The 57,671-nt window shown below is 39.1% G+C and carries 53 protein-coding genes and 1 riboswitch (2 of these 54 cut by a window edge); of the genes, 19 read left to right on the top strand and 34 right to left on the bottom strand.

The window, feature by feature from the left end; genetic code table 11:
• Positions 1-611, top strand: partial view of a 5-(carboxyamino)imidazole ribonucleotide synthase gene (locus R2Q78_RS00855; protein ID WP_316787993.1) — the 3' portion only. It extends 529 nt beyond the left edge of the window; the window shows 611 of its 1,140 coding nt (coding positions 530-1,140); the start codon falls outside the window, past its left edge; its stop codon occupies positions 609-611.
• 1 nt (position 612) lies between these two features.
• The gene (purE, locus tag R2Q78_RS00850) at positions 613-1,101 is read left to right on the top strand and encodes a 5-(carboxyamino)imidazole ribonucleotide mutase (protein WP_316787992.1); all 489 of its coding nucleotides are present in this window, start codon (positions 613-615) and stop codon (positions 1,099-1,101) included.
• On the opposite strand, the gene R2Q78_RS00845 is transcribed toward purE, so the two are convergent.
• Entirely contained in the window at positions 1,098-1,661 is a 564-nt protein-coding gene (locus R2Q78_RS00845; RefSeq protein ID WP_316787990.1) for a YqgE/AlgH family protein, read from the bottom strand. The genes purE and R2Q78_RS00845 overlap by 4 nt on opposite strands.
• A 45-nt stretch (positions 1,662-1,706) precedes the next feature.
• On the opposite strand from R2Q78_RS00845, the gene pdxH reads away from it, so the two are divergent.
• From pdxH to R2Q78_RS00825, 4 genes are all read left to right on the top strand, one after another.
• Positions 1,707-2,357, top strand: a complete 651-nt coding sequence (gene pdxH / locus R2Q78_RS00840) for a pyridoxamine 5'-phosphate oxidase (RefSeq protein WP_316787988.1) — start codon at positions 1,707-1,709, stop codon at positions 2,355-2,357.
• Between the two features lie 26 nt (positions 2,358-2,383).
• The gene (locus R2Q78_RS00835) at positions 2,384-3,274 is read left to right on the top strand and encodes a 3-hydroxybutyryl-CoA dehydrogenase (RefSeq protein WP_316787985.1); all 891 of its coding nucleotides are present in this window, start codon (positions 2,384-2,386) and stop codon (positions 3,272-3,274) included.
• A gap of 36 nt (positions 3,275-3,310) precedes the next feature.
• Entirely contained in the window at positions 3,311-4,333 is a 1,023-nt protein-coding gene (gene ruvB, locus R2Q78_RS00830) for a Holliday junction branch migration DNA helicase RuvB (protein ID WP_136834677.1), read from the top strand.
• Positions 4,334-4,448: 115 nt separating this feature from the next.
• The gene (locus R2Q78_RS00825) at positions 4,449-5,957 is read left to right on the top strand and encodes a bifunctional GNAT family N-acetyltransferase/carbon-nitrogen hydrolase family protein (RefSeq protein ID WP_316787982.1); all 1,509 of its coding nucleotides are present in this window, start codon (positions 4,449-4,451) and stop codon (positions 5,955-5,957) included.
• A gap of 35 nt (positions 5,958-5,992) precedes the next feature.
• On the opposite strand, the gene R2Q78_RS00820 is transcribed toward R2Q78_RS00825, so the two are convergent.
• Entirely contained in the window at positions 5,993-6,244 is a 252-nt protein-coding gene (locus R2Q78_RS00820; RefSeq protein WP_316787981.1) for a hypothetical protein, read from the bottom strand.
• A gap of 80 nt (positions 6,245-6,324) precedes the next feature.
• Here R2Q78_RS00820 and queG point away from each other — a divergent pair, with 80 nt between their 5' ends.
• A complete protein-coding gene (queG, locus tag R2Q78_RS00815) occupies positions 6,325-7,263 on the top strand; it encodes a tRNA epoxyqueuosine(34) reductase QueG (RefSeq protein WP_316787980.1) in 939 nt (312 codons plus the stop codon).
• Here the strand turns inward: queG and R2Q78_RS00810 are convergent, their stop codons facing one another.
• Positions 7,264-8,247, bottom strand: coding sequence for an exonuclease domain-containing protein (locus tag R2Q78_RS00810; RefSeq protein ID WP_316787978.1), 984 nt, complete (start codon positions 8,245-8,247; stop codon positions 7,264-7,266).
• 152 nt (positions 8,248-8,399) lie between these two features.
• Here R2Q78_RS00810 and R2Q78_RS00805 point away from each other — a divergent pair, with 152 nt between their 5' ends.
• Positions 8,400-10,376, top strand: coding sequence for a DUF3857 domain-containing protein (locus R2Q78_RS00805; RefSeq protein ID WP_316787977.1), 1,977 nt, complete (start codon positions 8,400-8,402; stop codon positions 10,374-10,376).
• 1 nt (position 10,377) lies between these two features.
• Positions 10,378-12,294 carry a DUF3857 domain-containing protein gene (locus tag R2Q78_RS00800; protein ID WP_316787974.1) on the top strand — a complete coding sequence of 639 codons (1,917 nt, stop codon included), beginning with the start codon at positions 10,378-10,380 and terminating at the stop codon, positions 12,292-12,294.
• Here the strand turns inward: R2Q78_RS00800 and R2Q78_RS00795 are convergent.
• The 16 genes from R2Q78_RS00795 to R2Q78_RS00720 form a co-directional block, all read right to left on the bottom strand.
• Complete coding sequence (locus tag R2Q78_RS00795; protein WP_316787972.1) at positions 12,291-12,413, bottom strand: hypothetical protein; 123 nt, start codon at positions 12,411-12,413, stop codon at positions 12,291-12,293. The genes R2Q78_RS00800 and R2Q78_RS00795 overlap by 4 nt on opposite strands.
• Positions 12,414-12,416: 3 nt before the next feature.
• The gene (locus R2Q78_RS00790) at positions 12,417-12,932 is read right to left on the bottom strand and encodes a C40 family peptidase (RefSeq protein ID WP_316787970.1); all 516 of its coding nucleotides are present in this window, start codon (positions 12,930-12,932) and stop codon (positions 12,417-12,419) included.
• Between the two features lie 3 nt (positions 12,933-12,935).
• Positions 12,936-15,545, bottom strand: coding sequence for a DNA mismatch repair protein MutS (gene mutS / locus R2Q78_RS00785; RefSeq protein ID WP_316787968.1), 2,610 nt, complete (start codon positions 15,543-15,545; stop codon positions 12,936-12,938).
• A gap of 86 nt (positions 15,546-15,631) precedes the next feature.
• Complete coding sequence (locus tag R2Q78_RS00780; RefSeq protein ID WP_316787965.1) at positions 15,632-16,357, bottom strand: menaquinone biosynthesis protein; 726 nt, start codon at positions 16,355-16,357, stop codon at positions 15,632-15,634.
• A 7-nt stretch (positions 16,358-16,364) separates the two neighbouring features.
• Positions 16,365-16,976 (bottom strand): histidine phosphatase family protein, encoded by a 612-nt coding sequence (locus R2Q78_RS00775; RefSeq protein ID WP_316787963.1) that lies wholly within the window; start codon positions 16,974-16,976, stop codon positions 16,365-16,367.
• The gene (gene mqnE / locus R2Q78_RS00770) at positions 16,976-18,169 is read right to left on the bottom strand and encodes an aminofutalosine synthase MqnE (protein ID WP_316789982.1); all 1,194 of its coding nucleotides are present in this window, start codon (positions 18,167-18,169) and stop codon (positions 16,976-16,978) included. Before mqnE ends, R2Q78_RS00775 begins: the two co-directional genes overlap by 1 nt.
• A 104-nt stretch (positions 18,170-18,273) precedes the next feature.
• A complete protein-coding gene (locus R2Q78_RS00765; protein ID WP_316787961.1) occupies positions 18,274-18,789 on the bottom strand; it encodes a DUF2911 domain-containing protein in 516 nt (171 codons plus the stop codon).
• Between the two features lie 133 nt (positions 18,790-18,922).
• Positions 18,923-19,564 carry a DUF6266 family protein gene (locus R2Q78_RS00760; RefSeq protein ID WP_316787959.1) on the bottom strand — a complete coding sequence of 214 codons (642 nt, stop codon included), beginning with the start codon at positions 19,562-19,564 and terminating at the stop codon, positions 18,923-18,925.
• A gap of 142 nt (positions 19,565-19,706) precedes the next feature.
• Positions 19,707-19,907, bottom strand: coding sequence for a hypothetical protein (locus tag R2Q78_RS00755; RefSeq protein ID WP_316787958.1), 201 nt, complete (start codon positions 19,905-19,907; stop codon positions 19,707-19,709).
• Positions 19,908-20,018: 111 nt separating this feature from the next.
• Positions 20,019-20,996, bottom strand: a complete 978-nt coding sequence (locus R2Q78_RS00750) for an Rpn family recombination-promoting nuclease/putative transposase (protein ID WP_316787956.1) — start codon at positions 20,994-20,996, stop codon at positions 20,019-20,021.
• A 187-nt stretch (positions 20,997-21,183) separates the two neighbouring features.
• Complete coding sequence (locus tag R2Q78_RS00745; protein ID WP_316787954.1) at positions 21,184-21,798, bottom strand: hypothetical protein; 615 nt, start codon at positions 21,796-21,798, stop codon at positions 21,184-21,186.
• Positions 21,799-22,176: 378 nt separating this feature from the next.
• Positions 22,177-22,674: a hypothetical protein gene (locus tag R2Q78_RS00740; protein ID WP_316787952.1), complete on the bottom strand. Its 498-nt coding sequence runs from the start codon at positions 22,672-22,674 to the stop codon at positions 22,177-22,179.
• 45 nt (positions 22,675-22,719) lie between these two features.
• On the bottom strand, positions 22,720-24,081 hold the full coding sequence (locus R2Q78_RS00735; protein WP_316787950.1) for a RagB/SusD family nutrient uptake outer membrane protein: 1,362 nt from the start codon (positions 24,079-24,081) through the stop codon (positions 22,720-22,722).
• A gap of 17 nt (positions 24,082-24,098) precedes the next feature.
• Positions 24,099-27,638 carry a SusC/RagA family TonB-linked outer membrane protein gene (locus R2Q78_RS00730; RefSeq protein ID WP_316787948.1) on the bottom strand — a complete coding sequence of 1,180 codons (3,540 nt, stop codon included), beginning with the start codon at positions 27,636-27,638 and terminating at the stop codon, positions 24,099-24,101.
• Positions 27,639-27,931: 293 nt separating this feature from the next.
• The gene (locus R2Q78_RS00725; RefSeq protein ID WP_316787946.1) at positions 27,932-29,086 is read right to left on the bottom strand and encodes a FecR family protein; all 1,155 of its coding nucleotides are present in this window, start codon (positions 29,084-29,086) and stop codon (positions 27,932-27,934) included.
• A 132-nt stretch (positions 29,087-29,218) separates the two neighbouring features.
• Positions 29,219-29,827, bottom strand: coding sequence for an RNA polymerase sigma-70 factor (locus R2Q78_RS00720; RefSeq protein ID WP_316787945.1), 609 nt, complete (start codon positions 29,825-29,827; stop codon positions 29,219-29,221).
• A 280-nt stretch (positions 29,828-30,107) separates the two neighbouring features.
• On the opposite strand from R2Q78_RS00720, the gene R2Q78_RS00715 reads away from it, so the two are divergent.
• The gene (locus tag R2Q78_RS00715; RefSeq protein ID WP_316787943.1) at positions 30,108-30,752 is read left to right on the top strand and encodes a DUF6266 family protein; all 645 of its coding nucleotides are present in this window, start codon (positions 30,108-30,110) and stop codon (positions 30,750-30,752) included.
• Between the two features lie 47 nt (positions 30,753-30,799).
• Here the strand turns inward: R2Q78_RS00715 and R2Q78_RS00710 are convergent, their stop codons facing one another.
• Both R2Q78_RS00710 and R2Q78_RS00705 read right to left on the bottom strand, forming a co-directional pair.
• A complete protein-coding gene (locus R2Q78_RS00710; RefSeq protein ID WP_316787941.1) occupies positions 30,800-31,453 on the bottom strand; it encodes a hypothetical protein in 654 nt (217 codons plus the stop codon).
• Positions 31,454-31,630: 177 nt separating this feature from the next.
• Entirely contained in the window at positions 31,631-32,119 is a 489-nt protein-coding gene (locus R2Q78_RS00705) for a lipocalin family protein (protein ID WP_316787939.1), read from the bottom strand.
• 120 nt (positions 32,120-32,239) lie between these two features.
• On the opposite strand from R2Q78_RS00705, the gene R2Q78_RS00700 reads away from it, so the two are divergent.
• The 4 genes from R2Q78_RS00700 (at position 32,240) to R2Q78_RS00685 (ending at position 37,516) form a co-directional block, all read left to right on the top strand.
• Complete coding sequence (locus R2Q78_RS00700; protein WP_316787937.1) at positions 32,240-33,355, top strand: trans-sulfuration enzyme family protein; 1,116 nt, start codon at positions 32,240-32,242, stop codon at positions 33,353-33,355.
• Positions 33,356-33,523: 168 nt separating this feature from the next.
• Positions 33,524-33,636, top strand: a riboswitch (SAM riboswitch).
• Between the two features lie 237 nt (positions 33,637-33,873).
• A complete protein-coding gene (locus tag R2Q78_RS00695) occupies positions 33,874-35,178 on the top strand; it encodes an O-acetylhomoserine aminocarboxypropyltransferase/cysteine synthase (protein WP_316787935.1) in 1,305 nt (434 codons plus the stop codon).
• A gap of 30 nt (positions 35,179-35,208) precedes the next feature.
• Positions 35,209-36,267 (top strand): alpha/beta fold hydrolase, encoded by a 1,059-nt coding sequence (metX, locus tag R2Q78_RS00690; protein ID WP_316787933.1) that lies wholly within the window; start codon positions 35,209-35,211, stop codon positions 36,265-36,267.
• Positions 36,268-36,274: 7 nt separating this feature from the next.
• On the top strand, positions 36,275-37,516 hold the full coding sequence (locus R2Q78_RS00685) for a homoserine dehydrogenase (protein WP_316787931.1): 1,242 nt from the start codon (positions 36,275-36,277) through the stop codon (positions 37,514-37,516).
• Between the two features lie 60 nt (positions 37,517-37,576).
• Here R2Q78_RS00685 and R2Q78_RS00680 read toward each other — a convergent pair whose 3' ends face one another.
• The 3 genes from R2Q78_RS00680 to R2Q78_RS00670 are packed head-to-tail and all read right to left on the bottom strand — an operon-like array spanning position 37,577 to position 42,909.
• Entirely contained in the window at positions 37,577-38,917 is a 1,341-nt protein-coding gene (locus R2Q78_RS00680; RefSeq protein WP_316787929.1) for a dihydrolipoamide acetyltransferase family protein, read from the bottom strand.
• Positions 38,918-38,967: 50 nt separating this feature from the next.
• Positions 38,968-40,215 carry a competence/damage-inducible protein A gene (locus R2Q78_RS00675; protein ID WP_316787927.1) on the bottom strand — a complete coding sequence of 416 codons (1,248 nt, stop codon included), beginning with the start codon at positions 40,213-40,215 and terminating at the stop codon, positions 38,968-38,970.
• Positions 40,216-40,233: 18 nt separating this feature from the next.
• On the bottom strand, positions 40,234-42,909 hold the full coding sequence (locus R2Q78_RS00670) for a putative LPS assembly protein LptD (RefSeq protein ID WP_316787925.1): 2,676 nt from the start codon (positions 42,907-42,909) through the stop codon (positions 40,234-40,236).
• 56 nt (positions 42,910-42,965) lie between these two features.
• Between R2Q78_RS00670 and R2Q78_RS00665 the strand changes: the two genes are divergently transcribed.
• The 3 genes from R2Q78_RS00665 to R2Q78_RS00655 all read left to right on the top strand — a co-directional run bounded on the left by R2Q78_RS00665 (position 42,966) and on the right by R2Q78_RS00655 (position 45,879).
• Complete coding sequence (locus tag R2Q78_RS00665; protein WP_410478460.1) at positions 42,966-43,841, top strand: N-acetylmuramoyl-L-alanine amidase family protein; 876 nt, start codon at positions 42,966-42,968, stop codon at positions 43,839-43,841.
• 35 nt (positions 43,842-43,876) lie between these two features.
• Complete coding sequence (locus R2Q78_RS00660) at positions 43,877-44,719, top strand: N-acetylmuramoyl-L-alanine amidase (protein ID WP_316787921.1); 843 nt, start codon at positions 43,877-43,879, stop codon at positions 44,717-44,719.
• 206 nt (positions 44,720-44,925) lie between these two features.
• On the top strand, positions 44,926-45,879 hold the full coding sequence (locus R2Q78_RS00655; protein ID WP_316787919.1) for an MlaD family protein: 954 nt from the start codon (positions 44,926-44,928) through the stop codon (positions 45,877-45,879).
• A gap of 69 nt (positions 45,880-45,948) precedes the next feature.
• Here R2Q78_RS00655 and R2Q78_RS00650 read toward each other — a convergent pair whose 3' ends face one another.
• The 4 genes from R2Q78_RS00650 to R2Q78_RS00635 all read right to left on the bottom strand — a co-directional run bounded on the left by R2Q78_RS00650 (position 45,949) and on the right by R2Q78_RS00635 (position 49,287).
• Positions 45,949-46,860: a ribonuclease Z gene (locus R2Q78_RS00650; protein ID WP_316787917.1), complete on the bottom strand. Its 912-nt coding sequence runs from the start codon at positions 46,858-46,860 to the stop codon at positions 45,949-45,951.
• Positions 46,860-47,246, bottom strand: coding sequence for an STAS domain-containing protein (locus R2Q78_RS00645; RefSeq protein ID WP_316787915.1), 387 nt, complete (start codon positions 47,244-47,246; stop codon positions 46,860-46,862). Before R2Q78_RS00645 ends, R2Q78_RS00650 begins: the two co-directional genes overlap by 1 nt.
• A 66-nt stretch (positions 47,247-47,312) precedes the next feature.
• Positions 47,313-48,263, bottom strand: coding sequence for a phosphoribosylaminoimidazolesuccinocarboxamide synthase (locus R2Q78_RS00640; RefSeq protein ID WP_316787913.1), 951 nt, complete (start codon positions 48,261-48,263; stop codon positions 47,313-47,315).
• Positions 48,264-48,321: 58 nt separating this feature from the next.
• Positions 48,322-49,287 carry a PhoH family protein gene (locus tag R2Q78_RS00635; RefSeq protein ID WP_316787911.1) on the bottom strand — a complete coding sequence of 322 codons (966 nt, stop codon included), beginning with the start codon at positions 49,285-49,287 and terminating at the stop codon, positions 48,322-48,324.
• 102 nt (positions 49,288-49,389) lie between these two features.
• On the opposite strand from R2Q78_RS00635, the gene R2Q78_RS00630 reads away from it, so the two are divergent.
• Positions 49,390-50,169: an SAM-dependent chlorinase/fluorinase gene (locus tag R2Q78_RS00630; RefSeq protein WP_316787909.1), complete on the top strand. Its 780-nt coding sequence runs from the start codon at positions 49,390-49,392 to the stop codon at positions 50,167-50,169.
• 58 nt (positions 50,170-50,227) lie between these two features.
• Positions 50,228-50,737 carry a hypothetical protein gene (locus tag R2Q78_RS00625; protein WP_316787906.1) on the top strand — a complete coding sequence of 170 codons (510 nt, stop codon included), beginning with the start codon at positions 50,228-50,230 and terminating at the stop codon, positions 50,735-50,737.
• Between the two features lie 140 nt (positions 50,738-50,877).
• Here R2Q78_RS00625 and R2Q78_RS00620 read toward each other — a convergent pair whose 3' ends face one another.
• From R2Q78_RS00620 to pnp, 6 genes are all read right to left on the bottom strand, one after another.
• Positions 50,878-52,122 (bottom strand): DUF1015 domain-containing protein, encoded by a 1,245-nt coding sequence (locus R2Q78_RS00620; RefSeq protein ID WP_316787904.1) that lies wholly within the window; start codon positions 52,120-52,122, stop codon positions 50,878-50,880.
• 104 nt (positions 52,123-52,226) lie between these two features.
• The gene (locus R2Q78_RS00615) at positions 52,227-53,177 is read right to left on the bottom strand and encodes a D-2-hydroxyacid dehydrogenase (RefSeq protein WP_316787901.1); all 951 of its coding nucleotides are present in this window, start codon (positions 53,175-53,177) and stop codon (positions 52,227-52,229) included.
• A gap of 10 nt (positions 53,178-53,187) precedes the next feature.
• Positions 53,188-54,252: a 3-phosphoserine/phosphohydroxythreonine transaminase gene (serC, locus tag R2Q78_RS00610; protein WP_316787899.1), complete on the bottom strand. Its 1,065-nt coding sequence runs from the start codon at positions 54,250-54,252 to the stop codon at positions 53,188-53,190.
• Between the two features lie 50 nt (positions 54,253-54,302).
• Positions 54,303-56,702, bottom strand: a complete 2,400-nt coding sequence (locus tag R2Q78_RS00605) for a TonB-dependent receptor (protein ID WP_316787897.1) — start codon at positions 56,700-56,702, stop codon at positions 54,303-54,305.
• An 8-nt stretch (positions 56,703-56,710) separates the two neighbouring features.
• Positions 56,711-57,382, bottom strand: coding sequence for a ribulose-phosphate 3-epimerase (gene rpe / locus R2Q78_RS00600; protein ID WP_316787895.1), 672 nt, complete (start codon positions 57,380-57,382; stop codon positions 56,711-56,713).
• 160 nt (positions 57,383-57,542) lie between these two features.
• A protein-coding gene (gene pnp, locus R2Q78_RS00595; protein ID WP_316787894.1) for a polyribonucleotide nucleotidyltransferase crosses the window boundary here: on the bottom strand, positions 57,543-57,671 show its final stretch. 2,022 nt of this gene lie beyond the right edge of the window; only the last 129 of its 2,151 coding nucleotides appear in the window; the start codon falls outside the window, past its right edge — the gene reads right to left on this strand; its stop codon occupies positions 57,543-57,545.

Raw genomic sequence — 57,671 nt, 5'->3', positions numbered from 1 at the left:
AGTTGGTAGATTTCGAAAAAGAGATTGCTGTGATTGTAGCAAGAAATCCTAATGGAGATGTTAAAACTTTCCCAATGGTTGAAATGGAATTCAATGCAGAAGCAAATCTAGTAGAATTCCTAATCTCCCCTTCTACCTATCCTGAGTCCGTACAGCACAGGGCGGAAACTATCGCAAAAAAAATTGCAGCAGCATTAAATATCACAGGTTTACTCGCAGTAGAAATGTTCATCACGAAAGATGGCGAGATCTTAGTCAATGAATTGGCTCCCCGCCCGCACAATAGCGGACATCATACCATAGAAGGCAATTATGTATCTCAATTTGAGCAACATTTACGTGCCATATTTAATCTTCCTTTAGGAGATACCCGTTCCATCAACAATGCAGTAATGATCAATCTCCTTGGTGAAAAAAATCACAATGGTGTGGCTAAGTATTCAGGGTTGGAAAAAATCATGGCAATTGATGGGGTATATGTACACTTATATGGGAAAAAATATACCAAGCCGTTCCGTAAAATGGGGCACATCACCGTGGTAGATCAAAATCGCGATGCGGCAATAGAAAAAGCAAACTATATAAAAAACACATTAAAAGTTATTTCATAACATGAGCGTACAGGTAGGTATTATAATGGGCAGCAAATCGGATCTTCATATCATGCAGGATGCCGCAGATATTTTTAAGGAATTTGGTATTGAATTTGAAATGACAGTTGTGTCTGCTCACAGAACTCCAGACAGGATGTTTGATTATGCAAAACAGGCTGCAGGACGTGGATTAAAAGTGATTATCGCCGGTGCAGGTGGTGCTGCGCATTTACCAGGTATGGTTGCTTCAATTACCGTATTGCCTGTAATCGGTGTTCCGGTAAAATCTTCCAATTCCATAGATGGGTGGGACTCTATCTTGTCTATATTGCAAATGCCGAATGGTATTCCGGTAGCTACAGTAGCACTCAACGCAGCAAAAAATGCTGGTTTATTAGCCGTTCAAATTCTATCTACCGCCGATTCTGCTCTTGCTGAAAAAATGCAAAACTATAAAGATGAGTTGCGCAAGAAAGTTGAAGAAACCGCCACAGAAATGGAAGGCTAATTTAAGTTAGGGTTTTGGGGAAACTTACTCACATGGGCGTATTTTGGTCCTAAGTTGATGATTACTTCTCTCCACACCTCTTCTTCATTATCAGAAAATACAACATCAGCATGGTACTTGTCTGAGACGATCCAGGTATTCTCTTCAATCTCATCTTTCAATTGCTGCTCTGCCCACCCGGAATAGCCTATAAAAAACTTAATTTCATCCGGACTGATACTGTTGTTATTGATCAGGATTTTTAAAGCTTCAAAATTTCCTCCCCAATAAATACCCTTGGCTATTTCTTCACCATCACCTATCTTATCATAACAGCGGTGAATGAAGTGAATCGTATCCGTTCCCACTGGTCCTCCGATATATACAGGAAAATCTGCTTCGCCCAATTCTGGAATCAAATCCTTAAGTAATAATGCACTGGGGTGGTTTAGAATAAAACCAACTGTACCCTCCTCCTGGTGTTCCGTAATTAACACCACAGAACGTTTGAAATTTGGATCCATTAAAAATGGTTCTGAAATTAATAATTTACCAAGAGATGGCTCTAATCGACTTAACATTTCGGAAATTTAGAAAAAATAAACAAACTAACCCTATTTTTGTACATGGAGCTTACTAAAGAAAACATACAAAACTTACGCCAAGATTATCGTGCTGCACAGCTTTCCGAAAATGATGTAGAAAGCAACCCCATACTGCAGTTTAAAAAATGGTTTGCAGATGCGATCAACGCACAAATGTATGAACCAAATGTAATGACCCTGGCTACAGCAGACAGCGATGGAAAACCGTCAGCCCGTATTGTCTTGTTAAAAGATTTTGATGAAAATGGATTTGTATTTTATACAAATTATGAAAGTAAAAAAGGACAGGATTTAATCGAAAATCCGCAGGCAGCTCTTGTATTTTTCTGGGCAGAACTAGAGAGGCAGGTAAGAATAGAGGGATTGGTAACTAAAGTTGATGCACAAACTTCCTCCGATTATTTTCATTCGCGCCCCATTGGCAGCCAAATCGGGGCCATGGCTTCTCCACAAAGCAGTATCATTAGTGACAGGTTTTTATTGGAAGAGAAAGTAAAAGAACTTACTGCTGAATATGCAAATAAGGAGATTCCCCGCCCTTTGCACTGGGGGGGATACCTGATAGAACCTACCTTTATTGAATTCTGGCAAGGTAGATCAAGCAGGCTTCATGATAGAATTGTATACGATCTTGTGGATGGTTCATGGATTATCAATAGATTAGCGCCATAAACTAAACTAGCATCATAAAAAACAAAATGAAAAACATCGCAGTTATAGGCTCGGGAACTATGGGCAATGGAATCGCTCATACTTTTGCTCAATTCGGATATCAGGTGAATCTTGTTGATATCAGTGACGACGCACTATCTAAAGCTTTAAGTACAATTAGTAAAAACATTGACAGACAAGTAAGTAAAGGCACCTTATCTGAAGATGAGAAATTAGATACATTGTCTAGAATTACACTATATACCGACCTAAGAGATGGTGTATCAGATGTTGGTCTTGTTGTTGAAGCTGCGACAGAAAACCTGGAACTTAAGTTAAAGATTTTTAAAGAAATAGATTCCTTTGCTAAGCCTGAAACCATTCTGGCCAGCAATACCTCTTCAATATCCATTACGAAAATTGCTTCAGTAACGGGTCGTGGCGACAAGGTAATTGGGATGCACTTTATGAATCCTGTACCGGTGATGAAGCTCGTAGAGGTGATCAGAGGATATGCAACAAGTGATGAAACTACTGAAGCTGTGATGGCGCTTTCCAGAAAACTGGATAAAGTGCCTGTAGAGGTGAATGACTATCCAGGCTTTGTAGCCAATAGAATACTAATGCCAATGATCAATGAGGCAATCTATACTTTATATGAAGGTGTGGCGGGGGTAGCAGAAATTGATACAGTAATGAAATTAGGAATGGCCCATCCTATGGGACCGCTCCAACTTGCTGATTTTATAGGTCTGGATGTCTGTCTGGCTATCTTAAATGTACTACACGATGGCTTTGGCAATCCTAAATACGCTCCATGTCCGTTATTGGTCAATATGGTCACCGCTGAGAATAAAGGTGTAAAATCCGGAGAAGGTTTTTACAATTATTCCAATGGAATAAAAGAGGCTACTATTGCTAGTAAATTTAGCAAATAGTACTTAACTTAATCGCTTTTATAGTAACTTTACGGTATGAATGAAAATCTGGATCCTTCTTCAGAAAGCCTTACCCCCACTGAACGTGATATAGAAAAAGTACTGCGCCCTCAGGCCTTTGAAGACTTTACCGGACAAGAAAAGGTGATGGAAAACCTGAAGATCTTTGTGAAAGCGGCTAAACTTCGTGGTGAACCCCTGGATCATGTTTTACTTCATGGCCCTCCGGGATTGGGAAAAACCACTTTATCTCTGATCATTGCAAATGAGATGGGTGTTGGTATAAAAGTTACCTCCGGCCCGGTACTGGATAAGCCTGGGGATCTTGCTGGGCTGCTGACCGGCCTGGATGAAGGTGACATTCTTTTTATAGACGAAATACACCGTTTAAGTCCCCTTGTAGAGGAATACCTGTATTCTGCTATGGAGGACTTTAAAATAGACATTATGCTGGAGAGCGGACCTAATGCCCGTTCTGTACAGATTTCCTTAAATCCTTTTACACTTGTTGGTGCCACTACTCGTTCAGGTTTATTAACCGCACCTTTGCGTGCTCGTTTTGGAATAAATTCCAGACTGGCTTATTACGACGCCAAGTTGCTAACCACCATCGTACTGAGGTCTTCTGAAATATTGAAAACACCCATTACAGATGAGGGTGCGTATGAAATTGCAAGAAGAAGTCGCGGTACACCTCGTATTGCGAATGCTTTGTTGAGACGAACCAGAGATTTTGCCCAGATCAAAGGCAATGGACAGATCGATACTGAAATTGCGCGTTATGCCCTAAATGCCCTGAATGTAGATGAACATGGACTTGATGAAATGGACAATAAAATATTGACTACCATTATAGATAAGTTTAAAGGCGGTCCTGTGGGGCTTAAAACCATTGCTACTGCTGTAGGCGATGATGAGGGAACTATTGAAGAGGTATATGAGCCATTCCTGATCCAGGAAGGTTTTCTCATGCGAACTTCCCGCGGACGTGAAGCAACGGAAGCTGCATATAAGCACTTAAAAAGAAATTTCCCCGGACAAACAGGGAAATTATTTTAGATCCCTAATTACCATCACGGCAGCGTTTTTGTAAGGTTAAATTCTATAAATTATTACCCCGCCGCTCAGATCTTCAAATATGAGGATATGATTTAAAGGCATTTAAGAACTATTTATGAATATAGAAACAAGAAAACTCACTTTAGAAGACTACGACGATCTTAAAGAATCTATGCTCCAGGCTTATGACACGCTTGGCGGACAAATCTGGAGCAAGTCGACCATAGCAAAACTTTTAAAGCTGTTTCCTGAAGGACAATTATGCATCGCAGTAGACGACAAAGTAGTGGCTTGCTCCCTCTCCATTATTGTTGATTACGATGAATATGGAGATAAACACACTTATCAGAACATTACAGGGAATTACGGTTTCAGCACCCATGATGCTAATGGAGATGTCCTGTATGGAATTGAAATATTTGTACATCCTGAGTACAGAGGGTTGCGATTGGGAAGAAGATTGTATGAAGCCAGAAAGGAACTTTGCGAAACACTGAACCTCAAAAGTATAATTGCAGGAGGAAGAATCCCCGGATATCATGAATACGCAGACAAACTGAGTCCGAGGCAATACATAGACAAGGTAAAAGCAAAAGAAATCTACGACCCTACGCTTACTTTTCAGATTTCAAATGATTTCCACGTAAGAAAAGTTTTAAAAAACTACCTACCAGGAGACCATGAGTCGAAAGAATTTGCCACACTTATTGAATGGAATAACATTTATTACCAGGGAATAGATGCTTCCGCACGCTCAGCAAAAACTATTCGTCTGGGTTTGGTACAATGGCAGATGCGGTTGTTTCCAGACATCGATGCATTTTATGAGCAGGTGGAATTCTTTGTGGATGCAGTAAGCGGCTACAAGTCTGATTTCATCATGTTCCCTGAATTCTTCAATACCCCCCTTCTTCAGCCATATAATCATCTTCCAGAAATGGAGGCTATGCGTAAGCTGGCTGAACAAACTGAGGAAATCGTACATAAAATACAATCATTTGCTGTTTCTTACAATGTGAACATCATTTCGGGCAGCATGCCGATATTGGAAAACAATAAGCTATACAATGCTACCTATTTATGTCATCGGACTGGAAAAACTGAAGAGTTTAGGAAAATCCACATCACTCCCAATGAACAAAAATACTATGGAATGGTGGGTGGCGATAAAATTCAGGTATTTGACACAGATTGTGGAAAAATTGGAATACTCATCTGCTATGATGTAGAATTTCCTGAATTGAGTAGAATTTATGCAGATCAGGGAATGCAGATACTGTTTGTACCTTTCCTTACGGATACTCAAAACGGGTATACGAGAGTAAGACACTGCGCCCAAGCCAGAGCTATTGAAAATGAGTGTTATGTTGCGATAGCCGGATGTGTAGGTAATCTACCTAAGGTTAATAATATGGATATTCAATTTGCACAATCCGCAGTATTTACCCCATCGGATTTTGCATTTCCAACTAACGCAGTAAAGGCGGAAACAACACCAAATACGGAAATGATGCTTGTAGTAGATGTGGATCTTCACCTTTTAGATGAGCTCCACCATTTTGGAACGGTCAAGATATTAAAAGATCGCCGTAAGGATCTCTATGAAGTAAGATTGTTAAAATAGCTATATCAAAAAAAGGGGTGTTATACACCCCTTTTTTATTTTCTAAATATAAACCAGCAGATCAGCAATATTACAATTAATACCGGAATCAGCCATTTCATTACCGGACCGGCGCCTTTGTCATTGTATTCTTCTACAGCCTGAGGAGATGGTCCAGGATCAGCTTCATGTTTAGCATAATCATGTTCTATTGGCTTATGAGGTTTATTAGGATCCTCAGCATGCCTTGCCTCTATATTTTCAATACTATCATTATGATCTTCAGGATTATTATTTTGATTTTCCATGATTTCTAAAATTTGGTTTGCTTATATAACAGTAGCTTAAATAAAAATGTTTTATTCTTAAAGTTTATCTTTGTAGACTGATGATCAACAATTCGGCTAAATACAGAAAGCTCATTAAAGATGAAGCCTTTCGACTGGGCTTTATGCAATGTGGTATTGCAAAGGCTGAATTTCTTGAAGAGGAGGCTCCAAGATTAGAAAAATGGTTAAACAACAACCATCACGGCCAAATGGGGTACATGGAAAACCATTTCGACAAGCGACTAGATCCGAGGCTATTAGTAGAGGGAGCTAAATCTGTAATTTCTCTTAGTCTGAACTACTATCCTGATCAGCAACAATCTGATCCCAACGCACCAAAGATTTCAAAATATGCGTATGGCTTTGATTATCATACGGTAATCAAGGATAAACTCTTTCAATTATTAAATTTCATTTCCGAAAATATTGGCGAAGTAGGTGGACGTGCCTTTGTTGATTCAGCTCCTGTACTCGATCGTGCCTGGGCAAAGAAGGCAGGTATCGGATGGATCGGCAAAAACAGTAACCTGATTAGTAAAAAAAGTGGTTCATTCTTCTTTCTCGCTGAATTGATCATCGATCTGGAGTTAGAATACGATAATGCTTTTGAGACCGATCATTGTGGAACCTGCACCAAATGTATAGATGCCTGCCCTACCGAAGCGATCCTTTCTCCTTTTGTCATTGATGCAAAAAAATGTATCTCCTATTTAACCATTGAATTAAGAGAAGAAATCCCTACCAACTTCAATGACAAAATGGACAACTGGATGTTTGGATGTGATGTTTGTCAGGATGTCTGCCCCTGGAACCGCTTTTCTGTACCGCATTCAGAACCCATGTTTCAGCCCAATGAAAACCTATTGAGCATGAAACGCGAAGATTGGATGGACATTACTGAGGATGTTTTTAAAGACATTTTTAAAAACTCCGCCGTCAAAAGAACCAAATTTAAAGGCTTAACCAGAAATATTGACTTTCTGAAAAAGACCTCTTAATTATTTTCCAAATTTCATTTTGAGCTGTTCCAGCATGTCATTGGTGACATCTACTGCTGGTTTGTCTTTTTTAGGTTGAGGTTTGAATCCGGGATTGTTAACTTTAGGTAAGGGTCTTTGGCCAGATGCATTAGAAGGATTTGGTGCAGACTGTTGTTTTTCTAATTTTAACTGGTCTTTTTTCTTATTCCAACGCTCCCATATCTCAGTTAGTTTTTTCTTTGTATACAAAGGAAAATCACCCTGTTTCATCCAGGCATAGTAACTTGGTTCCATATCAAACACTTGTTCGACCGTCTTGCCTTTATGTTTTCCGAAGTTGAAACACTCCTCACCCTCTTCATTAAAAACCATTCTACCGGCAAAATCCACTGGTTTATTCATATTGGTAAATGCATGAAGGGCATCTACATCATTCTGAACTGGCTTTGATAAATTGCCTTGTTTATCTTCAAAATCAGCATCCTTATAACGCTCAATCTGTGCCAGCAACACATGATACGTTGCTGTAATATCTGCTTCTGCAGAGTGTGCATTGATAATGTCTTTATCACAATAGAATTTGTAAGCTGCACGAAGTGTACGCTGCTCCATTTGATGAAATATATTCTGAACATCTACAAACCGGCGGTCAGTCATATCAAAATCCACACCTGCTCTTAAAAACTCTTCCAATAAAACAGGAATATCAAATCTGTTAGAATTATATCCGGCAAGATCTGCATCACCGATAAAGTCGGAAAGTTCCTGAGCTACGGCTTTAAAAGTAGGTTGATCTGCAATATCCTTATCGTAAATCCCATGAATTAAAGAAGACGAAAGAGGGATTGGCATCTCCGGATTGATGCGAAGTGTCTTTATAACTTCTGTGCCGTCTGGCATGGCTTTTAATATGGCAATCTCCACAATGCGATCAGAACCTACATTTACGCCGGTGGTTTCTAAATCAAAAAAAGCAAGCGGACGGTTTAAATTTAATTTCATCTTTAACTATTTGTAATGCTTTCAAAAGTCGTAAAAATCATTCGGTATTCCTTAACTTATTTGATAAAGGACAATTCAGTATAAATGATTTCGTATTTGTTTTAATAATTGCTTTAGTCCTTTTATCTTGCGTCATGTTTAACCCGCTCAATATGAAATGCCTTTCCGCCTTACTCTTCTTTTTTATTTCTTGTATTCTCAACGTAAATGCACAGAATTTTGAATACGGAAAACTCACCGGTGATGATCTTGATCTAAAAAATGTTGTACTGGACAGTAATGCAAATGCAATGGTAATCCGCGAATTTGGAACTTCCTCAATGCGTCTTGACGAGCGTGCGGGAAGAATGGTCATCGATTTTGAATACCATGTCAAGATTAAGATTTTCAATAAAAATGGTTTTGAAAGCGGTAATATCGTCATTCCAAGAAGGGTTTATAGCGACAACGAGGATCAGATTGAAGACCTGAGGGCCGTGACTACAGCCTTTATAAACGGTAATGTAGTTGCCACAGTGCTCGATAAAAAGAACATATTTACGGAGCGAAAAAATAAATATATTGTGCTGACAAAATTCACGATGCCTAATCTTACAGAAGGTTGCGTCATCGAATATAGCTACCGTATGATTCTACCCAGCATCTTTAATTTTAAAAGCTGGGATTTTCAATCAAATATACCAAAACTTCATAGCGAATATGTAGCTGTAATCCCTGCATTATATAACTACAATGCTTCTTTAAGAGGAGGAAGAAAATTGACATCTAACAATGCTGAACTACAAAAAAATTGTTTTAGGGCCGGTGGATATGATGCCGACTGTTCAAAGTTAACATACATTATGAAGAATGTTCCGGCATTTATAGAAGAGGATTACATGACATCGCCGGATAATTTCAAATCAGCAATCTATTATGAACTGTCGGACTATCATACCTGGAATGGCGGCAAGAAAAACGTAACTAAGACGTGGAAAGATGTCGATTACGAACTGACGAGTGATAAGTCGTTTGGAACCCAGATGAAAAGGAAAGACATTTTCAAAAATATACTTCCGGATATACTTAGAAACACCACCGATGAATTGAGTAAAGCTCAGGCGATCTATGCGTATATCAAAGCAAATATCAGAAGAAACGGATTTATAGGCATTTATAGTGAGACAAACATCAAGAATGCGCTGGATACACATACAGGAAACACTGGAGACATCAATCTGGCTCTGATAGCGGCATTAAGTGCAGCAGATCTGGATGTAGATGCGGTCATACTATCAACAAGATCCAATGGGACAGTAAATACGCTTTATCCTGTTATCAGTGATTTTAATTATGTTGTGGCAAAAGTCAATATCGGCACCGAAATTTATCTTTTAGACGCGACTGAACCGTTGATGCCTTTCGGCTTGCTTCCTCTTCATTGTATCAATGGGCAGGGACGTGTAGTTAATCTAAAAAAACCTTCTTACTGGTATGATATCAAAGCAAGCCAGAAAGATGTAACCAGGTATACTTTAAATGCGGAGCTAACCAATGATGGAATACTAAAAGGTCAGCTTATCACATATTCGTCTGGCTATTCCGGATTAAAAAAGAGAATGAGAATTAAAGCTGCTAATTCCGTAGAAGAATTTGTCGAAAAATTAGATGAACAAATGCCAAGGATCAGCATAAATAAACATGATATTCAAAATCTTGATAGTCTGGAAAATCCATTGGTAGAGGAATACGATATAGAAATGAAAGTCTATGATGACATCAATAAAGACCAGCTCTTTTTCAATCCATTTTTCATAAACAGAATTGAAAAAAATCCTTTTAACCTAAATGAGCGCACATATCCTGTTGATTTCGGGGCTACAAGAGAAGAAAGGGTAAGTATCTTTATAAAATTACCGAATAGCTACACCATTGCTGACAAGCCTAAAGACATGGCAATGAGTATTGAAGATAATGGAGGCAAATATATGAATACAAGTACGCTTGAAGGTGATACTTTCATATCACAACAAGTACTCCAATTGAGTAAACCTGTTTATGAACCGGAAGAATACCTCTCATTAAAAGAATTCTATAGTCGCTTAATTCAATTACAAAAAACAGATGTTGTCTTTAAAAAAAATAAATAGGATGATATTCAGGATACTGACAGTCTTTTTTTTCATCGGCTTTACTTACAGTGGTTTCGCACAAAATACAACCAACTATAATGCAGACCTGATTCCCTCAAACTTAAAATCGAGAGCTGGAGCAATAATAAGAAATATGGAAACTACCGTCGACATGAGAACACAGGACAATGTGATGCTCTATGTTAAAAAAGCAGTTACCATACTTAATAAAAATGCTGATGAGAGAGGGGCACTTTCAATTTATTACAATAAGAGCACTGCAATTAAAAGTATAAAAGGCATTTTGCTAGATGCCGCCGGCAATACAATAGGAAAATTTAATCAAGGCAATTTCAGTGATGAAAGCGCCTCAAATGATTACTCGCTTTTTGAAGATGTAAGAATCAAGACTTTTGCGCCTGCTACCCTTTCCTACCCTTATACCGTCATCTATGAATATGAAATCAGATACAAACAAAATCTAATTATCCCTGACTGGTATGCAAATCCTTATCCTGACGTCGCTGTAGAAAAAAACAGCTACACTTTCATTTGCAAACCAGAAGATAAAATTCGTATCAAAGCTTATAATTACAAAGGTGATCCGGAAGAAACCACAACCGAAAAGACAAAGAGCCTAACCTGGAGAGTAACTGGCATGAATGCATTTAAGCGCGAACCGTATTCACCAGATGCAGATAGCTATTTAACATATATAAAGATAGCACCGGAACAATTTATTTATTACGGCTTTAAGGGAAATTACACCAATTGGAATGAACTTGGAAAATGGGTTTACAATGACTTGATCAAGACCAGGCAAACGCTTAAACCTGCTACTATTTCTGACATAAATAAACTTGTAGAAGGAATAACTGATGATAAAGAAAAAGCAAAAAGAGTTTATGAATTCATGCAAAAGAAAACCAGATACATTAGCGTACAGGTCGGTATAGGTGGATTCCAGCCTTTTCCAGCATCAGAAGTAGACCGACTGTCTTATGGAGACTGCAAAGCACTGGTAAACTACACGCAAAGTCTCTTAAAAGCGGTTGGTATAAATAGCATTTATTGTGTCGTTAATGCCGGCAATACTAAAAAAAATATGGATGCTGATTTTGCGAGTATGGATCAGGGAAATCACATCATTTTATGTATTCCATTTAAAAGCGATACCACCTGGCTGGAATGTACAAGTCAGAACTCACCTTTCGGATACCTCGGAACATTCACAGATGACCGTACAGTATTTGCATGTACAGAGGAAGGCGGGAAAATCTTAAAAACCCCGACGTTGAATACAACGACAAACCTGCAGAGAAGAAAAGCTCAATTGACAATAACCAACGATGGGGATGTGACTGGGAATATGCAAACAAATGTATATGGATCACAGTATGACAATTATGAAAGCATGATTAATGAGCCGTATACAGAGCAGTTAAAGCATTTAAAAGACAAGTATGATATAGACAACATCAACTTTAGTGATGTCAAATTTATCCAAAAAAAAGAAGACATTAATCCTGCAACGACTGAGTCTCTTAAATTAAGTATCTTAAAATACGCCCCTAAAACCAACAATCGGATTTACCTCATTCCAAATATTTTTAATAGAGTAACTTCTATTCCCGAATCAAAAAACAGAAGTTTACCGGTATATATAAACCGGGGGTATTCAGATGAAGACGAAATCGTCTACGAATTACCAGATGGCTATACATTGGAGCAAAAACCAGAAGATGTGACTATAAAAACACCATTTGGAACGTATGAAATGGCAATTAAATTAGATGGTAAAAAATTGATCTATAAAAGAAAGCTCAACACAACCAGCGGAATCTTTAGTGCGGATAAATATGCAGATATGGTTACTTTCTTCAGTGATATCAATGGATTTGACAATAGTAAAATCACACTGAAGTCGAACAACTAGCTCAAGATGATAATTCCCAAGCCTATTCCAATAATCATGATCAGATACATTAAAATTTCTGTAGTAGCGAATTTCTTGTATTTTATCCAGAATGAGTTTTGGTCACGATGATTTTCCATACCCTAATTTTTATAAGACCCGGCCTTAACCATTGCTTTTTGATAGACAGGCAGATTTAAATCATCCACCACTACCCCTCTGGTTGTAGAAGCGTGCACGAAATAATTGCCATTTAGATAAACACCTACGTGATCCACGCTTCCGCCACCAAATGAAAAGAAAATCAAATCTCCTTCCTTCAGTTGACCTAAACTTTTTTCATCTACAGTTTCAGCCTGATCTCTTGATATTCTTGGTAAGCTATTTCCATAAATATTCTTTTGGAGTAAATAAGCAAATCCAGAGCAATCAATCCCACTTTTATCAAGACCACCTAAGCGGTACTTTACCCCACTCCAGTCTGTTATAAAGCGATAAAGAGGTTTACTTTTTAAATGAGACATCGCATCAGCCATTTTAGAAGCTGAAGTATTTGATTTTACCGTGGCTTTTCTTGAACCACATGCAGAAAAGAACATTATGCCCAACAAAAATACTAGTAACTTAAATCCTTGTCGGTATCTCATTAAAACAACCATACCTTATTGTTTAACTATTCTTTGAATTTCGTCTAATTTCAGAAGCGCCTCTACCGGTGTTAATATATTCACATCCAGATTGTTCAGTGTGTCTCTTATCTTAACAAGAATTGGGTCATCCACAGCAAACATATGCAGCTGATAAGCCTGGTTTTGAACCTTCTTAATACTGTCTTTGATACTTTGTCCCTCGGTCCGGTCAATTTCAAGTTTTTTAAGTATTTCATTGGCCCTGTTGATCAGTTTAGAAGGCATACCAGCCATTTTAGCAACATGAATACCAAAACTATGTTCACTGCCGCCCGGCACAAGCTTGCGGAGAAATATTACTTTGTTGCCTACTTCTTTAATAGAGACATTAAAATTCTTAATCCTGCCCATCGTATTGGCAAGCTCATTCAATTCATGATAATGAGTTGCAAATAGTGTTTTAGGTCTAGCATTCGGATGCGTATGTAAAAACTCGGCTATAGCCCATGCAATTGAAATCCCGTCATAGGTACTGGTACCTCTCCCGATCTCATCTAACAGGATCAGACTATTGTCTGAGATGTTATTCAAAATACTTGCAGTCTCATTCATTTCCACCATGAATGTACTTTCTCCTGAAGACAAATTATCAGAAGCACCGACTCTTGTAAATATTTTATCTACCAGACCAATACTCGCAGATTTGGCTGGCACAAAACATCCCATTTGAGCCATCAGTACAATAAGACCTGTTTGTCTTAAAATGGCCGATTTACCTGACATATTCGGACCGGTAATGATAATGATCTGTTGATTATCGTTGTCCAGAAACACGTCATTTGTGATATACTCCTGTCCAATCGGCAGTCTTTTTTCTATAACAGGATGTCTTCCACCTTTGATATCCAAATCTTTACCCTTAGTTACCTGAGGCTTTACATAATGATTTTGAACGGCAAGTTGTGCAAAGCATAATAGAACGTCAAGCTGGGCTATCAAGAAAGCATTCAACTGAATCTGTTTGATATAAGCAGCTACCTGATACATCAATTCATTATATAAACGAATCTCAATCACCTGAATTTTTTCCTCTGCACCTAGTATCTGTTCTTCGTACTCCTTCAATTCCGGAGTAATGTAACGCTCGGCACTTACCAAAGTCTGCTTTCTGATCCAGTCTGCCGGAACTTTGTCTTTATGAGTATGTGTTACCTCCAGATAATAACCGAACACATTGTTAAAAGCTACCTTTAATGAAGGTATCCCTGTAATTGCTGCTTCTCTTTTCTGAATTTCAACAAGGTAATCTTTGCCACCGAAAGCGATTTTACGCAAACGGTCCAGATCTTCATCTATCCCATCCGCAATTACATTTCCCTTGATCAATAATGCTGGAGGATCTTGCTGCAATTCTCTTTCGAGCTTCTCCCTTATCGTCAGGCAAGGATTTAGCTGATCAGCCAATACAGAGAGAAAAGGATTTTTTGCTTCCTCAGCTATCTTCTTTACAGCTTCTATATGATAAAGTGCTTTTTTTAATTGACAAAGCTCGCGCGGTCCCACTTTCTGCAAGCCTACCTTCGAAATAAGCCTCTCCAAATCACCAATCTGCTTGATGTGCCCCAGGAACTCTTGCAAAAGGCCATCATCCTTAACTAAGAACTCAACCATACCAAGACGTTCCTGAATAGGTTTCAGCTCCTTCAAAGGCATGATGATCCACTTATGAAGCAACCGGGCTCCCATCGGAGTGGAAGTCTGGTCTAAAACCTCAAACAAAGTAACAGCATTATCATTTGTTGAGGTAACCAGCTCTAAGTTCCTGATTGTAAATCGATCCAGCCAGACAAATTTATCCTCTTCCAATCTGGAGATAGAAGAAATATGTTTAAGGTTCCGGTGTTCAGTTTCATTTAAATAATGAAGCACCACCCCCGCCGCGATAATACCAGTCTGCAATTTATCTACGCCAAAACCTTTTAAAGAGTTTACTTCAAAATGCTTGGTCAAAATCTCATTGGCATAATCAGCAGTAAAAGCCCAGTCATCCAGATGAAAAGTATAGAATTTATCACCAAACAGTTCAATGAATTCCTTCCTCTTACTCTTCTGAAAAACTACTTCTGTAGGTTTAAAACCCTGCAAAAGCTTATCTATGTATTCAACGTCACCTTGTGCGACTAAAAATTCACCAGTTGAAATATCAGCAAAGGATACGCCCAATGTGTTTTTATCGAAGTAAACCGCAGCTAAATAGTTGTTTGACTTCTGACTCAGGATATTGTCATTGTAGGCAACTCCAGGGGTCACCAATTCCGTCACCCCTCTTTTAACAATCGTTTTGGTTGTCTTAGGATCCTCTAACTGGTCACAGATAGCTACCCTTTGCCCCGCCCTTACCAATTTGGAAAGATAATTATCCAATGAATGATGCGGGAAACCAGCTAACTCCAAGGCACCATTTGGACCAGTGCCTCGTCTGGTAAGTACAATGCCCAGTATCTGCGCAGTTTTTACAGCATCTTCACCAAATGTCTCATAAAAATCGCCAACCCTAAACAGTAATAATGCACCCGGATACTTTGCTTTAATCGCATTGTATTGCTGCATCAATGGAGTTTCCTTCGTATTATCTTTAGCCAAAATGATTCTGTTTACAAAATCGTAAAGATACTACCTTGACATGTAGGCTTTATGATTTGTTGAAAATTAAAAAAATGTGAATAGGTTTACAGCTTTTCAATATAAGAAAGGAACAAATTGAGCGCTTCACGTTTTCGTGTAGTCAACTCAAAATCAAGCTTATTCAGAAGATAGTCCTCCAGATCGAAATTCTCATGTTGTGGTAATTCCTTTACTAATTTTGATCTATAAGCCAGCCCCTTAGCCAGCGCAGCATTAAACTCATCTATAAATTCCTGCGAAATAGCAGTATTGGCCACCCATGCCGCGTATACAAAAGGCAACCCGGTAAATTTCATCCACTCTTCTCCCATGTCATAAGCAAACGCATAGTTACTTCTTTTACCAAAAGTACGGTCGCCAATCAACACTATTGCATCAGTTTTCACATCAGGGTCAGTGGTAAATTCAACATCCGTTTTCCAGTAAAATTTCAGCAGCACCTTTGCCAGGTTATTCGAAGTCCTGGACTGGCTATCCAGTCTCACTTTTTTGATCTCGCTTACCGGCACATTACTAAAAATGAAAACAGAATTCACAGCGCCATTTGAGCCTATGCAATAATCAGCTACGATATTTGCCCCGGGTACAAAAGGAATGGCAGCGACAGGAATCAAACCTATATCCACCTGTCTGTTAATTAATTTAGTAGCGCAATCTGAAGGAATATCTAAACTTAAATCTATCTTATTTATCAGTTCTGAATGTTCAATACCATAAATAAAGGGTTTGGTATTCGTGTAAGAAACCGCAGAAATTTTAATCTTGTTCAAAAGGGTATTATTTTAAATGATCGGTATTGTTAAAGTCGATGATCGTGAATTGTTCACCGGTCAACTGCACCCTGTAAAGTGTTGTATTCAGATGCGGGAATTCCCCCATTTCCGACAGTGGTTTATTCATCAGCAGACACAAAAATAAGCGCATTGCCCGTCCGTGCATACACACCAAAACCAACTTCTCATCCTTATGGCTCAGAATCTCATCCAGCGCCTCTTTAAGCCGCAGCAAAACCTGATTAGGACTCTCGCCCCCTGCAAAGTGAGCATCAAAGTCTCCGGCATCCCATTGCTCTGCCAATCCTTTAAAAGCCGCTATTGCATTTTCATCATTGGGCTTACCTTCCCACTCGCCCCAGGCAAGCTCATCAAGTCCTGAGAGTTGCTCCCAGGGCGTACCTGCATCAACAAAACCTTTCACAGTCTGATGCGTACGAACCAACTTAGAAGTATATATTTTTTCAAAAGGTATATCCTTATACCTTGCATAAAAAGCCGCAGCCTGTGCCCTACCGGTATCGTTAAGGTCACTGTTTACTCCGCGTCCCTGTACAATGCCGAGTTTATTTAATTCCGTTTCACCATGTCTGATGATGTATATTTCTCTATCCATTAATTGACTACAGGGAGTTTATAATATTGTGGTTTTACTTCATCTTCAAACACAACGTCTGTATAATCTTTGATCACATTATACAACGTGTCCCGTTCAATCGGGCGTCGTTTCACCTGTTTAATCAGATTTGCGACTTCTTGTGTACTCATAGCAGGAGTTTGTTCTTCCGCACCGGCCATAGAATAGATCTTTGTGGTATCATCCAGCGTGCCATCAATATCATCTACCCCAAAATTGAGGGACAATTGAGCAGTTTGCCTGCTGATCATCGCCCAATAAGCTTTAATATGATCAAAGTTATCCATGTAAATACGTGCTATCGCATAATTTCTTAAATCTTCTATCACAGAAACTTCCGGCACGTGGTCCATCTGATTATGCTGGTTCCTGAATTTAAGCGGTATAAAAGTCTGAAACCCCCCAGTCTTATCCTGCAACTGGCGTAGACGTTCCATATGATCTACCCGGTGTTCAAATCGCTCTATATGTCCATATAACATCGTTGCATTAGAACGCATCCCCAACTTATGCCATTCCTCATGAATGGCCAGCCACTGATCTGCAGTACATTTATCTTTAGCGATCTGCTCCCTTATTTCAGGATGAAAGATCTCTGCACCACCTCCGGGCATCGACTCAAGACCTGCGTCTTTCATCAATTTCATACCAGCAGCATAGTCTATTTTTGCTTTTTTAAAGATATAATGATACTCCACCGGAGTCAAGGCTTTCACATGAAGTTCAGGGCGATGCTTCTTTATTGCTGTAAATAAGGCCGAATAAAACGCCACATCATATTGAGGCAAAACCCCTCCTACGATGTGCACCTCTGTTACAGGTTCATTATCATATTTTTTAACGATATCCAGCATCTCCTCCATGGTAAGTTCCCATCCTTCAGCCTTTTGTTTAATCAAACGGGAATAAGAACAGAACTTACAATCGTAGACACATAAATTAGTAGGCTCCAGGTGAAAGTTGCGGTTAAAATAAGTACGATCACCATGCTTCGCCTCTCTGATGCAATTTGCCAGAACACCAAGATAAGCCAGTTCGCCGTGTTCATAAAGGTAAACGCCCTCCTCAAAGCCGATCCGCTCCTGATTCTGTACCTTTTGCGCTATGCTCCGGTGCATCTGTGGTAAATCCAGATCATTTATAATTAACGCTAGTTTCGAAGTAGTATCCATGTACATAATATGATGAAGCAAAAGTACAACAAAATAGCTATAAAGCGGGCTCAAACGAAAAAAGCCTGTCATTTTCATGACAGGCTTTTTCTAAACTTAAGCTTTTATTTTACTGTAAAAGGAACTGCTACATCTCCCCATACCAAAGTAACCTTACCTGATTTATCAATATTAAAGGTCATCTTCTCAGTAAACGAAGCAGATTTTCCAGGCTTAGTAGTTACGCGCAATGCATCATCTGCTTCTGTGTAACTTGTTCCCGGCTGCTTCCACGTTTTATTAAAAATGATTGTCCATTCTTTTTCACCAGGAATGGAATACAAACTATACTTTCCGGCAGGCAGCGTTTTACCCTGCACCTTTACACCTTTATCCACTTCAAATACAGTCGCTTCATTTGCTCCTGTACGCCAAACTTTACCAAAAGGTGCGATCTCTCCACCTATTTTGCGGCCCTTAACGGATGGCTGACTATAATCGATAGTAATTGTTGTACCTGACGCTGTGGTTTCCTTAACTATAGCCGGAGGACTTGCTCTCTTACTTTTGTCTTGTTGAGCAGAGGCAGTAAATGCTGTAATCACACTTACAAACAATGATAGGACGAATATTTTTTTCATAATTTTAGTTTTATCAGATTAAGGTATTAAAGATAGCGATTCGTTGGGAGAAATAGCAATTTCTAAATAAAAAAGGGCTTTCTGAAAGTTGTCATTCCGATTTCTTCCAGTAGCCCCCTTTCACTGCCTCATTTTACACTACCGTTAGCGCCCCGGCAAATACACTGTCGCTAGACACCTTGCCATCTGTAGACAGCAAACTCATGTAGCACTGTACCAGATCACCAGTAAATGACACTGGCAACTGCATTGTAAATGTCCCTGTCACACGGGTTACAGCACCAGCCAGCACCACAAACAGATCTTTGTCCGGATTGTACACCACAAAGGTGGCCTTGTCGGTGTCTGCCCCAAAACCTACGTTAAACAACGTATCCCATTCAAATTCCAGATTTGCTCCTGCCGCAGTAGCTACCGTTACATCCAGCGGCGGACTAAGCTCTCCTTTGCAAAACAACACCATGGGATAATTCATGGTAAAGTTTGGCGCTACGCCAGTTACGGCATATTCCAGATTGTATTGCACTGCAGCATTCCATGGCGATGCTTTTTCCTTGTGCACGTTGAATCCTATACGAATAACGCCCTTGACTACTCTGAGCCAGCTCGTTACCAGGCCAAATCTTGCGCGCTGATTGAGCTGTGCGGTGGAGGGTGGTGTTTGAGAAGGGTGAGGCAGCGGGCCTACAATGTTTTGTCCATTCAGCCACCGGCCTACGTTTGCACCATTTTTGCCCTGAAAGCCGCCTGAGGTTCCCCAAATTGCTCTTCCCATAGTTTAAAAATTAAGTAAAACATTCAGTTAATTAAACCAAACATAAGTAGTTCATTAACAATAAAATAAAGAAGTATAACTTACTGGCAGAATAAGGTGAAATCTGAGTCAAACCGGAACTATTCGTAACTTAAGATCACGACTACCTCCTGTCTCCATTCAATAGCTTCAATATCAGATCTACATCCAAGCGATAAAACTTACAATATTCAAAAACATTTACCTGCTGATATTTGGGAATGTTGTATGCCTTGCGGACATCGGCCAGGCGGCCTTGCGCTGCAGTTTCACCCAATCTGGTGATTTGCCGCACGTGTTTAATTGAGAGAAATAAGCCCTCCATAGAAATAGGTTTAGGTTAATAAGTTAGTTTATGAACTAAATTAATAGCCACATCCCCTTCAATCAATTGCAAAAAGACAAAAAATTAACCAGACAGTTTATTTTCTTTAGGCTATAAAGCAATTATCTCGTCAACGGACAACCCCATTGCAACAGCAATAATTTTAATATCTACACCCTGAATCTTCAGGTTTTTGGCGTTCGCCATTTTTTCTGCATAACGACCTTCTTCACGACCCTTTTCAAAACCTATTTCAATCCCCTCCTCTCTCGCATAATCAATAACGTTCTGCTCATCCCATTTCCTTTGTTGTGCTGTTCTGTACATATCTCGTTCTTTAGGTGTTAATTTGGCGTAGTTAGCCAGTTCAAAAAATGTTGTTAGTTCTGGTGCATTTAAAAATATCGGCTCCTGTCTCATCGCAGACGCATATTTTAAGGCATATAGCCATTGGTCAAGTGCAGATTTAAGCTCTGCTTCTTTTTTGGTGAATTTTATCATTTCAATATAAATGAAATGCAGTTTATCATAAAAAGGCTCCCTTGTTTTGCTATTACATAAGCAAACAGTATGCATATAGTCGTCTGCATCAGTACCTTGCAAACAGAAATTCTCTAACAATGAAATTGAGTAGACTTCTTTTAAATTGTATAACCATTTCTTTTTACCCTTTGGTGCCTGGTCGCTGATCAACCTGCCTGCATAAAACAGAGAACGTTCTTTAAAATGCTGCTGCTTTTGTCTTTGTACTTCTACCAGAAAAGAGGTACCATCAAAATCGGTACAGGTAAAATCAAACACACTACCGCCCTCTTCTTCAATCTCGCCGGGATACTCATTCTTAGTATAAGTAATGGTTTGTATTTGTCTTTTGCCTTTTAAAACCTCGTTAAGGAAAGCCAATATAACTTCCTTGTGTGCTTCAGAAGCAAAAATTCGCTTAAAAGCCCAATCATTAAAAGGATCAACATAGCGCTGACCTCCATTATATTCCGCTCCGGACTCTGCAAGAACGCCATCTGACAATACCTCGTCCCCTTTTCCAAAAGTCCTGACTAAATCTTGCGCTATTGTTGCTTCACCCTTCATATTATCTGATTTAATAACAAGTTAAGTAAAAATACAAAAAAAACTTAAACAACCAAATATTTCTAAATAGTACAATTTTGTATATATTTAAAATAAATTGAAAACTTTATAAATATATTTCAACTAATTATAATATTGTGTACCTGATTACAATATTTTTCAAAAACAAATCGAACACAATAGAAAACTACACCCTATTTTTTATCCGGCACAAGTGAGACTTTGTAATTCCGGTATAATTTGAAAGCTCATGCTGCGAAAAATGCTGCCAGATCAGCTTACCAAAAATCCTATTCATTTCCTGTAGCAGCATCAGGCCGGGCAGCTTCAGCATACAGCTTTTTATTAAACTGAGCGTAGCATTTTCCGCAAGTATGCATGCTGCCAGTGCACTGGCCTCCGTGGCGCTAAGCTTTAACTCGCCAAAATTCTGCTGAGTAAAAGGCACCACTATAGATCCCGGCGTGATCCAAAACTCACAAGCGGTTTCTTCATTATTAAAAAACCCGTCAGGATGCAGCATGATCTTTCCCGGCCCCAGTATATCCACCAGATGCTGTACCGGTATCCCCTCCTTATTTTGTAGCTTGATGGTGATGTAAGCATACCCCGTATGTACCCAGTAAGCTGTCCGCATCACTTTTTCTAGCTTTTTACAATGATAGGTCTTCTCCGGAGTAAACGCAGTCAGCATGGGTACTATGGTTTCATCAAATGTAGCAGTCAGCTCCATTTTGCTATGTAAATAAGCCAGGAGCACGTCTATCGGCTCTCCTGGTATAGACAAATAAACTTTTTTCATAAGAGATGTTAATTCAAAATTTGATTTTATAAATTAGATAGTGTTTTAATTGGAGTTCGTTTTTTAAAAGACTGGGCAGTCCTTTACTTACTGGACGCGTTGATCCCAGGTGATTGGTGAGTTTACGTTTAGGCATAATTTAGGGGTGATTGATTTTTAAGCGTTGTTAATTAATTGAGGTATTTGTCAATATTTTGATTTTTTATGATATAAATTTGCACAGAATGAAGGCTGACTATGCAAAATACAGGCTTCTGGGCTGTTGAATCTCGGAATATTAAATAATAGATACGATTTTCAAAAGGGTTTATAAATGACCGCGTTATCCAACAGCGGCCATTTCTGACAAACCTAAATTCTATTTTTAAATTCTAAATACTAGTTTTTAAGAGGCTCTACATATTTGCTATTAATAAAGATATAAAGCGTATCCCATTTGGCAGCTGGATCCCAATCTTTATTTTCGGCATAAGGTGCAATAACAATAGACTGGTTGAATTTTTTACCAGTTGCGCCGGTATGAATAAAACTTGCAATTCTATATATCTTAAGTTTATCCAGTTTTTTATAAAGAGTCACGGGATCTCTTGCATCCGTACCAGACAGAGAAAGCACACTCATTTCTGTAGGGTAAGGAAGTATATTATACGCTGTGAACGCCTTTATTTTTTGAAATTCTTTTGGGCTGATAGCTGTCATCAATGCGGTTGTATCCACAGAGTTCCAATATTCAATTCCTGTTGGAAAAGCATAGGTTTTCTGACTCCAATCTGTAATTCTCACTTTTTCTAGTATTTGCTTTTTTTCTGAAGAATTTTGGGCATAGCCATAGTTTACAGCTGTCGCGAACAACAGCATACATACAATTTTTCTCATGTGTTATTTAATTTTTGTTTTTAAATGAATGGATATTATTTAGTGTTAACGTGGATTTTGTTGAAGATTAGTGAGCGATAGTAGCTCAACAGGCAATAACGCAGAATACCTCAGATCATTAGGAGGCAATAAATAAACCTCTCCATTTAGTTCCCGTTTCAAGGTTACTGCAAAACGGCTGTCTTTGTTCAACCGTTTTAAATCCGACCACCGTGTTCCGCGATAGAGGAGTTCTTTTCTTCTTTCCTGAAGAATAATCGGTAAAACCTGCTCGGCTGAAAGATTAGCATATGGGTTAAATTTTCCGCTAACCCACCTCTTCCCCAACAAAGTATTCAAATCCCCCATCGCCGCATTCGCATTATTCAATCTCGCATTGCACTCTGCACGGATAAGGTAAATTTCATCTACAGCTATACCGTTAAAAAGAGTCCTATCGCCTGTATAACTCCCTTTAAAAGTGAAGGTCTTATTCCCATTGTCCCTAAAAAATGCTTTTTTTCTTAAGTCATCATCTGCAAATGTTCTATATAATACCGAATCTACTCTTGCGCGCGTTTCATCACCGTTAAGCGGTACCTGCAAACTGGCTTTTGAATAGTACAGCAGCTCAATATTATTGTTAAAATTGCCCAATGGATAAGCAGCTGTTGTTGTCAAACTATTGAAATCAATCAGGTTGCTGGTAATTTTCAAGCTGGCATCTGCATATCCCCTTGATTTTTCAAAATCCCCCATTTGCAGGTAAACTTTTGCCAGCAAGGCCAGACAGGCAGCTTTTCCAGGCCGGGTTTTATAAAGCTGCACATCGGGTAGCAAGTTTAATGCTGATTCCAGATCGTTGATCATCTGCTCATAACTCTGCCTGGCAGTAGACCGCACCGTTTCTTTATTAAAATCAGGATCCAATCTTAATACAATTCCCAGGTCCGTTGATGCGGTTGCCGGATCATACTGAGGGGCGGTGCTTTGTGCCATCAGATAAAAAAAATAAGCCCTCACAAATAGTGCATGTCCCTTTATATTTCTTGCAAGTTCAGCAGTTCCCGTACCGGAAACCTGATCCAGGTAAAAAAGAACAGTATTTGCAAATAGGATATTCTTATAGGCCGAATTCCAGTCAGACAGGTTGATCACTTCCGCATCCCATACATATTCTCTTTTATTAATTACATCCGTTAAACTGAGCCAATTGGTATACGTCACATAATATTCGTCTGAACTACTATTTACAGCATTCAATCCCGATTGCATGATCGGATTATCCAGTAGAAGCTGTAAGTCATTTAAACTCTCCGGTACACTCTGAGTCTGAATGGCCTTAGTTTCAAGAAACTTTTTACAAGAAACTGTGCTCAGTAAAAACACTGTCAATCCCAACAGGTGTATTATATATTTCGTTTTCATTTGCTTTGAATTAAATTTTAAAAATCTACTTTTAAACCCATTATTATCTGTTTAGGAGGCAGGTATAATAAATTGTTGGCATCATAATCCGGATCTAGCCCCTCTTTGTTTGCCCTCCATAAAATTCCCAGATTATTGATGTTAAAATAAAACTGAACATGCTGAACAGGCAATTTTTTGATACTCGCTTTATTCATATCGTACGCTATCCTGATGTAATTCAATTTAATGTTATCCGCTTTTAACACATTAATGGAAGAAAATGCATAAAATTGATCTCTACTCGGGCCGCCAGTAGGATAAATCATCGACGGAATGGTAGTTATCTTTTCATCACCTGGTTGCTTCCATCGTTTGGAATAATCGGAATTTGCTAAACCAGCTCCGTATAGTGCATTGTAGGAAATTGTATTTTTTCTGAAATAATAATTAAAGCGATAACTGACATTTACATCCAGCGAAATCCCTTTGTAACTAAAGCTGTTATTTAGGTTACCAAATATGGTTGGAACCGCAGAACCATGATATATGACTTTTGCAGTGTCAATACCCTGATTGGCTATTTTGATATAATCTTTACTCACCTTTTGCCCCAGGTAACCTTGTGGATCTCCAGTAAGCGGATCCAAACCGGCAAAAGGATAACTAAATATGGCATATGGAGGGAGATTCATTCTTGGTGTGATAAAAAGTCCTTTCTCTGACACCACACCCACAAGGTTTGGCAAAACATTTGCCGCAACAAAATCTGTTACTTTATTACTCACGTGGCTCAACCCCAAATCCGTCCGCCATTGAATTTTCTTATTGACATTAAAGCTATTGATATTGACGTCAATCCCACTAGTACGCATACTTGCACTATTTTTACTCGCACTGCCTATTCCTGAAGTAGGTGCAATCGGGATACTTAAAATCAAATCAGTAGCATTTTTCTGATAGACATCAACACTGCCTGACAATCTATTACCTGCTATCCGAAAGTCAACCGCTGCATTAATCTGTTTAACGCTCTCCCAGCTTAATCCCGGATTGGCAGGTGTAGAAATTCCGGCGTAAGGCATGTTATTGGAGGCAGTACTCGCCGCAGAGTAAGAAATAATGGTATACGGTGAAAGTCTGTTGTTCACATTTCCCTGATAGCCGTAAGTAGCCCTCACGCGCACATAAGATATTATTTTACTCTTATAAAAAGCTTCGTTAGATATGTTCCAGGATGCTCCCGCAGACCAGAAAGGCTTCCACTGGTCATTGATATTTACACCAAATTGATTTGCGGCATCTCTTCTACCACTTGCGGAAAGCGTATACCTATCCTTATAAGTATAGGCAATATTTCCAAACAAGGAAATAAAATGATTGGTTGATCTGATATAACCATTGGAACCTGACGGGATCCTTGCATCACCTTTATCGCCATAGACTGGATAAGGATCAATAAAATCAACGGAAACCGTAGTTAATCTGTTTTTATCGTACCCATAGCTTCGCTTTGAGCTCCCTTCACTAATATTCTCTCTAATCTCAGTTCCAAACAGCCCATTTAACTGATGTTTTTCATCCCACAAATGATCAAAATTTAATTGCGCCCGTCCCATCTGAGCTGTTCTTCCTCCGTAATTTGCATCTATGATTCCCCCGTTTGGCACAGGGTAACGTTTATTTGGTATGGTAGATTTTAAATTTGTATATGAGTTAACCAAATCACGTACGTAATAGGTATTCTTGTTATAATACCTACCCAAAATTATACTGGCAAATTGATACTGGTAATCCATACGAATGCTTAAAAAGCTTGCCATTTTATAACTCAAACCCGTATTGATGACAAACTCACGTTCCTTAATCTTATAATCGGTATTACTGAGTTCTTCCAAAGGTCGATACTTCCAATCCAGTAATTTCCCACCCCCAACTGTATCTGTATAACCTTCCCTATACTGGTAAGCTGTGGTTAAGAAATTTCCATTATCGTCTGCTAGCTTTGTATATAATGGGAAAGCATTACCTCCTACGGTATAAGCATTGGAGAAAATATCACCCAAGCTATTGTTCTCTGTTTTTGCGTCCGTAAACCTAATCCCTGCTTGTATCACCAGATCTTTCAAGGGAGAAAAACTGTTGTCAGAATTTAGCGTAATTCTTCTGTAGTTATCTCTTTTTAGTATACTCGGCATCTGATCCAATCCACCAGATAAGGAATAGGTGATCTTGTCACTTCCTCCGCTTAAGTTTAAGGCATATTGTTGACTAAGTGCGGTCTGGTATACATACTTTTCAAAATCATGACGTACATCATGCGCCTTTAGGTTGTCGATTAACAATGCTGAATCTGCAGCTGATATCAGTCCCGATTTTCTCTTCAACAGAATTTCAGGAACCTCTTTTAATGCCGGATATTCAAAAGTATCCCCAATCAGGCTGTTGTAATATCCCTTTCCGAATAAAAATGTTTCTACATCAACAACTTCAGCAGATGTCACTCTAGGGAAATGAAATAAGTCCGGCTTTTCCGTCATTGTATAATTGCTATTAAACGAGAGTCTAAACGGCTGATTTACTTGTCCCTTCTTCGTCTTGATCACAATAACTCCATTTCCTGCTCTTGCTCCCCAAATCGACGCAGCTGCCGCATCTTTTAGGATGGTAATGCTTTCTACATCATTGGGATTAATATTGTTGATGTTCCCATCGTAGGGGAAATTATCTACGACGACCAATGGGGCCTTAATATTACCATCCAATGTACTCAGGCCACGGATGGTCAGATTATTTAACACGGTTCCATTATCCCGCGGCAAAGTAGATCGCTTATCAAAAAAGATGCTCGTAGTTACTCCTTCCAACCGGCTCAATATATCACTACCAGCCCGTTTGTTCAATTCCTCTCCACTAATAAACTCAAAACTACCCGTTGCCCTTTCTTTCGGCACATCCTGATACCCTGTCGAATAAGTAACCTTTACCTCTTCAAGCTCTCCAGTTTCCACGTTCAACCTAATTTCTAAAGGCAATACTGCACCTTTCAACGGAATTTCCAAAGTCTTATACCCTACATACCTGATCACCAGCACCGCATCCTCAGGCACCTTAGTAATCATAAATTCCCCCTTAGCATTGGTTTTTGCTGTCCTATTAGTGCCTTTTATCACTATAGTCGCTCCCTCCAGCGGATCGCCGTTTGCATCTAATACGCGACCTCGGAGATCCTGAAATAAATTCAGGATGACGGCAGGAAGCAGAGATTTGGCCTTATCTAACAAAGAAGGCTCCTTCTTTTTAATCATGATCACATTGTCTTCTATCGCGTAGCTAAAACCTTGCTTGATCAGGCAAGTTTCCAGGACTTCTTTCAGGTCTGTATTTCTGAAATTTACATCCATTCGTTTGTTTACGTCGATCTTTTCACTGGAATATAATACCTGGTATCCGCTTTGTTTACTGATCTGATCCAGCACTGTTGCCAGGCTGGCATTCTTTCGGACCAAATTAATCTTCTGCGCAAAGCTTGCTGCGCTAACCTGCATCAGGCAGGTGGTCATTATGATTATAATCATTCTCATAATCAATATCATTTTCTTCAGGAGCTGTTTTTTAAACAATGCATCCCTGTTAAAAGCATTTAAATTCATACCTTTAATCTTCTGGGTTAAATACGTGAAATACTCTACAATTTTGTCTTTCAGGGTTAGCTCAGATATAGCCGTAGAAGGGTTCAGAGACTTCTGCGGCTTCTTTATAATAGCCCCCTTTGTAATTTAACTCCGCTTTCGTAAAAATCTTAATCTCATGGTTTGTTTGGTTAGTTGTTGGTTAGTTGATATATGTTTGTTCAAGAATGATTTCTATGTTATTTGGTAATCGTAATTTTTCTACCCTCTATTTTAAACTTCACGTCGCCCGCAAATTCTAGCTTCGATAGTACTTTCGATACATGCTCGTATCTTGAAAAAGAGCCTTTAAATGTCACCGGCTTAGGTGACTTGCGATCATCTACAATTTCTACGTCGTACCAGCGCGATACCTTTGCCATAATTTGCTCCAGCGGCTCATTGTCAAACACAAAGCGCCCCTCTTTCCAGTCTATATCATCCTGGGCATCTCCTCTAAGCAACAATACTCCTTTTATCGTATTTACACCACGCTCTCCCGGTTTTAACACCCTTGACCCTTCTTTACCGGTTACTTTCACCGATCCTTCCAGCAAACTAGTTACTGTTCCGTTGTGCTCATCACCATAAGTATTTACGTTAAAATGTGTACCCAACACTTCCAACTGCTGTCCTTCGCTTATTACTATAAAAGGTCGTTTTTTATCCTTAGCCACTTCAAAATAGGCTTCCCCAGTCAACTTGACTACTCTTCCGTGTGAATGCAGTTGTGGGTCGAATTTCAAGGAACTTACAGCATTAAGCCAGACTTTCGTACCATCTGGAAGAATAACTATATAAGTTTCTCCTTTCCCAGTGCTTAAGGTATTACTTACACCATGTAACTGATCTTTCCTTTCATAGCCTTTTAAGAACTGATACATAACCTGCCCATTCGCAGTTTTAACAATACTTACACCGGCCTGCCCAGCGATTTCACCTTTTACTACATCATTCAATTTTATTTGCTTCCCATTAGTAAGTGTTAGCGTCGCACCGTTTTTGCCAGGTGCGATGTCGTTAGCAGAGATTAAAAGATCTCTCCTATCGTCGAGATGACGGTCAGAGCGGTAATTAAAGAAATACACACCCAGAACTATCAATGCTACCGCCGCCGCGACTGCAGCAATCCTTGGCCATAAACGAACCCGTTTCACTTGCTCGTTGTTTCCTGATTTATAATGTTGCAGATTCCGGTAAACCTCCAGTGTGATTGCATCAAACTCACCGTCGGCAAACTCAGGGGCATTACCCTCAATCCTGTCGTACCATTCGATCACCAGATCACGCTCCTCTTCAGAAACCTCGTTCCGGTTATATTTTTCGATTAGTGTCTTGATTTCTTTTAGTTCCACTGTTATCCCATTTTAGTACATAACCGGTCAACTATGAAAAAGTACTATACCGTTTTAAAAGTTTTTTGGTTTTGCTGTCACAGACTTTCTATTTCAGCCGCGCTAAGTTCTGTCAATTGAACCGGTTAACACTCAATTCACATATCCAAACAATCCACTCACCATCAAAGCAACAGATATTAACCCAGGATCATAACCCCTAATACGGTCTTTCAAGCGGTTCGATGCGGTGTGTAATTGGTTCTTTACTGTCTGTTCAGATAATCCTAATTGTTCAGCAATCTGCTTGATGCTAAAGTTTTGTTCCCTTTTTAATTCATAAATTTCTTTCATTCGGGCAGGCATTCTGGACATTTCATCATCAATAATTGCCTGGAGTTCCTTGCTGATCAACAGATGATGTGAGGTTACTTCAAAATCATCCTGATAGGTGACCCTGTTCATTGCATATTTCAACCTCACATTGTCTTTTTCAAATTGCTTCAAAGTATTGTTACGCAAAACAGTGTAGAGATAGGGCAGCAAATTGTCCTGTTCAGATAGCTTTGATATATTGTCCCAAATCTTAATGAATACATCCTGCACCAAGTCTTTAGCCAGATCTTTAGATTGCACTTTTTTAAACGCATGGTGATACAAAACAGGCCAGTACTGGTTAAAAGCGACATCAAATGCCTTCTCCCTATCCTCCCGCGCTAGCAGTAGAATTTCCTGATCCGTATATTTTCGGTATGCAGCCATGAATTTTGAGTTATATCCCGTTATACTAATTTAATGAATTATGCTACAAGATTATATAAGTTCTTGCATAATAACCAAATACTTCGGGAAATAAATTCTTTTTCCAGACATCGCTTCATCTCCACGTGTGCTCCACGTGCTGGTCACGTGTCGTCCACGAGTGGTCCACGCACAGATGGTTAAGTCATGTTGCTGAAATGTTCCATATTTCTATGCATTGTTTTGGTAACTATACAGCACGTGCAGGTAATGGTTAATTTTAATCAAACAGAAAACCATTATGGCAAGATCATCAACCGGAGCCCAGGGGCTAGTAACAGGAAAAATAGGCAACACATATTATTATGTAAGGCACGGCAAACAGCAGATGCGTGCGGCTTCACACATCATCAAGCCCAGATCTGAGAGACAGCTAGCGCAGCAACAGCGAATGAGCGTGTTAAAACCCATCATTTCGTACCTGAAGCTTTACATCAGGGTGGGCTTTGCACTGAAAGGTATTGAAAAGGCCGACTCGGCCAGCAATTGCTTCAGGTCATACAACCTTATGCATGCCATCAAAGGTCAATATCCTAATCAGGAAATTGATTATCCTGCACTGCGGCTATCTGAGGGCAGCCTTTCGCTTCCACTAAATGCTGCAGTGCAAAGTGTAAATGATGGTTTTAAGTTTACCTGGACATATGATGCGCAAGATCCTAATGGCAGTCCTTACGACCGCACTATGTTGATGGTGTACTTTCCTGAGGCTGATCAGCCCCGCTTTTTTCAAATCATTAGTGGCGTGCAACGTTCAGATGAAGAAGAGTTGCTGAACGTTCCGGCTGCGATGAAAGGCAGGTTTGCAGAAACTTATATCTCTTTTATCACGGACGACAGGAGTAGTATTTCTAATAGCGTGTATACAGGGAGAGTGATGTTGTAAAAAAAGGCTGATCACGATTTGATACAGCCCTTTTTTCTTAGCATACTTTATAAAGTTGGCATTTTTAATCTTTCGCTAGATTTTCCACTAGTGGTGATCACCAATAAATTATAGCTTTTGCCGTCAATATCTATTTCAGTTTTTTGAAAAGCTGCAATTATCGTTACTGGTTTGCCTTCAAAATTTGCATCAACTACCTCATATTTTTGATGAGCTGGCTCAAAAACAACTTTCTCAATGCTTCTTGCTTTTAAATTGCTCAATAAGGCTTCTACAATTTCTGGAGGTAGGCCAGAACTAGGAATCTCTATTTTTTTGTTTTTGAACGACTGCAATACTTCGTCAGAAGGTTTACCGCCCTGGCCAACGGTAATTATTCGGATGTTATTTCCAGAAATTTCAACCACTGGGACACCAAAAGTTTCACCATTCTCCAGCAATTTTTCAGCTCCTTCAAATGCCTTCAATCGTCTAATGCAATAAAGACCTATGCCTCCACAATTGATGCCTCCATGATTCCAATGTTTGCCCCATTGTGTCGATGTTGTCGGTCTGCTAGAATTTACCTCGGTAGGTACTAAAGAAATATCAATAGATCCTTTGTATAGATCTTCTTCTGGTTTTGTATTTACGTTTTTCTCGCAACTTACAATTGCTAAACATAAAACTGGAATTGCGAATAATTTAAATAAAGTTTTCATGGTTCTAATTTTTAAAAGGTTTTTAATTACTTGTTTTGAAGTATATCAACACCAATTAAAAATTGTTACCCCCCTTGCGCATTTTTTTTACCGATCAACTGTGAATTAAGAAGATTAAAAAATAAAAAAGGGACTCAAAACAAATTGAGCCCCTTTTCCTAAACCAAACTAAACCAATTATTTTGCTGCTTTTGTAAAATTCAATACAATATAAGCAGGTGTACTTCCATATTCTACAGGCGACTTAATCACCATGCTATTTCCATCAGAAGAAGACAACAACAATCTGTAACCAGATGTTACATTCTTAGCCTTATCTCCTTCAAACAATTTTTTAAACTGAAAAGTCTGATCAGCTGTACTTGCAGACCAGAATATAGTCTGTGTTTTTGCGGCACAGGTTCCTCCTCCAGGCAAACTATAGCTACCATTACCACTGTTTGTCAGGCGCCAGGTGCTTCCTACGAAACAAGTATAAGATCCTTCATCAAACAATGACTTTACTGCTGATTGCGGCACACCTTCAAATGTAATGTCATTCAATGTCCATGTACCGGTCACATCGCCTCTTTTTACAGTCGTAGCGGCACCACTTTTAGGAGAGCAACTTTGCAAAACCATCAATGAACTGCATAAAATGGCTGCTATCAGGAATATTCTTTTCATATCATTTATATTATTTGATATTTCAATTACATAAATCTTGCCAAAAACTTCTACAGAATAGGCTTATACTTTTAACTTTGTTATAGCTGACCCTAGCATATCACATTTAACCCCGTAATAATGAAGCCAGAAACTCTTGCAATACATGCCGGAAATTTATATGAAACCAATACAAAAGATGTTACAGCTCCTATAAATTTATCAACCACTTTTTTAAGGGATGAAAATGGTGGCTATTCTGGGGGACACATGTATAGCAGAGTGAGTAATCCGAACCGGACAGCGCTTGAAAAAGTACTAGCCGAGTTGGAAAAAGGAGTGGATGCCTGTGCGTTTTCTTCTGGAAATACAGCAGGAATGACGTTGTTTCAGGCGCTAAAGCCTGGCAGCCACATCATCGCTCCTGATGACATGTATTGGGGGTTTAAAAAACAGTTACAGACCATCTTTGCTGACACACTGGAAATCGACTTCGTAGATCTTACGGATACTGATAACCTGCACAACTTTATAAAAAAGAATACGGTACTGATTTGGATAGAAACGCCTTCAAATCCATTGCTGAAAATCACTGATATAAGCGCAGTTGCTAAAATAGCTAAACAACACGGCCTAACACTGGCCTGCGACAGTACATTTGCGTCGCCATCGCTCCAAAATCCAATCGCCCTGGGCGCAGATATTGTGATGCATTCATCTACTAAATACATCGGCGGACATAGTGATGTCTTAGGTGGGGTTTTAGTCACTGCTGCGCACAATGAGCTTTGGGAAAAGATAAGGAACATTCAGCAGATAGGTGGAGCTGTGCCCTCGCCTTTTGATTGCTTTTTGTTGGTGAGAAGTATTAAAACTTTGTCGTATAGAATGCAGGGGCATTCCTCCAATGGAATGGCCTTGGCCAAATATCTGGACCAGCACCCGGCAGTAGACGCGGTGTATTACCCTGGCCTGAGTCAGCATCCGCAGCATGAAATCGCTAAAAAGCAGATGAGTAGTTTTGGGGGCGTGCTTTCCATCTTGGTAAAGGGCGGTGCGGAAGATGCTGTGAGGGTAGTCAATAAAGTCAAGCTTTTTGCGCAGGCTACAAGTCTCGGCGGCGTGGAAAGTCTGATCGAACACAGGGCTTCCGTGGAAGGTCCGGACACCAAAACCCCGCAAAATTTAATTCGGATATCTGCCGGACTCGAACATATTGACGATTTAATTGCCGATTTAGATCAGGCTTTATCTTAATAAAGAGCTCACTACAAACCTTAAAACATCCTAAAATTCAAATTAATACACTGAAAAACAGAATATTAACAATATTTCAGAATATTATTTTGGTTATTTTATTACTTAGATATACATTTGCACTATCGTTTAGCAAATAGCTAAATCAAGTCAACCCTTTATTGGTTTGATTTATAAAGAAGTGGCGAGAGACAGGCTCTTTGACCCACTGGCAACCCTCCCAAATGGAGAAGGTGCCAATTCCTGACCAGAAGACATGGTGTCCTTTGGAAAGATAAATTTAAACAAAATGAAAAGATTAACCACAATTTCGCATCAGTCTGATTTTTATTGCACGCAGGATACCATGTGTATGTGCTGTAGCATGCGATAACTCTAAAATCTTCCTTTTGTATTTTTTTGTAAAACATCCGGAAGGTCCCGATACATCGGGATACGCCAAAACAGGTATACACAGCACCTTACAACTAGCATACCTTCTACTGCAAATTCGTTAATCACAATCAAATTAAAACAACATGTCAACTACATATAAATTCGAAACACTACAAATACACGCAGGTCAGGAAATAGATCCTACTACAGGCTCCAGGGCAGTTCCTATCTATCAAACTACTTCATACGGTTTTAAAAATTCTGAGCATGGTGCCAATCTGTTTGCCTTAAAGGAATTCGGAAACATCTATACCAGGATCATGAATCCTACCACAGATGTTTTTGAAAAACGCGTGGCAGCTTTAGAAGGTGGCGTTGCGGCTCTGGCAGTAGGTTCTGGTCAGGCGGCACAGTTTATAGCATTAAATAATATCCTGCAGGCCGGAGATAATTTCGTATCCTCATCTCATTTATATGGTGGTTCTTACAACCAGTTTAAAGTTGCTTTTAAACGCCTGGGTATAGAAGTAAAATTTGCCAATGGTGATGATGCCAATGATTTTGAAGCAAAAATAGATGCAAATACTAAGGCTATCTACCTGGAAACTATTGGAAATCCTGCTTTCAGCATCATTGATTTTGAAAAGATATCGGCCATTGCAAATAAGCATGACCTGCCTTTAATTGTAGACAATACTTTTGGTGCTGCAGGTTATATATTCAAGCCGATTGAGCATGGTGCACACATTGTTGTTCAATCTGCTACCAAATGGATCGGCGGACATGGAACAAGTATTGGTGGAGTGATCGTAGATGGTGGAAACTACAACTGGGGTAATGGTAAGTTTCCTCAGTTTACTGAACCTTCTGAAGGTTACCACGGACTGGTATTCAATGAGGTATTTGGCATAGGTGGTCCTTTCGGAAACATTCAGTTCATTATTCGTGCACGTGTAGAAGGATTAAGGGATTTCGGCCCTGCCATCTCTCCTTTCAATTCTTTCCTGCTGATACAAGGATTGGAAACATTATCATTACGTGTACAAAGACATGTAGACAATGCGCTGGCACTGGCTACCTGGTTAGAAAACCATGATGCGGTAAAAAAAGTAAATTATCCCGGACTGGAAAGCAGCCCTTACCATGTAAATGCTAAAAAGTACCTTCAAAATGGTTTTGGAGCAGTACTATCTTTTGAGTTGCATGGCAATAAAGAGCAGGCGATTGCACTGGTAGATAACCTTAAACTGATCAGCCATCTAGCCAATGTGGGAGATGCTAAAACACTGATCATCCAGCCATCTGCAACTACGCATCAGCAATTGAGCGAATCGGAACAGCAAGCCGCTGGTGTATCCCCTAATTTATTAAGGATCTCTGTAGGCATAGAGCACATAGACGACATCAAGGCTGATCTGGAACAAGCTTTCAATACGATTAAAAAATAATACAGCTAATTAAAAGCTACAATACAAAGAATGAGCACTACAGCAACATATACTTACAACAAACTCTTCAAACTGGAAAACGGCAAAAAGTTGCGTAACGTTGATATCGCCTATCAGACTTACGGTAAACTCAACGCCAAGAAAGATAACGTCATCTGGGCGTGCCATGCACTTACTGCAAATGCTGATGTCCTGGACTGGTGGAAAGGGCTTTTTGGGAGTAATGCCTTATTTAATCCTGAAGAACATTTCATCATTTGCGCAAATGTCGTAGGATCTCATTATGGCACTACCAATCCGTTAAGCATCAATCCGGTTACCGGATTACCTTACTATCTGGCCTTTCCAGAGTTTACGATAAGAGATTTGGTAAAGGCACACCAGTTGCTGGCTGCGTATTTAGGTATTGATCAGATTAAAGTGCTGATAGGTGGTTCACTAGGTGGTCAACAAGCGGTAGAATGGGCAATCACTGACAGCAAAATCATAGACAATCTGATACTTGTAGCTACCAATGCTGTTCACTCTCCATGGGGGATTGCTTTCAATGAAAGTCAGCGCCTGGCGATCAGTACCGACCGCACATTTTATGCTCAGCAGCCGGATGGTGGATTAAAAGGGCTAAAGGCAGCAAGAAGCATAGCATTGTTATCGTACAGGACTTATGATGCCTATGTTGCGACTCAACTGGAAAGTGTAAATGATAAGACTGGTTCGTTCAGAGCTGCATCTTACCAAAACTATCAGGGAGAAAAGCTGTGTAAAAGGTTTAATGCGTATAGCTATTGGTACCTCAGTAAAGCGATGGACAGTCACAATGTGGGCCGCGGAAGGGAAAGTGTAATTAATGCATTGAAATTGATCAAATCCAATACTTTGGTAATAGGGATTGAGAATGACGTATTGTTTCCCTTATCTGAACAGGAATTCTTGGCTAATAACATCACAGACGCTTCATTGCAAAGTATCAAATCAGCATATGGTCATGATGGATTCTTAATCGAAACTGATACGCTGACCAATATCATCAGCAATTTTTTAAAAGAAAGCATAAATAAGAAAATAATTAAATTACATAAAACAGCATAATAATTAGATGAGCAAGAAACTTAAGATTGGTTTATTTGGTTTTGGAGTGGTTGGACAAGGCTTACACGACATCATCCGTGGCCAGGATTTAAACCTTGAGATTGTTAAAATAGCTATTAAAAACCCTGAAAAGAAACGTACGCTGGATGCGCATCTCTTCACCACCAATCATGATGAATTATTGAACAACGATGAGATCAACACCATTGTTGAATTGATTGATGATGCAGATGTTGCTTTTAATATTGTTAAAAGGGCATTAAGTACTGGCAAAAACGTGGTTTCTGCCAATAAAAAAATGATTGCAACTCATTTGGCAGAACTTGTTGAATTACAGGAAAAACACGGAACCTCGTTGCTGTACGAAGGTGCGGTATGCGGAAGTATTCCAATTATCCGTAACCTGGAAGAGTATTACGACAACGAATTGCTGCATGGAATAAGCGGTATTTTCAATGGGTCATCAAACTACATTTTATCTAAGATATTTAATGAAAATCTGGAATACGGAGTCGCATTAAAGCAGGCTCAGGACCTTGGTTTTGCAGAAACCAACCCAATACTTGATGTTGGCGGATATGACCCTAAATTTAAGCTAGCCATTGCTACGGCTCATGCTTATGGATTATTCATCAACCCGGATAAAATCCTGAATATAGGTATCCAGAATTTATCTGATAATGACATTCAGTACGCTAAAGAAAAAAACTTCAAGATCAAGTTAGTCCCTACTGCACGCAAAATCAGCACAAAACAGGTAGTTACTTACGTATTGCCTAAATTTGTTAAATCTGAAGATTTCCTTTTCAATGTAGAGAATGAATACAATGGTGTAACTGTTCAGGCTGCATTTGCAGACAAACAGTTTTTCTTTGGAAAAGGTGCTGGTGGCCACCCTACTGGTGCGGCTGTGCTATCTGACATCGCTGCGTTGAGGTATGACTATCGTTATGAATATAAAAAATACCATCAGCATAACGGACTCGTTCATACTGACAATGTAAATATTGAAGTATACTTGAGGTATACACACGAATACACAGTAGAGAAACTTCAAATAGATAATATCGTAGAACGTTTTTCTCGTAATGATTACAAATATGTAATTGGTAATGTGAGCCTTAAAACGCTTTTGGCCAATTGGAGTTTACTGGAGCAGAAGGATGTATTCATTGCTCACACAGGCAGATATACTTATACTGAGCAGCAAATTCAGACTGTTTCAGAAGAGGAGATCTTATTTAACTAGTTAGTTCTTTTTATTTTGTTTTGATAATAAGAAGGCCCCAATTGGGGCCTTCTTCATTTCCTATATTTCTCTGTTTACATCCCAGTTTTCCAGGTAATCTGCTACCCTTCTTACAAATGATCCTCCCAGCGCCCCATCTACCACCCTGTGGTCATAAGATAAAGACAAGAACATCATATGGCGTATTGCAATCACATCACCAAATTCTGTTTCCAGTACAGCTGGCTTTTTCTTAATTGCTCCTACGGCCAGTATGGCCACTTGAGGCTGATTGATAATTGGTGTGCCCATGACATTTCCGAATGAGCCTACATTGGTTAATGTAAACGTACCATTCTGCGTTTCATCAGGCTTCAATTTTGAAATACGTGCACGCTTCGCCAAATCATTTACCGACTTAGTAAGGCCTACCAAATTATATTGATCTGCATTTTTGATAACAGGTACTATCAAATTACCACTTGGAAGTGCGGCAGCCATACCAATATTAATATCTCTTTTCTTAATAATCTGAGTCCCATTAACGGTCACATTGATCATAGGAAAATCTTTAATAGCCTTTGCAACAGCCTCTACAAATAAAGGTGTAAAAGTGATCTTCTCATTTTCACGTTTCTCAAAACTTCCTTTGACTTTGTCTCTCCACAGCACCATATTGGTTACGTCTGCCTCTACGAAAGAAGTGACATGTGGCGAGGTTTGTTTACTCATTATCATATGCTCGGCGATGAGCTTACGCATCCTGTCCATCTCAATGATCTCATCTCCACCGCTTACGCTTGCAGAAGATGGCTTCTGAATTTGCTGGACAGCTGGGGTTGAAGTATTTTCATTCACTATAGAAGAAACAGCATCAACTTTTGGAACTGATTGCTGAACAGTTCCACCTTCTTTATTTTGAATATAATTTAACAGGTCATCTTTTGTCAGCCTTCCTTCAGCACCAGTCCCTGTAATGCTATCTAACTCAGAGAAAGAAATGTTTTCCTGAGTGGCGATATTCTTTACAAGAGGTGAATAAAATCTGTCTGAAGTATTTTCATCAGAAGAGCTCAAAGAAGCATCTTCTGTTTGTAGTTGGTCTATTCCCGGAATGGCTTCAGGAATCACTTCTGGTTCAGGTTGATGAAATGCTGGTTGCTCTATCTTTTCTACTTCAGCATCTGTTTCAATAATTGCGATAACCGCACCTACCTGTACAACCTCATCTTCCTTAAATAATTGCTTTACCAATTTACCGGCTATTGGTGACGGAACTTCTGAATCTACCTTATCAGTAGCAATCTCCAAAATTGTATCGTCCATCTCTATCATATCGCCGGGCTGCTTAACCCATTTTATTATGGTTGCTTCCGCAACACTTTCCCCCATTTTAGGTAACAATAATTCGTATTGAGCCATTTTTTATTTCATGATTGATATTGGATGCAAAAGTAAAGTATTTTGGAGACTTAAACCTCATGTTGGTTAAGTTCATTCAAAATCATAGTTAAAGCAGCTATCGCTGAGCGTTCTATATTTTGAACTCTTTTACTGCCGAAACTGAACTTCTTGGCCCTGACCTTCTCTCTTCCGGCTAAAGCAATCCACACTGTTCCAACAGGCTTTTCCGGTGTTCCTCCATCCGGGCCAGCAACTCCACTTACAGCAATTGCATAGTCTGTTTTGAATTGCCTTACAGCACCCAGGGCCATTTCTTTTACCGTTTCTTCACTGACAGCACCAAAAGCGGAAAGCGTTTCTTCTTTTACACCTAAAATAGATTGTTTCAACTGGTTAGAATAAACTACAGCGCCGCCAAGGAAAACAGAAGAACATCCCGGATGTTGTGTAATCATACTGGCAATGTATCCACCTGTACAGCTTTCTGCAAGGGAAAGTGTCAGTTTCTTTTTGTCCATGATGTCAAGCAACGCCTTTTCCAAAGGGATATCGTCTTCGACAACTACATATTTGGCTATACGTTTAATAATAAGTCTGGCATATACCTCAACTTCATTTTTCAGCGAAAGTTCATCCTCGCCCATCCCGCTTAATCTCAACCTTACCTGTCCTAGCTTTGGCAGATAAGCGAGCTTAATGTGCTCTGGCAAGCTATCTTCTATAGATTCAATTTCTGCAGCAAGGAATGACTCTCCAATACCTGCCGTGAGAATTGTTTTGTGAAAGATTACCGGAAGTTTAAATGAATCCTTCAACCTTGGAAGAATCTCCTCTTCCATTAAATACATCATTTCGAAAGGAACTCCGGGCATAGAAACTATAACTGTTCCATTATGCTCAAACCACATACATGGTGCTGTCCCATTCTTATTTTTGATCACAATACAACCATCAGGAACATCAGCCTGCTTCATATTTGCCTCAATCATGGGCCTGTTCAGACGGTCAAAGATCCCTTTGATATGATCCAAAGTTTCCTGATCTCGCCTCAATTCCATATTGAAATACTTTGCAAGGGTAATTTTTGTGATATCGTCTTTGGTTGGACCCAATCCTCCTGTAATCAGGACGATCTTTGCTCTTTCCTGAGCGAGCTTTAAAGCATCCACAATATGGTTTGCATCATCAGAAACGGAGCTTACCTGCTTTACTTTAATACCAATCAGATTAAGCTGCCTGGCCATCCAAGCCGAATTTGTATCTACGATCTGACCAATCAGGATTTCATCTCCTATGGTTATTATTTCAGCTAGCATATAACGGGTTATTAAATATTAATTGAAACGGGTATAGTAGTTCTTTCTCTTGCTCAGTTTTAAGTCCTGAAGTACAGATGCTTTCACCTTGATATCTACAGAATAAAACTGCTGCTGGCCAAAAGGAATCCAGCTAAAGCTCATGTCCCAACAATGTAAATCACGGTATATGGCAAAAGAAGTTTGAGAGAAGGTATTTGCTCTAAAATCCCATCCTGAGTTAAACTGGACTTTCCACTTAGGTGTAATATTGGCATCGCCGTTAAAATTCAGTGAATTTGTAAAGGTACTACCACGTCCCACCCTGTCTGTATTATAATTGAAGGTATAGGAGAAGGCAAAATTCCACGGGATATTGAAATCGACAAACGCATTGGGATCTCTGCTTACTTTTTCTAACTCCGCCGACTGCTCAGGCGTCATACCTGCTTTTAAAGCTTTATCTTTTAAATCCTGTTCGTTTTCATTCTTTCTCTTAAATGCATCTGGATTTAAATTGTAACTGGTTGAAAAACCGAAACTGGTCAGTCTTGGCAATTTTCCTCTTGTCCAGGTATATTGATCGATCAACACCCTGCCCCCATTTATAGTATCTTTATATAAATAGGGATCTAAAGTACCATAGTAATTAATCCCCAGTTTATCCGAAAATGAAGATCTTCCACTAAAACTCAGTGTTGACAACTTATAACTTTTAGCCAAGAAATTATAACTACCATTGAAACTCAAGCCTTGAATGATTGGAATTTTCTTATCCCCCTTCCCCGTAGTATCATTTGGGGTCAACACCTTCGCTTCAAGCGTATTCTCCAATGAAAAACTGATGGCAGCTGAACGCCCAATTCCAGGTCCACCGTATAATGAACTTTCAAATATAGAATACTTTAACGGTAGACCACTCTGATCGAGTACAGGAGAACCGTCTGTATATTTAGCTTCTTTATAATAACCTCTTTTCAAATCTGAAAAATCAGGTCTGTAACTAAAACTCACGTTTGGTGTCATGACATGCCTCAGTGCTTTAAAATTACCAAACTTCGTAAACTGGGCCGTACTATAAATTTTTGTCGAAACTCCCATACCTACACTATATTCTCCATTTCGTCTAAAACCAGGGATAGTGTCTGTAATGATTTGATCAGGTTGGTTAAGAACCTTTAAGTAGGTTTTATTAATCGTCTGAAAATGCCATTTTTCGTTATAAGTCGTGCTCGCATTGAAATTAAAATTCTTTATAAGATCAAAACCCATACTGATGGGGATCTGATGGCTCACCCCATTTCTGAACTTCCTCAAACTTCCTTCTTTAAACAATTCACTCTCTGTAGTACTGATCAGGTTATTGGCCTGCATGCTATAGCCAACTGAAATTTTTTCATACCATTTTTGGTCTCCGGTACCGGTTTTATTCGCAAATGGGTTAAACGAAGGAACACTAAAACTTATGTTGGGCAACTCAAGACTGACTGTTTTAGTTGCAGTTTCCTGATAACCACTGGCAGTTACGGCCAGGTTTATTTTCTCTGCAATTACTCGTCCATAAGAAATACTGGATCTCATCGTATTTTTAGTGAACTCCCTATAGTCATATGTACCACCGGCAGCAGTATTCTCATTAAAACTGGAGGTACCTGCATCTACTGAAGCGGAAAACGTAGTCCCGGGCTTCGCGTTTGCATTCTGGCTATGATTCCATGTAAGATTAAAATCTTTTTTTGGCGCATATTCCGGCGTGCCTTCCAGGCCATATCTTGAATTTGAATACCTGAAGTTTATACTACCGTTGTATTTATATCTTTTGGTATAATTGGAATACAGAGATCCATCATAGGAACCTCGGGTGTAGATAGTTGCCAATATTTTTGCATCCCAATAATCATTCAGACCCAAATAGTATCCCCCGTCACGTAAAAAGAACCCTCGGGTAAAATCCTCTCCCGGACTCGGCAATATAACTCCTGATGACTTTTTATTAGGCTTCGGAAAAAAAGCAAAAGGGAGTCCGATTGGTAATGGTATATCTTCAATTTTTAAATATACTGGACCGGTTATGATCTGATTTTCTGTGACAATACCTTTTGTGATGTGAATACCAAAATGCGGATGTGGCAAATTACAAGTACTATAAGTTTGTCCTTTACTGTGTATCTCATCATCAGGTTGTTTCTTGGCCTTTCCGCCGGTAAAAAATCCGCCCTCCTGTTCGGTAAACACCCCCCAGATCTGCCCTGCGCCTGTCGTCAGACTATACCTTATAGAATCAGCCTGAGAATTTTGCCCCTCCATTTTAAATATCGGACGACCTATATATTTACCTTTCGAATTGGTAATACCGCTTGCAAATAAAACATTGGTGTTTTTATTATATAAAATATAATCTGCATCCAATTCCAGTCCCTGATAAATAACTCGTGCCCTTCCATATAGCTTAACAATACTACTATCAGCATTGGCAACGATTGAATCTTTTGCCGTGTATTCAACTTTTTCACTTGCTACTGTATCTTTTGGCGCAGTTTGTGCGTTATTTCTTTGTTGCCTGCTACGACTGGTATCTTGAAGATTTTGCTTTGTATTTTGCTGTTGTTTTATAACTTGCCGAAATGCAAAATTATTAAATGCCAGCACCCTAGTACTAACAGATGTTAATAAAACAATGAAGTTTAAAAAAATGATGTACCGTAAAAGTTTCAAATTCGTGTGTGAATGTTATTTTTGCATTAATGTTTAATCCAAAACGTTCAAAATTAATGAAAAATATACCATTGCTCAGACCAAATGCAATTTTGATTGCATTTATTTCTGTAGCAACCATTATTGCATCTAGTTATCAAGCATTTACACAGGAATATAAAATAAAAACTATTGTAATTGATGCTGGCCATGGAGGTAAAGACGGGAGTACCAGGGGTCTTTATTCTACAGAGAAAGATGTAGCCCTTAAAACAGCGCTTCATCTGGGTGCATTGATAGAAGCATCTATGAAAGATGTAAAAGTAATTTATACGCGTAGTGAAGATGTTTTTATCCCATTATACGAAAGGATTGCAATCGCAAACAATGCTAAAGCAGACTTATTTATCTCCATACATTGTAACGATATGCCTTCTTATAGGTCAACCATCGTAACCGGATATAGGAAAGTAAGAGGCAAAAGAGTCGCCATAAAGGAAACTGTCTATAGAAAAAGTACGTCTACTCATGGAACGGAGACATTTGTTTCAGGAATGGGCCGTGTAAATGAGCAGGATGAGGCCATAAAGAGAGAAAATGCTTCTATCTTTCTAGAAGACAATTACAAAGAGAATTATGAAGGTTTTGACCCCAGCAATCCCGAAAACTTTATTATCTTATCTTTGATGAAAAACACTTTCCGAACCCAGAGTTTAAAGCTGGCGAAATATGTGCAGGATCAATATGTAAATGTTGGCCGTATTGACCGTGGGGTTCAGGAAAAAAGCCTTGCAGTTTTGGCTCGCGCAGGAATGCCCGCTATACTTACGGAGATTGGTTTCATTAGTAATCCTGATGAAGAAAATTACATGAACTCTGAAGAAGGGCAAAAAGAAATTACAGAATGTCTGCTACGGGCGATAGAAAACTATAAAAAAAGTATTGAAGGTTAGTCAATGCTTATTAATCAACTTAATAAAACATATAAATGAGAGTGAAGAGCGCCTTATACCTGTTGCCATTTTTATTATTATTCGGTTCAAAATATACATTTTCACAGGCATATAGAGTAAAGACAATTGTTATAGATGCGGGACACGGTGGAAATAAGCCTGGAGCCAGGGGCAGCTATTCCCTCGAAAAAAACGTAGCGCTGAAGGTCGCTCTAAAGCTGGGCAAAAAATTTGAGGAAGATATGCCTGACGTGAAGATACTATACACCAGGAAAACTGACGTGGATGTAGATTTCTACAAAAGGGCTGCACTTGCCAACGACAATAAAGCAGATCTTTTTATTTCAATACACTGTAATTCCATGCCAGATAACAAAATAGTAACTTATACGAAAAACAAGGCCGGAAAAAAAGTTGCTAAATACAGTTATGTTAAAAACAAAACAACTAAAGGAACCGAGACTTTCGTAGCGGGTTCTCATAGATTAAATGAACAGGATGTAGCAATCAGAGAGAATGCGGATATTAAACTTGAGAAAAACTACAAACAAAATTATAATGGATATGATCCGAATGATCCTGAAACATTTATTATTCTATCTTTGTTTAAAAATTTGTTCCGGGATAAAAGCATGAAACTGGCAAAACTTATCCAGGACAATTATACCGACAACGATAACAGGATAGACAGAGGAGTCAAAGAACAGGGTATACTCATTTTACAAAGATGTGGTATGCCGGCTGTTTTAACAGAGATTGGCTTTATCTCCAACCCTGCTGAAGAGGAGTACATGAATTCAGAAAGTGGATCGACAGAGATTGTCAACTCTATTTTCAAAGCAGTAAAAAATTACAGAAAAGAAACCGAAACAAATTAATGAAACCTGCAGAGCAAGCTTCATTACTGTTAAAAGACAAATAACTACTAAATGAAACCTGCGGAGCAAGCTTCATTACCGTTAAAAGACAAATAACTACTAAATGAAACCTGCAGAGCAAGCTTCATTACCTTTAAAAGATAACTACTACTGAATGAAACCTGCGGAGCAAGCTTCATTACCGTTAAAAGACAAATAACTACTAAATGAAAATCGCAAACGAAACCAAAGTAGGCATATTAGCAGCCTTTTCCATTGCTCTATTGATCATTGGATACAATTTTCTAAAAGGCAATGCCATCTTTTCAAGTGAGACTGTTTTATATGCCAGGTATTCGCATGTCGATGGATTAGCAGTCTCCAAGCCTGTTCTTATAAATGGTTATCAGATTGGCCGTGTTGATCAACTACAGTTACAGCCAGATGGATCAATCCTTGCAACCCTTAAAATTAAAGGAAAGTATGAAATCCCTAAAAACAGCATAGCCAAATTAGAAAGTACAGATTTACTTGGAAGTAAAGCTATTGTAATGGCATTGGGAACCGGAAACGACTTTGCTCAAGATGGCGACACCTTAAATGCCAATGTACAAAAGGGCATTCTCGAAACCGTGCAGCCTGTACAGAAAAAAGCTGAGATGATCATCGCAAAAATGGATTCAATCCTTACGAGTGTAAACTCTATCTTAAATCCAAATTTCCAGAAAAATGTGGATAAAAGCTTTAACAGCATTGCCTCTACCCTTGCATCTCTTGAAGCGACTTCTAAAAAAGTAGATAATCTTGTTGGATCTGAAGGCTCCAGAATTTCACTAATCCTGGCAAACGTTGAAGCCATATCAAATAATCTAAAGCAAAACAATGAAAAAATTACTTCAATACTGAATAATGTAAACTCGATAACAGATCAGGTAGCGGCGGCTAATTTTAAGCAGACGATCGACAATGCCAACAAAGCTGTTGCAGATCTTCAATCCATCGTAAGTAAAATAAATGAGGGACAAGGTACTTTAGGGCTATTGGTTAATGATACCAAAATGTATGAAAACCTGAACAATGCTTCTAAAAACCTGGATAACTTAATGATAGATCTTAAAGCCAATCCTAAAAGATATGTTCACTTCTCGGTATTTGGAGGTGGCAATAAAAAAGACAAGTAAACCAAAACAACTTATATGTAAAAAGGCTTTAGAGATTTCTAAAGCCTTTTTACATGAGTCATAAAATATCTAGATCTGATAAGTAACCCCTTCTATAGCCAGCTCTGTATTTTCGAACTTAGAGAGTGCTTCCTCTAAAAGAGGCTGCAAGGTCTTGTATCTCGAGGAGAAATGACCGATAAGTAATTTCTTAGCGTTAACAATATTAGCAATCTCTGCGGCTTGTAATGCGGTGGTATGGTGAGTTTGATTGGCTCTGTCCAGCATCTCATGCAAAAAGGTAGCCTCATGATATAAAGTATCACAATCGCGGATACTTTCAAAATACCGTTCATCAAACAAAGTATCCGAGCAATAGCAATAACTCTTAGGCTCGTCAGAATCTAAAGTATAATCTATATTCATCAGTACCTGACCATTCGGCAAGGTCAGGTCTACTCCCCTTTTCAGCATCGGATAGTATTCAATAGGAATCTGCTCCTGTTCCAGTTTCTCAACAATAAGTCTGCGCAATCTTTTCTTTTGTCTGAACCTGAAACCGGTACAAGGAATTCTATGATTTAAAACAATGGTCTCAACTATCACATCATTGTTTTCAAAAATCTGCGCCGGACTATCAGCACTAATAGCAACGAATTCTATAGGATAACGAATTATCGTTTCAGAATGTTTAAACTGAAGTGTAAGTATTTCCATCAATGCCGCCGGAGCAAATATTTTTATTGGCTTAACGCGGCCATTCAAATGTAAACTTGAAAGTAAACCGATCAACCCGAAATAGTGATCCCCATGCAAATGACTAATAAATACAAAGTCTATTTTACTGGCCTTAAAACCGTATTTGATCAACTGTTGCTGAGTACCCTCACCACAATCAATCAGGTAGAATTTTTCATTGCAATTCAAAAGCTGTGCAGTAGGATTTCTATTGTATACAGGAGTAGCAGAGCTACTACCTAAAATAGTTACCTCAAACTTCATTAGCCCTTATCTACACTCCCCAATAATTCCTTTTCGATTTCTTCCATAAAGATCAGGTCAGTCGCCTCATCCAGCTTCGAAACTATTGTAAGCTGTTGATCAAGGTTTGACATCTCCAATATCTTGGCTACTACCTCATTTACCCCGATAAGGATAAAAAGTCCATTTGCCTTCTTACACAGCCTGTCTCCCACCAATAAACTGCTCAGATCCTGAGAATCATCGCATTGTTTAATAGAAGATAAATCCAAAACAATATTACAATACCCCTCTGTATTCAATAAAATGAATTCAGATTTCAATTTAGGGGTATTGTCATTTGTAAACTTAGACTCTCTAAGTTTTAAAACGACATACTTATCGTGCTTATCTACTGAAAATTTCATGATATTGATTTGTTTAGTTGATTACGAAAATACTAAATTTTACTGATTTTTTACCCCTTAACTTAATTAAGCCAGTAACTGGCTCAATGCCGACACCACATTACTTTCAATTCTGTTCAGTACGTCCGCAGCATCATTCTTCACAAATTTATCACCAGTGATCTGCTCATAAAGCTCAATGTAACGATCAGATATAGAATCTATTATATCTTTCGTCATTACTGGCACCACTTGTCCATCCTTGCCTTGAAAACCATTTTCAATCAACCACTTACGAACGAATTCCTTAGATAGTTGTTTTTGTGCCTCATTCGCATCCTGACGAGCTGCGTAACCTTCAGCATAAAAATAACGTGATGAATCAGGTGTGTGGATCTCATCAATCAGATAAATATCATCACCCACTTTACCAAACTCATATTTCGTATCAACCAATATCAATCCGCGTTCAGCAGCCATTTCGGTACCGCGTTCATACAGAGCATAGGTATATTTCTCCAGTAACGTATAGTCTGTTATTGAAACAATTCCTTTTGCCAGAATGTCTTCTCTCGAAATATCTTCATCATGTCCCACAGCAGCTTTAGTTGTAGGAGTTATAATTGGCTTAGGTAATTTATCATTTTCTTTTAATCCCTCAGGCAACGCTACACCACAAACGCTGCGTCTGCCGGCACTATATTCCCTCCAGGCATGCCCTGCCAGGTATCCTCTCACCACCATTTCAACTTTAAAAGGCTCACAAATCCGACCAATGGTCACCATTTCATCCGGTACATCAATCACCCAGTTAGGTACAATATCTTTTGTTGCCGCTAAAAACTTAGCCGCTATCTGGTTCAACACCTGCCCTTTAAAAGGAATCGCCTCTGGCAAAACGACATCAAATGCCGAAATCCTGTCCGTAACCACCATCGTCATAAACTGGTTATTGATGGTATAGACGTCACGTACTTTACCCTTGTAAAAACTTGTTTGCTTCGGAAAGCTGAAATTTGTTTCTTTTATTGCTGTCATTTTAATGCTACCTAATTAGGAACCCATAACTGTTCCAGATTTGATCTATAATATCTTTTTATTGAATATCGCCGTAGGCTTTCAATATTCGTTTTACCAATTTGTGTCTAACCACATCTTCCCCGGTTAGATAGATGATATCTATACCAGGAATACCGTCAAGGATACGAAGAGCATTATGCAATCCCGACATCTGTTTCTTAGGTAAATCTATCTGGGTTACATCTCCAGTTACGATAAACTTTGCTGACGGCCCCATACGTGTAAGGAACATTTTCAACTGAAGATCTGTCGAATTTTGAGCTTCATCCAAAATAACGAAACAATTGTCAAGCGTTCTTCCACGCATAAATGCCAGTGGAGCAATTTCAATTGTTCTGTTTTCTATATAAGTTTTGAGCTTTTCCGCAGGAATCATATCGTCAAGCGCATCATACAAAGGGCGAAGATATGGATCTACCTTTTCCTTCAAATCTCCGGGCAGGAAACCCAGACTTTCGCCTGCCTCTACCGCCGGCCTTGTCAATATGATTCTCTTGATCTCCTTATTTTTTAATGCTCTTACTGCCAGCGCTACCGCAGTATAGGTTTTTCCGGTTCCGGCAGGGCCGATTGCAAACAGTACGTCATTCTTATTAATGCTATCCACCATTCTGCGCTGATTTGCAGTTCTGGCTTTTACCATTAAACCATTCGTACCGAACACAATAACTTCACCACCCCCACCATTACTGGTTTTTTCAGGAGCATCTTCAGCGCTGGACTCAGCTTTTTTAGAAACCAAAATCGTCTCCACATCACTAGCCGTCAGAGAGCTGTATTTCTCCAGATGACCAATTAACTGGTTATATTTTTTCTCAAAACCTTTAAGCTCCTGTTCATCGCCCAGTACCTTAACTTCATTACCTCTTGCTACAACTTTCAGCTTTGGAAAAGCACTTTTAATCAGCTCGTAGTGCTCATTATTTGTGCCCCAAAATTGTACCGGATCTACCGATTCTAATGTTAATTTTAGTTCGTTCAAAATATTGTTTTTTTGATTGGAGTGTATATTTTGATATAAAAATTGAATATTTGTACGCGATTTGCCGCTTACGCAAGATTAAGAATAAATATTCAATTTTTAATGGCTATTATTACTTTAACAACAGATTTAGGTTCCAAAGATTTCTATCAGGCTGCCCTTAAGGGTAGTATCCTGAGTATCTTGCCTACAGCTAACATTGTTGACGTAACTCATGAAGTGCCATCCTTTAATATTTCGTATGCAGCATTTGTCTTAAAGAATGTATATCCATATTTCCCAAAGGGTACCGTACACCTCATTGGGATAGACTCTGTCTTCAGTGAAAACACAAAATATATTGCATTAAAATACCAGGATCATTTTTTTGTAGGTGCTGACAACGGCATCTTCTCTCTGTTGTTTGATGAGGTACCTGAAGAAATTGTTGAACTAAACATCATGCAGGATCTGAAATACCTGCATTTTCCATTAGTAGATATTTTTGTTAAAGCAGCCGTAAGTCTGGCCAAGGGTGGAAAGTTAAAAGATGTTGGCGTACCTACTGATGGAGTTGAAGAACGTATGTTGTTAAATCCTGTAATAGAACGTGATATCATTCGTGGAAGCGTCATTTATATCGATACTTTTTGCAATGTGATCACCAACATCACAAAAGACCTTTTCACAAAAATCCAGCGCAACCGTGACTTTACGCTGTATTTTAGAAAAAGCGAAACCATTACACAACTTAGCTGGCACTATAATGAAGTACCGGAAGGTGAAAAGCTTTGCCTTTTTGGAATCAGCAACCACCTCGAAATCGCCATCAATAAAGGAAAAGCAAGTGGACTTCTCGGCCTACACCTTAGCGATATTATCCGCATTGAGTTTCATCCTTAGGCTGAAAGTTAAAGCTAAGGCATGGAGTTTGCTTGCTCATTAGCAAACATTAATAAAAATGAAAAACCTGATAGTTTTATTATTTCTGCTAACTTCTTTTTCTGTTATTGCAGCGCAATCAGACACCAGCGCCTACCAAACCCAAAGATTAAAGGTAAATGCGCTATTGAAAGAAAGAAGTGTCAAATTTGGACAGTACGACCAGAGCCTGGACACTCGCACCGGGATTTTTGGATTTCAAACCAAAGATGATATCAAGAATTCTAATGAAATTCTCAGGCAAATAGTGTTAAATGATAATAATATCTTTAAAGAGCTAAAAATTCTGATGGACTACAAGGATCAGGAAATGAAACAGGCACAAAATAGTGCCAGTGAAGCAAGCAACAGGATCCAGAATTATATGGTTTCCATCAAAAAGTTACAAGATCAGAATCAGCAACTGAGCGATAAAATAGAGGGTCAGCAAGCAGGCAAAAGCATAGCCTGGTACCTCGTGATTTTACTTGCAGCGGCACTTGCTTATCTGTATTATTCATCCCGCAGAAAACTAAAAACACAGGCTTAAAATGAAGAAGCAGTTTTTCAAAATACTCTTAAAGATAAATAATCTGGTATTGCCCAGTCTTTATAAAAAAGATCCTGCAAAACTTACAAATCTCCAAAAAGCAATATTAGGGTACAGATATTGGGTACTTACCAATGCACTTAATTAAAATAACTCGTCAGGAGTCCAACTAAAAATTTAGGCTCCACCCATGTCGACTTAGGTGGCATTACTCCACTGATATCTGCCACAGCCATCACCTGCTCCACTGATGGAGCAAACAATGTAAATGCAATTGCAAAAAGTCCATTGTCTACCTTTTCCTGTAAGACCTCAACGGGAACCCTTCCTCCTTCAAAAGTGATACGGGCATCTGTACGCGGATCTTTAATACCTAAAATAGGATCTAACAAAAAATTCTGTAAGATACTTACGTCCAATACCCCTACCGGATCTCCGTCATTATAAACTTCGGCCTTTGGATTCAGCACATGCCATCTTCCATTAAAGTACATCCCTATTTCATGTAATTTCTTTGGCTTTACGGGTATATCCGAATGCTCCACAAAAAAAGATTCAGCCAGGTCTTTTATAAAATCACCTTCATTCAGTGTCCCAAGATCTCTCACCAACCGGTTAAACTCTAATACTTTTACTTCGTTGGTATTCATATATACCGTCGTAAAGTAATTGTAATCTTCCTCTCCATGATGTTTCACATTCAACGCCTGCTTTTGCACTCCCATTTTTGCCATAGATGCAATTCGGTGGTGCCCATCTGCGATGTAGACCTCTGGAATGGCTGCAAATGCCGTAACGATCTGCTTCAGATCTTTATGATCTGAAACCGACCAAACCTGATGCTTCGTGCCGTCTGCGAAAGTAAAATCCAAACAGGGCTCAACCTCAGCTATATACTTCTCAATCAGCGCATCAACAACCGCATCCGGATGATAAGTGATCAGCACGGGATTGGCATCCAAACCAGTTTGCTGAAGGTAATCTGCTAAAAGCTGCTCCCTTCTTTCAACGGTAGACTCATGCTTTTTTATCCTACCTTCAAGATAGTCACTGATATGCGTCAGCGTCCATATACCCTTCTGCACCAGATCTTCATTCACCAGCCTGTATATATAAATTGAAGGACTTTCTTCCTTAACCAAAACTTCATCCTCGACAAAATGCTCGACATTCTCGCTGATCTTTTTAAAGATAAGTTCCTGCCTTGTACCCCGCAAATATTGATGGTCCAATTCAGGATTAATCAAGTGTAGAAAACTATAATCGTTTTCTGAAGCAATAAGCTTTGCCTCGCCCATGCTGTAATTTTCAAGCGGACGCGTCACTACCAACGATTGTAAATGAACTGCAGGCTTAAGCGCGCAGAAAGGTTTTATACGAGGCATATTTGGTTAAACTAAAAGAGGTTGTTTCAGGAGCTTTGTCATTTGAACCGATAGGAATCAAAGAACAGATATACTTTCCGGAACAACCTCTTTTTAAATTCTTACTATTTATTAAAGTGCTCAATGATCAATGTAGCAAGTTCAGTTCCGATACGTTCCTGTGCTTCATTGGTAGAGGCTCCAATATGAGGGGTTAAAGATATTTTACTGTGCTGCAAAATAGCGGCATCTGGAGTAGGCTCGTTGTCGAATACATCTAAACCTGCAAAAGCAACCTTCCCGCTATCAAGCGCTTCAATAAGCGCTCCTTCATCTATAGTTCCGCCTCTTGAACAGTTGACTACACCAACACCTTTTTTCATTTTAGCAAATTCTTCTGCACCCAAAATAGGCTTGTCTGCAAAAGGAGTATGTAAACTGATGAAATCACTATTTGCGATTACCTCATCAAGTGACACCGTTTTTACTGGAATGGCCACATTTACACCACCTTGAAAGTTCAAGGTCAAGCTTCCTTCAAAAGGATATAAATCATAAGCCAAAACATTCATACCTAAACCTAATGCTACAGTAGCTGTCTCTCTTCCAATCCTTCCAAAACCAATGATTCCAATAGTTTTACCTCTTAATTCAGTTCCTTTAGCATAAGCTTTTTTTAGATTATTGAATTGGGTATTACCTTCAACAGGCATTTTTCTGTTCGCATCCTGTAAGAAACGAACACCAGTAAACAAATGACTGAATACAAGTTCTGCTACTGATAAAGAAGAAGCTGCAGGGGTATTCACAACCGCAACACCTTTACTGCGGGCATATTCAACGTCAATATTATCCATACCAACACCGCCTCTGCCAATCAACTTGATATTAGGACAGGCATCAATCAGTTCTTTACGCACTTTAGTAGCACTGCGCACAGTAATACCATCATAATTCTTTAAAGCTTCGGCTAACTTTTCCTGTGGAACTGTTTCTGTATCAACAACAAAACCAGCTTGTTCCAATAACGCTTTTCCGATAGGATCTATCCCATCGTTTGCAAGTATCTTAATCATTATCTATATTTTATTGGTGTTTTTCTGCAAAAATCTGCATTAATTCTATTAAAGCATGCACACTTGTAATCGGAAGTGCGTTGTACATAGATGCCCTGAAACCACCTACACTTCTGTGTCCTTTAATACCTTCAATTCCGTTCTCTTCAGCTAATTTCAGGAACGGTTTCTCCAGTTCAGGATTTTCCATTACGAAGCAAACATTCATTCTTGAACGGTCTTCAACAGCACACGTACCTTTAAATAGAGGGTTTCTGTCAATTTCTTTATACAAGGCATTCGCTTTAGCGATATTTTCTTTTTCAATCTCTGCAACGCCACCTTTAGATTTTAACCACCTTAAGTTTAGCATAGCTACATAGATAGAAAATACCGGAGGCGTATTGTACATAGAACCACCATCGATATGTACCTTATAGTCGAGCATTGCAGGGATTTTCCTGTCAACTTTACCAAGAATTTCATCTTTAACGATCACAATAGTCAAACCGGCCGGACCAATATTCTTCTGTGCACCTGCGTAGATCAGGTCATATTTAGAAACATCAATTACTCTGCTCATAATGTCAGATGACATATCGCACACTACAGGAACGTTAGTTTCTGGTAAGTCAAACATTTCAGTTCCATAAATGGTATTGTTGGAAGTGCAATGGAAATAAGCACTATCTTCAGGAATACTATAACCTTTTGGAATAAAGGTATAATTGTCAGCCTTCGAAGAACCTACAATATTTGCCTTACCAAAAGTAGCCACCTCTTTTATTGCTTTATTCGCCCAAACTCCTGTTTCCAGGTAGCTGGCAGTTTTACCTTCTGGCAATAGGTTCATCGGAACCATAGCAAACTGTAAGCTTGCTCCACCTTGTAATAACAAAACAGAATATCCGGAGGGCACATTTAATAATTCTTTAACCAATTTTGTGGTCTCTTCAACTACACCTTCGAATTCTGGTGTACGGTGAGAAATCTCAAGAATCGACAATCCATCTTTAAAATCTAAAACAGCCTGTGATGCTTGTTTAAATACTTCCTGAGGTAAAATGCAGGGGCCTGCGCCGAAATTGTGTCTCATTTTTATAGTTAATTTTTATGCTTGTAAATGTAACAGATTTATATCATTTATCATTTCGAATTCTTGAACTTTATGATGAATTTTAAATTTAGTTGCCTGCCAGTTAAATAATTAGGAATGGCATATTGTACGTTATCTATGTCCTTTAACCATAAATATGAAACCGTATTATTGATATTCAGCAAATTAAATACTTCCAGATAAGCAGAAAACGAACTAAAATATTTATCCAGAAATCTCGGTTTTCTCATCCCTGCATCATCTAAAAAATCTTTAGAAAAACCGACATCAACTCTTTTGTATGCAGGTATATTAAAATCAGCTGAATAGCGCTGAACCAAAGGAGCACCAACCGGCAATCTGGATCCATAAAGCATGCTTAGATGCACCTTATAAGTTGGGCTGTTCAATAGCCTGTCCTGAAAATACACGGAGAAATTTACCCTTTGATCTGTCGGTCTTTTCAAATACCCTAAACCATCATTCAATATATCCTGATTGGCCTTCATAAAAGAGACCCTGAAATACGAAAGCAGGTCCTTTACAAATTCACCACCGATACTAAAATCTGCACCATATGTATATCCCTTCGCCTCAGCGCGTGCAAGATACTTCACCCGTACATTGTCCATCATGTAGGGAATAAGTCTGTCCTGGTATTTAAAATACAGTTCCGACACAAATTTCAATCTGGTACCTAACCCGTCAAAAGCATAGTCCAGTCCGATCGAACTATTATAAGAACGTTGCGCTTGCTGTCCTTTATTTAAAATACCATTAAAATCACGGATGCTCCTGTAATCTGGTGCCTGCTGATATACCCCTGCCGTAAAACGGAATATCTTATTATTGCTTAAAGGCCGGTATGCCAGTAATAAACGTGGACTTAGCAACAACTGTCTGCTCAGGCTATTATAATTTGCCCTTACCCCCAGCAATAGCTCGGAATGGGCTGATACCCTATAACTATCCTGTGCATAAGCAGTATAATACTGAATTGCCAGCTTATTCTTTACACTGATGTTATTGTCCTGATAAAAATTCTGAATACCTCTTTCCAATATATATCCTGCAGAATCAATCAAACCGTATTCATTCAGGTTATCCTGATAATCCTTACGCTCAAATCTCAGTCCCCAGGAAAATACATGGTTTCCAAAATCCTGATCGGCTTTAATTTCGGAGCTAAAAGTATGGGATTCCAGATTGTTACGTGCATAATTGATATAACCTCCTACTCCTTTATTCGTTTTAATGGTTCCAAATCCCCCGCTCGCAAAATCATTATTTACTTCATTAAAAACATACCTGCCTTCTACATCAATCCGTTCCCTCTCAAGCGTACTAAAATAACTATTGATCCACTTAATCACCAGATTGGCCTTTGGAAAGTAACTCACTGTTGCCGCGCCCCCTGCAGTTTGATAGTCATCAATTTCCTGCCCGCTATATTCCGTATCCAGTCTCAACAATGTGCTTAACGTTCCGAATTGCGTCTCCCTGCTTTCCGGGATCAGTTTAAATATCCCACTGTTGAAATTACCCAACAGACCTAAAGTTAATTTATTGGAGAAGGTGTAGTGATAAACTACCTGAACATCCGTAAAATTCGGAGCATAACTGCCCTTCGTATCCTGCCTGTTCAATACGCTGGTATTGTTTTTATACCTAATGCCAGCAAGCAGGTAACTACTTTTATTTAAGATCCTGGAGCTAAATGCCCCTCCCTGAAGTCCAAGGTTCAATATAGCCTGACTACTATCAGGCTTATCATAACGCACATCCAGTACAGAAGACAACTTATCGCCGTAACGCGCTTCAAAACCTCCCGCAGAAAACTTTGCCCCGCTAAGCAGGTCACTATTAATAAAGCTTAAACCCTCCTGTTGACCATTTCTGATGAGTACCGGCCGACTGATTTCTACATCGTTTACATAGATCAGATTTTCATCAAAGCTCCCCCCTCTTACGCTGTATTGCGAACTCAGTTCATTATTGGTCGAAACTCCCGGCAAGGTTTTCAGGATCACTTCAAAATTTCCGGAGGCAGATGGCATTGCTGCGACATCAGAAACATTAATGATGCTACTGTTGCTGAGTTGATTTTGACGGGTGGTAATTGTAACCTGTTCCAGTTCATTGATGTTGCTGATCATACTTATGTCCTGTACAATTCGGCCTTCCTTGTCTCTTTTGATTTCCTGCAAAACAGGTTTATATCCCAAAAGGGTATATTTCAATGTGAAAAATCTTGTAGAAGAGTAAATACTATAAGCCCCGCTTTCATCAGAAATTGTAGACTGGTTCTGCCCCAGGACTGTTACAGTTACTTTGGGGAGTGGGTTTTTCAGATCATCCTTTATTACACCAGTTATTTTAATCAGTGGCTGCGCATTTACAAACGTAACCCCCAACACCAGAACCAGCAGTAATAGTCGGAGTTTGAGCATTCAGCTAATTATAAATTTACGGTAGTAGTATCCAATTCTTTCAACTCTGAAATCATCTGAGTTGGTGATTCAGCTGCAAAAACAGCATTGCCCGCCACCAGTACGTTCGCTCCTGCCTGTACCAGTTCTGCGAGGTTATGCAACCCTACCCCACCATCTACTTCGATGACAAGGCGGGGATTAATTTGCGAAGCCAGATTTCTAAGCTCCTTTACCTTATTTAGCGTATTCGGAATAAACTTTTGCCCGCCAAAACCTGGGTTTACAGACATCACCAGTACCAGATCAAGATCTGTAAGAATATCTTTCAACAGCCCGACAGGGGTATGAGGATTGATCGCGACACCAGCCTTACAGCCAGCAGCATGAATCGCCTGCACAGTTCTGTGCAAATGCGTACAAGCCTCATAATGCACAGTAATAATTGAAGCTCCTGCAGCCGCAAAACGCTCTATATACTGATCTGGATTTACAATCATCAGATGCACATCCAACGGCTTCGCTGCGTACTTCTTTATCGCCTCCATTACCGGAAAGCCAAAAGAAATATTCGGAACAAAAACACCATCCATCACATCTACATGAAACCAGTCTGCTTCACTCGAATTGATCATTTCTATATCACGCTGAAGGTTAGCAAAATCAGCAGAGAGTACAGATGGCGCAATAAGGTGTTTCATATTTAGTTGTAATTAAATTCATGAATCGCCCCGGTATAAAAAAGAGCGACACGAAGTAAAGATAAGTAAATAACCGATTTTTAACCAAAAAAAGCCCCGCAAATTGCGGGGCTTTTCTGTATAGTAAGTATCATTATACATGACACATAGTCTGCATTAATTATGCCGGCTTATTTTCAGTAGCAGCAGCTTCTGGTTTCGGCGGACGAGGCAATAAAGCTTTTCTTGAAAGTTTCATTTTACCTTGCTTGTCAATATCCAAAAGTTTCACTTCTATTTTATCACCTTC

It is taken from the genome of Pedobacter frigoris (genome assembly GCF_032678645.1).
Lineage (GTDB): Bacteria > Bacteroidota > Bacteroidia > Sphingobacteriales > Sphingobacteriaceae > Pedobacter > Pedobacter frigoris_A.
The sequence above is the reverse complement of the archived record's forward strand: the minus strand, read 5'-3'. Positions and strand labels throughout refer to the sequence as shown.

Excerpts from the sequence above, each read along its gene's own strand:
- R2Q78_RS00620 (WP_316787904.1), bottom strand. The coding sequence starts at position 52,122 with ATGCCTCGTATAAAACCTTTCTGCGCGCTTAAGCCTGCAGTTCATTTA.
- R2Q78_RS00730 (WP_316787948.1), bottom strand. The coding sequence starts at position 27,638 with ATGATTATAATCATAATGACCACCTGCCTGATGCAGGTTAGCGCAGCA.
- R2Q78_RS00615 (WP_316787901.1), bottom strand. The coding sequence starts at position 53,177 with ATGATTAAGATACTTGCAAACGATGGGATAGATCCTATCGGAAAAGCG.
- R2Q78_RS00820 (WP_316787981.1), bottom strand. The coding sequence starts at position 6,244 with ATGGAAAATCAAAATAATAATCCTGAAGATCATAATGATAGTATTGAA.
- R2Q78_RS00645 (WP_316787915.1), bottom strand. The coding sequence starts at position 47,246 with ATGAAATTTTCAGTAGATAAGCACGATAAGTATGTCGTTTTAAAACTT.
- R2Q78_RS00705 (WP_316787939.1), bottom strand. The coding sequence starts at position 32,119 with ATGAAAAGAATATTCCTGATAGCAGCCATTTTATGCAGTTCATTGATG.
- R2Q78_RS00625 (WP_316787906.1), top strand. The coding sequence starts at position 50,228 with ATGAAAAACCTGATAGTTTTATTATTTCTGCTAACTTCTTTTTCTGTT.
- rpe (WP_316787895.1), bottom strand. The coding sequence starts at position 57,382 with ATGAAACACCTTATTGCGCCATCTGTACTCTCTGCTGATTTTGCTAAC.
- R2Q78_RS00715 (WP_316787943.1), top strand. The coding sequence starts at position 30,108 with ATGGCAAGATCATCAACCGGAGCCCAGGGGCTAGTAACAGGAAAAATA.
- R2Q78_RS00675 (WP_316787927.1), bottom strand. The coding sequence starts at position 40,215 with ATGCTAGCTGAAATAATAACCATAGGAGATGAAATCCTGATTGGTCAG.
- R2Q78_RS00605 (WP_316787897.1), bottom strand. The coding sequence starts at position 56,702 with ATGCTCAAACTCCGACTATTACTGCTGGTTCTGGTGTTGGGGGTTACG.
- R2Q78_RS00720 (WP_316787945.1), bottom strand. The coding sequence starts at position 29,827 with ATGGCTGCATACCGAAAATATACGGATCAGGAAATTCTACTGCTAGCG.
- R2Q78_RS00685 (WP_316787931.1), top strand. The coding sequence starts at position 36,275 with ATGAGCAAGAAACTTAAGATTGGTTTATTTGGTTTTGGAGTGGTTGGA.
- R2Q78_RS00790 (WP_316787970.1), bottom strand. The coding sequence starts at position 12,932 with ATGGTTGTTTTAATGAGATACCGACAAGGATTTAAGTTACTAGTATTT.
- R2Q78_RS00695 (WP_316787935.1), top strand. The coding sequence starts at position 33,874 with ATGTCAACTACATATAAATTCGAAACACTACAAATACACGCAGGTCAG.
- R2Q78_RS00640 (WP_316787913.1), bottom strand. The coding sequence starts at position 48,263 with ATGACAGCAATAAAAGAAACAAATTTCAGCTTTCCGAAGCAAACAAGT.
- R2Q78_RS00825 (WP_316787982.1), top strand. The coding sequence starts at position 4,449 with ATGAATATAGAAACAAGAAAACTCACTTTAGAAGACTACGACGATCTT.
- metX (WP_316787933.1), top strand. The coding sequence starts at position 35,209 with ATGAGCACTACAGCAACATATACTTACAACAAACTCTTCAAACTGGAA.
- R2Q78_RS00735 (WP_316787950.1), bottom strand. The coding sequence starts at position 24,081 with ATGAAAACGAAATATATAATACACCTGTTGGGATTGACAGTGTTTTTA.
- mqnE (WP_316789982.1), bottom strand. The coding sequence starts at position 18,169 with ATGGATACTACTTCGAAACTAGCGTTAATTATAAATGATCTGGATTTA.
- R2Q78_RS00710 (WP_316787941.1), bottom strand. The coding sequence starts at position 31,453 with ATGAAAACTTTATTTAAATTATTCGCAATTCCAGTTTTATGTTTAGCA.
- R2Q78_RS00755 (WP_316787958.1), bottom strand. The coding sequence starts at position 19,907 with ATGGAGGGCTTATTTCTCTCAATTAAACACGTGCGGCAAATCACCAGA.
- R2Q78_RS00760 (WP_316787959.1), bottom strand. The coding sequence starts at position 19,564 with ATGGGAAGAGCAATTTGGGGAACCTCAGGCGGCTTTCAGGGCAAAAAT.
- queG (WP_316787980.1), top strand. The coding sequence starts at position 6,325 with ATGATCAACAATTCGGCTAAATACAGAAAGCTCATTAAAGATGAAGCC.
- R2Q78_RS00795 (WP_316787972.1), bottom strand. The coding sequence starts at position 12,413 with ATGGAAAATCATCGTGACCAAAACTCATTCTGGATAAAATACAAGAAA.
- purE (WP_316787992.1), top strand. The coding sequence starts at position 613 with ATGAGCGTACAGGTAGGTATTATAATGGGCAGCAAATCGGATCTTCAT.
- R2Q78_RS00680 (WP_316787929.1), bottom strand. The coding sequence starts at position 38,917 with ATGGCTCAATACGAATTATTGTTACCTAAAATGGGGGAAAGTGTTGCG.
- R2Q78_RS00740 (WP_316787952.1), bottom strand. The coding sequence starts at position 22,674 with ATGAGAAAAATTGTATGTATGCTGTTGTTCGCGACAGCTGTAAACTAT.
- R2Q78_RS00750 (WP_316787956.1), bottom strand. The coding sequence starts at position 20,996 with ATGAAGGGTGAAGCAACAATAGCGCAAGATTTAGTCAGGACTTTTGGA.
- R2Q78_RS00660 (WP_316787921.1), top strand. The coding sequence starts at position 43,877 with ATGAGAGTGAAGAGCGCCTTATACCTGTTGCCATTTTTATTATTATTC.
- R2Q78_RS00630 (WP_316787909.1), top strand. The coding sequence starts at position 49,390 with ATGGCTATTATTACTTTAACAACAGATTTAGGTTCCAAAGATTTCTAT.
- pdxH (WP_316787988.1), top strand. The coding sequence starts at position 1,707 with ATGGAGCTTACTAAAGAAAACATACAAAACTTACGCCAAGATTATCGT.
- R2Q78_RS00655 (WP_316787919.1), top strand. The coding sequence starts at position 44,926 with ATGAAAATCGCAAACGAAACCAAAGTAGGCATATTAGCAGCCTTTTCC.
- R2Q78_RS00765 (WP_316787961.1), bottom strand. The coding sequence starts at position 18,789 with ATGAAAAAAATATTCGTCCTATCATTGTTTGTAAGTGTGATTACAGCA.
- R2Q78_RS00800 (WP_316787974.1), top strand. The coding sequence starts at position 10,378 with ATGATATTCAGGATACTGACAGTCTTTTTTTTCATCGGCTTTACTTAC.
- R2Q78_RS00775 (WP_316787963.1), bottom strand. The coding sequence starts at position 16,976 with ATGGATAGAGAAATATACATCATCAGACATGGTGAAACGGAATTAAAT.
- ruvB (WP_136834677.1), top strand. The coding sequence starts at position 3,311 with ATGAATGAAAATCTGGATCCTTCTTCAGAAAGCCTTACCCCCACTGAA.
- R2Q78_RS00745 (WP_316787954.1), bottom strand. The coding sequence starts at position 21,798 with ATGAAAAAAGTTTATTTGTCTATACCAGGAGAGCCGATAGACGTGCTC.
- R2Q78_RS00845 (WP_316787990.1), bottom strand. The coding sequence starts at position 1,661 with ATGTTAAGTCGATTAGAGCCATCTCTTGGTAAATTATTAATTTCAGAA.
- serC (WP_316787899.1), bottom strand. The coding sequence starts at position 54,252 with ATGAGACACAATTTCGGCGCAGGCCCCTGCATTTTACCTCAGGAAGTA.
- R2Q78_RS00700 (WP_316787937.1), top strand. The coding sequence starts at position 32,240 with ATGAAGCCAGAAACTCTTGCAATACATGCCGGAAATTTATATGAAACC.
- R2Q78_RS00805 (WP_316787977.1), top strand. The coding sequence starts at position 8,400 with ATGAAATGCCTTTCCGCCTTACTCTTCTTTTTTATTTCTTGTATTCTC.
- R2Q78_RS00650 (WP_316787917.1), bottom strand. The coding sequence starts at position 46,860 with ATGAAGTTTGAGGTAACTATTTTAGGTAGTAGCTCTGCTACTCCTGTA.
- R2Q78_RS00810 (WP_316787978.1), bottom strand. The coding sequence starts at position 8,247 with ATGAAATTAAATTTAAACCGTCCGCTTGCTTTTTTTGATTTAGAAACC.
- R2Q78_RS00835 (WP_316787985.1), top strand. The coding sequence starts at position 2,384 with ATGAAAAACATCGCAGTTATAGGCTCGGGAACTATGGGCAATGGAATC.
- R2Q78_RS00665 (WP_410478460.1), top strand. The coding sequence starts at position 42,966 with ATGAAAAATATACCATTGCTCAGACCAAATGCAATTTTGATTGCATTT.